The 56,283-nt window shown below is 71.7% G+C and carries 53 protein-coding genes and 2 pseudogenes (1 of these 55 cut by a window edge); 32 read left to right on the top strand and 23 right to left on the bottom strand.

From position 1 onward, the window contains the following. Both IEZ00_RS04305 and IEZ00_RS04300 read right to left on the bottom strand, forming a co-directional pair. Positions 1–80: the 5' end (the start) of a LysE family translocator gene (locus tag IEZ00_RS04305; RefSeq protein ID WP_189221652.1), read on the bottom strand. It extends 544 nt beyond the left edge of the window; the window shows 80 of its 624 coding nt (coding positions 1–80); its start codon is at positions 78–80; the stop codon falls past the left edge of the window. Positions 81–170: 90 nt separating this feature from the next. Further along, on the bottom strand, positions 171–1,088 hold the full coding sequence (locus IEZ00_RS04300) for a helix-turn-helix domain-containing protein (protein WP_229795011.1): 918 nt from the start codon (positions 1,086–1,088) through the stop codon (positions 171–173). 73 nt (positions 1,089–1,161) lie between these two features. Here IEZ00_RS04300 and IEZ00_RS04295 point away from each other — a divergent pair, with 73 nt between their 5' ends. Continuing rightward, positions 1,162–2,556: a pentapeptide repeat-containing protein gene (locus IEZ00_RS04295; RefSeq protein WP_189221650.1), complete on the top strand. Its 1,395-nt coding sequence runs from the start codon at positions 1,162–1,164 to the stop codon at positions 2,554–2,556. A gap of 4 nt (positions 2,557–2,560) precedes the next feature. Here IEZ00_RS04295 and IEZ00_RS04290 read toward each other — a convergent pair whose 3' ends face one another. Genes IEZ00_RS04290 through pdhA form a run of 3 tightly spaced genes read right to left on the bottom strand, consistent with a single transcriptional unit; the run spans position 2,561 to position 6,178 of the window. Next, positions 2,561–3,952: a dihydrolipoamide acetyltransferase family protein gene (locus tag IEZ00_RS04290; protein WP_189221649.1), complete on the bottom strand. Its 1,392-nt coding sequence runs from the start codon at positions 3,950–3,952 to the stop codon at positions 2,561–2,563. Positions 3,953–3,962: 10 nt separating this feature from the next. Then, complete coding sequence (locus IEZ00_RS04285; protein WP_189221648.1) at positions 3,963–4,985, bottom strand: alpha-ketoacid dehydrogenase subunit beta; 1,023 nt, start codon at positions 4,983–4,985, stop codon at positions 3,963–3,965. After that, positions 4,985–6,178 carry a pyruvate dehydrogenase (acetyl-transferring) E1 component subunit alpha gene (gene pdhA, locus IEZ00_RS04280; RefSeq protein WP_189221647.1) on the bottom strand — a complete coding sequence of 398 codons (1,194 nt, stop codon included), beginning with the start codon at positions 6,176–6,178 and terminating at the stop codon, positions 4,985–4,987. The genes IEZ00_RS04285 and pdhA overlap by 1 nt, the downstream gene beginning before the upstream one ends. 334 nt (positions 6,179–6,512) lie before the next feature. Here pdhA and IEZ00_RS04275 point away from each other — a divergent pair, with 334 nt between their 5' ends. The 6 genes from IEZ00_RS04275 (at position 6,513) to IEZ00_RS04250 (ending at position 15,553) form a co-directional block, all read left to right on the top strand. Continuing rightward, positions 6,513–7,922 carry a M20/M25/M40 family metallo-hydrolase gene (locus IEZ00_RS04275; RefSeq protein ID WP_189221646.1) on the top strand — a complete coding sequence of 470 codons (1,410 nt, stop codon included), beginning with the start codon at positions 6,513–6,515 and terminating at the stop codon, positions 7,920–7,922. Positions 7,923–8,085: 163 nt separating this feature from the next. Further along, positions 8,086–10,767, top strand: a complete 2,682-nt coding sequence (locus tag IEZ00_RS04270) for an MGH1-like glycoside hydrolase domain-containing protein (RefSeq protein WP_229795008.1) — start codon at positions 8,086–8,088, stop codon at positions 10,765–10,767. Positions 10,768–10,924: 157 nt separating this feature from the next. Further along, positions 10,925–11,743 (top strand): transporter substrate-binding domain-containing protein, encoded by an 819-nt coding sequence (locus tag IEZ00_RS04265; RefSeq protein ID WP_229795006.1) that lies wholly within the window; start codon positions 10,925–10,927, stop codon positions 11,741–11,743. A gap of 75 nt (positions 11,744–11,818) precedes the next feature. Next, positions 11,819–12,643 (top strand): amino acid ABC transporter permease, encoded by an 825-nt coding sequence (locus IEZ00_RS04260; protein WP_189221643.1) that lies wholly within the window; start codon positions 11,819–11,821, stop codon positions 12,641–12,643. Beyond that, positions 12,640–13,416, top strand: coding sequence for an amino acid ABC transporter ATP-binding protein (locus IEZ00_RS04255; protein ID WP_276530092.1), 777 nt, complete (start codon positions 12,640–12,642; stop codon positions 13,414–13,416). The genes IEZ00_RS04260 and IEZ00_RS04255 overlap by 4 nt, the downstream gene beginning before the upstream one ends. After that, entirely contained in the window at positions 13,409–15,553 is a 2,145-nt protein-coding gene (locus IEZ00_RS04250; protein ID WP_189221642.1) for a translocation/assembly module TamB domain-containing protein, read from the top strand. The genes IEZ00_RS04255 and IEZ00_RS04250 overlap by 8 nt, the downstream gene beginning before the upstream one ends. 142 nt (positions 15,554–15,695) lie before the next feature. Here IEZ00_RS04250 and mctP read toward each other — a convergent pair whose 3' ends face one another. The 3 genes from mctP to IEZ00_RS04235 form a co-directional block, all read right to left on the bottom strand. Beyond that, entirely contained in the window at positions 15,696–17,330 is a 1,635-nt protein-coding gene (gene mctP / locus IEZ00_RS04245) for a monocarboxylate uptake permease MctP (protein ID WP_189221641.1), read from the bottom strand. Beyond that, positions 17,330–17,599 carry a DUF3311 domain-containing protein gene (locus IEZ00_RS04240; RefSeq protein ID WP_189221640.1) on the bottom strand — a complete coding sequence of 90 codons (270 nt, stop codon included), beginning with the start codon at positions 17,597–17,599 and terminating at the stop codon, positions 17,330–17,332. The genes mctP and IEZ00_RS04240 overlap by 1 nt, the downstream gene beginning before the upstream one ends. A 133-nt stretch (positions 17,600–17,732) precedes the next feature. Beyond that, the gene (locus IEZ00_RS04235; protein WP_189221639.1) at positions 17,733–18,431 is read right to left on the bottom strand and encodes a GntR family transcriptional regulator; all 699 of its coding nucleotides are present in this window, start codon (positions 18,429–18,431) and stop codon (positions 17,733–17,735) included. Between the two features lie 85 nt (positions 18,432–18,516). Between IEZ00_RS04235 and IEZ00_RS04230 the strand changes: the two genes are divergently transcribed. From IEZ00_RS04230 to IEZ00_RS04220, 3 genes are all read left to right on the top strand, one after another. After that, positions 18,517–19,290, top strand: a complete 774-nt coding sequence (locus IEZ00_RS04230) for a LamB/YcsF family protein (RefSeq protein WP_189221638.1) — start codon at positions 18,517–18,519, stop codon at positions 19,288–19,290. Positions 19,291–19,366: 76 nt separating this feature from the next. Next, positions 19,367–20,629 carry a PA0049 family protein gene (locus tag IEZ00_RS04225; RefSeq protein WP_189221787.1) on the top strand — a complete coding sequence of 421 codons (1,263 nt, stop codon included), beginning with the start codon at positions 19,367–19,369 and terminating at the stop codon, positions 20,627–20,629. Between the two features lie 16 nt (positions 20,630–20,645). Next, positions 20,646–21,467 (top strand): septum formation family protein, encoded by an 822-nt coding sequence (locus IEZ00_RS04220; protein WP_189221637.1) that lies wholly within the window; start codon positions 20,646–20,648, stop codon positions 21,465–21,467. 154 nt (positions 21,468–21,621) lie between these two features. Here IEZ00_RS04220 and IEZ00_RS04215 read toward each other — a convergent pair whose 3' ends face one another. Next, the gene (locus IEZ00_RS04215; protein ID WP_189221636.1) at positions 21,622–23,436 is read right to left on the bottom strand and encodes a phosphoenolpyruvate carboxykinase (GTP); all 1,815 of its coding nucleotides are present in this window, start codon (positions 23,434–23,436) and stop codon (positions 21,622–21,624) included. Between the two features lie 371 nt (positions 23,437–23,807). Next, a complete protein-coding gene (locus IEZ00_RS04210) occupies positions 23,808–24,215 on the bottom strand; it encodes a VOC family protein (protein WP_189221635.1) in 408 nt (135 codons plus the stop codon). A gap of 69 nt (positions 24,216–24,284) precedes the next feature. Here IEZ00_RS04210 and IEZ00_RS04205 point away from each other — a divergent pair, with 69 nt between their 5' ends. Beyond that, positions 24,285–24,902 (top strand): GyrI-like domain-containing protein, encoded by a 618-nt coding sequence (locus tag IEZ00_RS04205; protein ID WP_189221634.1) that lies wholly within the window; start codon positions 24,285–24,287, stop codon positions 24,900–24,902. Positions 24,903–24,996: 94 nt separating this feature from the next. Here IEZ00_RS04205 and IEZ00_RS38315 read toward each other — a convergent pair. Further along, a pseudogene (locus IEZ00_RS38315) lies at positions 24,997–25,104 on the bottom strand (IS982 family transposase); the annotation flags it as partial. A 977-nt stretch (positions 25,105–26,081) separates the two neighbouring features. Between IEZ00_RS38315 and IEZ00_RS04200 the strand changes: the two are divergent. Then, positions 26,082–27,278 (top strand): IS3 family transposase, encoded by a 1,197-nt coding sequence (locus IEZ00_RS04200; RefSeq protein WP_189221633.1) that lies wholly within the window; start codon positions 26,082–26,084, stop codon positions 27,276–27,278. Positions 27,279–27,331: 53 nt separating this feature from the next. Here IEZ00_RS04200 and IEZ00_RS37705 read toward each other — a convergent pair. Together IEZ00_RS37705 and IEZ00_RS04190 are read right to left on the bottom strand one after the other, a co-directional pair. Continuing rightward, a pseudogene (locus IEZ00_RS37705) lies at positions 27,332–27,454 on the bottom strand (IS982 family transposase); the annotation flags it as partial. A 46-nt stretch (positions 27,455–27,500) separates the two neighbouring features. Further along, positions 27,501–27,743 (bottom strand): hypothetical protein, encoded by a 243-nt coding sequence (locus IEZ00_RS04190; RefSeq protein ID WP_189221632.1) that lies wholly within the window; start codon positions 27,741–27,743, stop codon positions 27,501–27,503. Positions 27,744–27,816: 73 nt separating this feature from the next. Here IEZ00_RS04190 and IEZ00_RS04185 point away from each other — a divergent pair, with 73 nt between their 5' ends. The 4 genes from IEZ00_RS04185 to IEZ00_RS04170 are packed head-to-tail and all read left to right on the top strand — an operon-like array spanning position 27,817 to position 29,283. Beyond that, entirely contained in the window at positions 27,817–28,704 is an 888-nt protein-coding gene (locus tag IEZ00_RS04185; protein ID WP_229795004.1) for a helix-turn-helix domain-containing protein, read from the top strand. A gap of 10 nt (positions 28,705–28,714) precedes the next feature. Then, the gene (locus tag IEZ00_RS04180) at positions 28,715–28,897 is read left to right on the top strand and encodes a DUF397 domain-containing protein (RefSeq protein WP_189221631.1); all 183 of its coding nucleotides are present in this window, start codon (positions 28,715–28,717) and stop codon (positions 28,895–28,897) included. A 10-nt stretch (positions 28,898–28,907) separates the two neighbouring features. Beyond that, positions 28,908–29,090, top strand: coding sequence for a DUF397 domain-containing protein (locus tag IEZ00_RS04175; RefSeq protein ID WP_189221630.1), 183 nt, complete (start codon positions 28,908–28,910; stop codon positions 29,088–29,090). Positions 29,091–29,100: 10 nt separating this feature from the next. Beyond that, positions 29,101–29,283, top strand: a complete 183-nt coding sequence (locus IEZ00_RS04170) for a DUF397 domain-containing protein (RefSeq protein ID WP_189221629.1) — start codon at positions 29,101–29,103, stop codon at positions 29,281–29,283. A 115-nt stretch (positions 29,284–29,398) separates the two neighbouring features. Here IEZ00_RS04170 and IEZ00_RS04165 read toward each other — a convergent pair whose 3' ends face one another. From IEZ00_RS04165 to IEZ00_RS04150, 4 genes are all read right to left on the bottom strand, one after another. After that, positions 29,399–30,091: a DUF6802 family protein gene (locus IEZ00_RS04165; RefSeq protein WP_189221628.1), complete on the bottom strand. Its 693-nt coding sequence runs from the start codon at positions 30,089–30,091 to the stop codon at positions 29,399–29,401. Between the two features lie 83 nt (positions 30,092–30,174). Continuing rightward, positions 30,175–31,992: a dynamin family protein gene (locus IEZ00_RS04160; RefSeq protein ID WP_189221627.1), complete on the bottom strand. Its 1,818-nt coding sequence runs from the start codon at positions 31,990–31,992 to the stop codon at positions 30,175–30,177. After that, a complete protein-coding gene (gene grpE, locus IEZ00_RS04155; protein WP_189221626.1) occupies positions 31,989–32,357 on the bottom strand; it encodes a nucleotide exchange factor GrpE in 369 nt (122 codons plus the stop codon). The genes IEZ00_RS04160 and grpE overlap by 4 nt, the downstream gene beginning before the upstream one ends. Beyond that, positions 32,354–33,877, bottom strand: a complete 1,524-nt coding sequence (locus IEZ00_RS04150; RefSeq protein ID WP_189221625.1) for a dynamin family protein — start codon at positions 33,875–33,877, stop codon at positions 32,354–32,356. Before IEZ00_RS04150 ends, grpE begins: the two co-directional genes overlap by 4 nt. 95 nt (positions 33,878–33,972) lie before the next feature. On the opposite strand from IEZ00_RS04150, the gene IEZ00_RS04145 reads away from it, so the two are divergent. The 3 genes from IEZ00_RS04145 (at position 33,973) to IEZ00_RS04135 (ending at position 36,371) form a co-directional block, all read left to right on the top strand. Further along, positions 33,973–34,413, top strand: coding sequence for a hypothetical protein (locus IEZ00_RS04145; RefSeq protein WP_189221624.1), 441 nt, complete (start codon positions 33,973–33,975; stop codon positions 34,411–34,413). An 83-nt stretch (positions 34,414–34,496) separates the two neighbouring features. Beyond that, positions 34,497–35,690, top strand: a complete 1,194-nt coding sequence (locus IEZ00_RS04140; protein WP_443705753.1) for a sensor histidine kinase — start codon at positions 34,497–34,499, stop codon at positions 35,688–35,690. A 24-nt stretch (positions 35,691–35,714) separates the two neighbouring features. Next, positions 35,715–36,371, top strand: coding sequence for a response regulator (locus tag IEZ00_RS04135; protein WP_189221784.1), 657 nt, complete (start codon positions 35,715–35,717; stop codon positions 36,369–36,371). 73 nt (positions 36,372–36,444) lie between these two features. On the opposite strand, the gene IEZ00_RS04130 is transcribed toward IEZ00_RS04135, so the two are convergent. Together IEZ00_RS04130 and IEZ00_RS04125 are read right to left on the bottom strand one after the other, a co-directional pair. Further along, positions 36,445–37,356 carry an SDR family oxidoreductase gene (locus IEZ00_RS04130; RefSeq protein WP_189221623.1) on the bottom strand — a complete coding sequence of 304 codons (912 nt, stop codon included), beginning with the start codon at positions 37,354–37,356 and terminating at the stop codon, positions 36,445–36,447. Further along, entirely contained in the window at positions 37,356–37,925 is a 570-nt protein-coding gene (locus IEZ00_RS04125; RefSeq protein ID WP_189221622.1) for a TetR/AcrR family transcriptional regulator, read from the bottom strand. The genes IEZ00_RS04130 and IEZ00_RS04125 overlap by 1 nt, the downstream gene beginning before the upstream one ends. A gap of 50 nt (positions 37,926–37,975) precedes the next feature. Between IEZ00_RS04125 and IEZ00_RS04120 the strand changes: the two genes are divergently transcribed. From IEZ00_RS04120 to IEZ00_RS04105, 4 genes are all read left to right on the top strand, one after another. Beyond that, positions 37,976–38,770 (top strand): HAD family hydrolase, encoded by a 795-nt coding sequence (locus tag IEZ00_RS04120; protein ID WP_189221621.1) that lies wholly within the window; start codon positions 37,976–37,978, stop codon positions 38,768–38,770. Between the two features lie 216 nt (positions 38,771–38,986). After that, positions 38,987–39,898: an ABC transporter ATP-binding protein gene (locus IEZ00_RS04115; RefSeq protein ID WP_189221620.1), complete on the top strand. Its 912-nt coding sequence runs from the start codon at positions 38,987–38,989 to the stop codon at positions 39,896–39,898. Positions 39,899–39,903: 5 nt separating this feature from the next. Then, entirely contained in the window at positions 39,904–40,665 is a 762-nt protein-coding gene (locus tag IEZ00_RS04110) for a hypothetical protein (protein ID WP_189221619.1), read from the top strand. A gap of 167 nt (positions 40,666–40,832) precedes the next feature. Next, positions 40,833–41,735, top strand: coding sequence for an ABC transporter ATP-binding protein (locus IEZ00_RS04105; protein ID WP_189221618.1), 903 nt, complete (start codon positions 40,833–40,835; stop codon positions 41,733–41,735). A gap of 22 nt (positions 41,736–41,757) precedes the next feature. Here IEZ00_RS04105 and IEZ00_RS04100 read toward each other — a convergent pair whose 3' ends face one another. Continuing rightward, entirely contained in the window at positions 41,758–42,963 is a 1,206-nt protein-coding gene (locus tag IEZ00_RS04100) for a S8 family serine peptidase (RefSeq protein ID WP_229795000.1), read from the bottom strand. Positions 42,964–43,191: 228 nt separating this feature from the next. Between IEZ00_RS04100 and IEZ00_RS04095 the strand changes: the two genes are divergently transcribed. From IEZ00_RS04095 to tgmC, 7 genes are all read left to right on the top strand, one after another. Next, on the top strand, positions 43,192–43,782 hold the full coding sequence (locus IEZ00_RS04095; RefSeq protein ID WP_189221617.1) for a hypothetical protein: 591 nt from the start codon (positions 43,192–43,194) through the stop codon (positions 43,780–43,782). 88 nt (positions 43,783–43,870) lie between these two features. Next, a complete protein-coding gene (gene trmB, locus IEZ00_RS04090; protein WP_189221782.1) occupies positions 43,871–44,593 on the top strand; it encodes a tRNA (guanosine(46)-N7)-methyltransferase TrmB in 723 nt (240 codons plus the stop codon). A 366-nt stretch (positions 44,594–44,959) separates the two neighbouring features. Continuing rightward, positions 44,960–46,141: a sensor histidine kinase gene (locus IEZ00_RS04085; RefSeq protein WP_189221616.1), complete on the top strand. Its 1,182-nt coding sequence runs from the start codon at positions 44,960–44,962 to the stop codon at positions 46,139–46,141. Between the two features lie 27 nt (positions 46,142–46,168). Continuing rightward, positions 46,169–47,476 carry an amidohydrolase family protein gene (locus tag IEZ00_RS04080; RefSeq protein ID WP_189221615.1) on the top strand — a complete coding sequence of 436 codons (1,308 nt, stop codon included), beginning with the start codon at positions 46,169–46,171 and terminating at the stop codon, positions 47,474–47,476. A gap of 221 nt (positions 47,477–47,697) precedes the next feature. Continuing rightward, positions 47,698–48,027, top strand: a complete 330-nt coding sequence (gene tgmA, locus IEZ00_RS04075) for a putative ATP-grasp-modified RiPP (protein ID WP_209623417.1) — start codon at positions 47,698–47,700, stop codon at positions 48,025–48,027. Next, a complete protein-coding gene (tgmB, locus tag IEZ00_RS04070; RefSeq protein ID WP_189221614.1) occupies positions 48,027–48,983 on the top strand; it encodes an ATP-grasp ribosomal peptide maturase in 957 nt (318 codons plus the stop codon). The genes tgmA and tgmB overlap by 1 nt, the downstream gene beginning before the upstream one ends. Beyond that, a complete protein-coding gene (gene tgmC / locus IEZ00_RS04065; RefSeq protein WP_189221613.1) occupies positions 48,980–50,188 on the top strand; it encodes an ATP-grasp peptide maturase system methyltransferase in 1,209 nt (402 codons plus the stop codon). The genes tgmB and tgmC overlap by 4 nt, the downstream gene beginning before the upstream one ends. Positions 50,189–50,235: 47 nt before the next feature. Here the strand turns inward: tgmC and IEZ00_RS04060 are convergent, their stop codons facing one another. The 3 genes from IEZ00_RS04060 to IEZ00_RS04050 form a co-directional block, all read right to left on the bottom strand. Further along, positions 50,236–50,916, bottom strand: a complete 681-nt coding sequence (locus IEZ00_RS04060; RefSeq protein WP_189221612.1) for an SDR family oxidoreductase — start codon at positions 50,914–50,916, stop codon at positions 50,236–50,238. Between the two features lie 64 nt (positions 50,917–50,980). Next, positions 50,981–53,002, bottom strand: a complete 2,022-nt coding sequence (locus IEZ00_RS04055) for a PhoX family protein (protein WP_373293068.1) — start codon at positions 53,000–53,002, stop codon at positions 50,981–50,983. A 206-nt stretch (positions 53,003–53,208) separates the two neighbouring features. Then, positions 53,209–55,218: a PhoX family protein gene (locus IEZ00_RS04050; RefSeq protein WP_189221610.1), complete on the bottom strand. Its 2,010-nt coding sequence runs from the start codon at positions 55,216–55,218 to the stop codon at positions 53,209–53,211. A gap of 92 nt (positions 55,219–55,310) precedes the next feature. Here IEZ00_RS04050 and IEZ00_RS04045 point away from each other — a divergent pair, with 92 nt between their 5' ends. Both IEZ00_RS04045 and IEZ00_RS04040 read left to right on the top strand, forming a co-directional pair. Beyond that, positions 55,311–55,958, top strand: a complete 648-nt coding sequence (locus IEZ00_RS04045) for an HAD family hydrolase (protein WP_189221609.1) — start codon at positions 55,311–55,313, stop codon at positions 55,956–55,958. Between the two features lie 134 nt (positions 55,959–56,092). Continuing rightward, on the top strand, positions 56,093–56,283 hold a 191-nt coding region (locus IEZ00_RS04040), incomplete at its 3' end, for a hypothetical protein (protein WP_229794998.1).

Raw genomic sequence — 56,283 nt, 5'->3', positions numbered from 1 at the left:
AGCATGTCCGGGCCGGGCGTGATCATGGCGACGATCGTGGTGAGCGTGAAGACCGCGAGCAGCTGCGGGTCGATCGGCATGGCCTGATCGTGGCACGCGGCGCGGCGCTGATCACCGGATTTCCGGACGGCGCGGGGTGGCAGGCGGGCTGCCGCCCCGCGCCGTCCGTCCTACTCGGTGTGGGCCCGCCCGGCGGTCAGCAGCCAGGCGCGTTCCGCCGAGGTGTCCGGCACCGGGGGCCAGCCGTTGATCCGGGCCAGCAGGACCCAGTAGCGCTCCGCCCTCGGGTCGCCGAACTCCTCCATGCGTCGCCACAGCTGCGGGCCGACGGGCACACCGGTGGCCCGCGCCCACTGCTCACCGACCTCGGCGACGATCGGCGCGGCCTGCTCCGAGTCCGGGGCGATGCCCGCGTCCAGCGCCTCGCGCACCCGCCGCATGGTGTCGGTGAACACCCGCATCTGCTCCTCGTCCGGCCCGGACAGGTCCGCGCCGCCTGCCCGCAGCTCCTGGTGGCGCTCGGACATGCGCCGGATGGAGGCCCGGAAGTCCGGGTCCCGCACCAGGTTCGCCAGCTCGATCCACGCCTCCAGCTGCTCCGGCGTGGGGTCGTCGGGCAGTTCCACCCGCACCGACCGCATCCGCTGGTCGAAGGCCGGATCGAGGTCCAGGCCGCCGAAGACCTCGTCGAAGAAGTCGTCCAGGATCGCCTGCCGCTCTTCCTCCGACAGCCGCGCCAACTCGTGCACCATCTCCACCTCCCCGTTTCGCGCCACCACGCGCAGCACGGCCCGGCGCAGCCGGAGCGTGCGCATCTGCGCGTCGATGGCTTCCGCGTGCGCCCGCGCCACCTCGGCGACGGACACCTCGCTCGCGAGCACGCGCTGCGCGGTCGGCAGGTCGACGCCGAGGTCGCGCAGGGTGCGCACGAGCTTGAGGCGCGCCAACCCGTCGACGTCGTAGGTGCGGAACCCGCCCGCCGTCCGCCCCGCCACGGGGATCAGACCGGAGTCGGAGTAGAACCGGATCGTCCTGGTGGACATCCCGGTCAGCCGCGCCAGCTCGCCGATCGAGTAGTAGTGCCTCACGGGGACCACCTTCGACTCTCCAGTCACTGGAACTTCAACCCCATTTTCGACCGGTCCGGCACGATTGCCGTTCGTGCTCGCCTACCTGCCCTCCGCGTTGTCACTGCTAGTGCTGCTCGCCCTGTGGGTGGTGGTGCTCAGGGCGGACCACCGGGGTTCGCTCAAGCTGGAGTTCCGCGCGCCGCGACGGCAGGCCCGACCCCCGGTCGTGGAGCCGCGACCGCCGCGGGGCACCAGGGGGCCGATGGCGTGGGCGCTGGTCAAGTGGGTTCTCCTGGCGGTGCTGCTCGCCGCCGCGACCGGCTGCGGGCTGTACTGGCTGCTCGGCAGGCCCGCGCTGCCCGTCATCACCGCTTTCACCACCGCGGAGCTGCTCGACCTGCTCAAGATCGGGCTGGCGGTCGTCGGCGGGCTGGGCGGGGTGGTGGCGCTGGCGGTGGGCTACCGCAAGCAGCAGCTGTCCGAGGCGGCGCACGTCATCGCCACGCGGCAGGAGCAGCGCGAGCGCACGAAGTTCTTCAACGAGCGCTACGGCCAGGCCGCCGAGCAGCTCGGGCACGACAGCTTCGCGGTGCGGCTGGCGGGCGTCTACGCGATGGTCGGGCTGGCCGACGACTGGCCGGAGCAGCGGCAGATCTGCGTGGACGTGCTGTGCGGCTACCTGCGCACGCCCTACCCTGCGGAGGACCGCACCGAGCGCGAGGTCCGGCAGGAGATCATCAACACCCTGCTCGACCGGGTGTGGGAGCGCGGCTGGGACTCCGAGACGGTCCGGATGGATTTCCGGGGCGTGGAGTTCGAGGACCTCGACCTGTCCAACCGCGTCTTCCAGGGCAACTTCACCTTCGACGGGGCGACCTTCCACGGCGCCCGCGCGAACTTCTCCAACGCGCGCTTCACCGGCGGGATCAGCTTCCGCGGCGCTCGGTTCACCGCGGCGGTCACCTCGTTCGTGGAGGTCTCGGCCAAGGGCGCGACGCTGGACTTCAGCGAGGCCGAGTTCACCGGGGAGCTGCTCGACTTCTCCACCGCCGAGCTGACCCGCAGCACCGTGGACCTGACCGGCGCGGTGGTGCGGGGCACGACCATCCGGTTCTACCAAGTTCTGGTGCGGGTGGGGACCATCGCGCTGGACGCCGCGGAGCTGCAGCGGTCCACTGTGGACTTCTCCATGGTGAACCTGATGAAGCCGCGCAAGAGGAGGGACGAGTGGGCGGCGATCGGGTTGCGCGCGGTGGAGGCCGAGGACTGCGTGTTCCGCTTCGGCGGCAGCCGGTTCACCGAGGCCGAGATCCGACTCGCGGACGGCCGGTTCACCGGGTGCTCGGTCGAGGCGGACGGGGTCACCGCGTCCGGGCTGCGGGTGACCGCCGAGGGCGCCGAGCCCGCCGGGTTCGTGGAAGCCTTGCGGCGCATGAAGAACGCCGGGAGCCCGCAGGCCCCCGGCGTTCCGGCCGAACCCCAGTAGGTCGTCAGTAGGTCATCGCCACGCCGGGGTCGGCGAGCAGCGCGCCGACGTCGGCGAGGAACCGCGAGCCCTGCTGGCCGTCGACCACGCGGTGGTCGAAGCTCAGCGCGAGCTGGCAGACCTTGCGCGGCACGACCTGGCCGTCCACCACCCACGGCATGTCCCGGATCGCGCCCAGGGCCAGGATGGCCGACTCGCCGGGGTTGATGATGGGCGTGCCGGTGTCGACGCCGAAGACGCCGACGTTGGTGATGGTGATGGTGCCGCCGAGCATGTCGGCCGGGGCGGTCCGGCCCTCGCGGGCGGTGTTGGCCAGCTCGTCCAGCGCCACGGCCAGCTCGCGCAGCGACATCCGGTCCGCGTCGCGCACCTTGGGCACCACCAGGCCGCGCGGCGTGGCCGCCGCGATGCCGAGGTGGACGTAGTCCTTGTAGACGATCTCGCCTGCCGCCTGGTCCCACGTCGCGTTGACGTCGGGGGTGCGGCGGACGGCCAGGACCACGGCCTTGGCGGCGAACGCCAGCGGCGTGAGCTTGACGTCGCGGAACTCCGGCGCGTTCTTCAGGCGCGCGCGCAGCTCCATCATCGGGGTCACGTCGACGGTCAGGAACTCCGTCACGTGCGGCGCGGTGAACGCGCTGTCCACCATCGCCTGCGCGGTGGCCTTGCGGACGCCCTTGATCGGCACCCGGCGCTCCCGCGCGCCGCCGGTGGCGGTGCCGGGGACGGTGACGGCCGGGACGGGCGGCGGGGCGACGGCCCGCTCCACGTCCTCGCGGGTGATCACCCCGCCGGGACCGGAGCCGGCCAGCGCCCGCAGGTCCACGCCCAGGTCCTTGGCCAGCTTGCGGACCGGGGGCTTGGCCAGCGGCACGTGGCCGCCGGGGGCGACCGGCGCGGGAGCGGGCGCGACCACCGGGGCCGGAGCGGGAGCCGGAGCGGGAGCCGGAGCGGCGGCGACGGGGGCGGGCGCGCCCTTGCGGGGACGCCGCTTCGCCGCGCCGGACTTCGGGCCGTAGCCGACCAGCGTGGCGATCCGGCCGTCCGCCGTCTCCTCGCCGATCTTGCCGCCGGAGGACCCGTTGACCGCGCCGTTCACCGCGGCCGGAGCCGGGGCGGGGGTGGGCGCGGGGGCAGGCGCGGCACCGGACGGGTCCACGTCGATGGTGATGATCGGCGAGCCGACCTCGACCGTCTGGCCGGGCTCGACCAGCAGCTCGGTCACCACGCCGTCCCACGGGCACGGCAGCTCGACCGCCGCCTTGGCGGTCTCGATCTCCACGATGACCTGGTTGACCTCGACCGCGTCGCCGGGCTTGACGTGCCAGGTGAGGATCTCGGCCTCGGTCAGCCCCTCCGCCGTGTCGGGCAGGGGGAACTGCTTGAACTGCGGCATTCCCGTCCCCCTACCAGGCCAGCGAGCGGTCGACGGCGTCGAGCACCCGGTCGAGGTCGGGGAGGTACTCCTCCTCCAGCTTCGACGGCGGGTACGGGGTGTCGAACCCGGTCACCCGCAGCACCGGGGCCTGCAGCGAGTAGAAGCACTCCTGCTGCACCTTCGCCGCGATCTCGCCGGTGATGGAGGACTCGCCGGGCGCCTCGGACACCACGACCAGCCGCCCGGTGCGGCGCACCGACTCGTAGACCGGCCCCAGGTCCATCGGGGACAGCGCGCGCAGGTCGATGACCTCCAGCTCGGTGCCGTCCTCGGCCGCCGCGGCGGCGGCGTCCAGCGCGGTGCGCACCATCGGGCCGTACGCCACGAGGGTGGCCGCCGTGCCGGTGCGCAGCACGCGGGAGGCGTACAGCGGGCCGGGCGCGGCGGTGGTGTCGACCTCGGCCTTCTCGTAGTAGCGCCGCTTGGGCTCGAAGAACAGCACCGGGTCGTCGGAGTCGATCGCCTGCTGGATCATCCAGTAGGCGTCGGTCGGGTTCGAGCACGACACGACCTTCAGGCCGGCGGTGTGCGCGAAGTAGGACTCCGGGGACTCCGAGTGGTGCTCGACCGCGCCGATGCCGCCGCCGAAGGGCACCCGGATGACCATGGGCAGCTTGATCCGCCCCTGGGTGCGGTAGTGCAGCTTGGCGACCTGGCTGACGATCTGGTCGAAGCCGGGGAAGATGAAGCCGTCGAACTGGATCTCGCACACCGGCCGGTAGCCCCGGATGGCCAGGCCGACCGCGGTGCCGATGATGCCGGACTCGGCCAGCGGGGTGTCCAGCACGCGCTGCTCGCCGAAGTCCTTCTGCAGGCCGTCGGTGATCCGGAAGACGCCGCCGAGCTTGCCCACGTCCTCGCCCATGACCAGGACCTTGGGGTTGGCCTCCATGGCCGCGCGCAACCCCAGGTTGAGCGCCTTGGCGATGGTCAGCGTGCGCACCGGCGCGGGCGCGGCCGGGGTGGTGCGGTCCATCGTCGGAGCAGCCATCAGTGCTCACCCCCAGCGAAACCGGCGTGGTAGGACAGGAACTCGTCGCGCTGGGCCTCCAGCGCGGGGTTGCCCCCGGCGTAGACCTCGCTGAAGATCCGCCCGGCGGGCGGGTCGGGCATGGTCACGCAGAACTCGCGCAGCTCGACCGCGATCGCGTCGGCCTCCCGCTCGATCGACTCGAAGAACTCCTGGTCGGCCCACTGCTGCTTGACCAGGTGCACCTTGACGCGCTCGATCGGGTCCTTGAGCTTCCACAGCTCCAGCTCGTCGGACAGCCGGTAGCGGGAGGGGTCGTCGGAGGTGGTGTGGGCGTCCATCCGGTAGGTGAACGCCTCGATCAGCACCGGCCCGTTGCCCTGCCTGCACTGCTCCAGCGCCCAGCGGGTGACCGCCAGGGTGGCCAGCACGTCGTTGCCGTCGACCCGGATGCCGGGGAAGCCGTAGCCGCGCGCCCGCTGGTACAGCGGCAGGCGGGACTGGCGCTCGGTGGGCTCGGAGATGGCCCACTGGTTGTTCTGGCAGAAGAACACCAGCGGCGCGTCGTAGACCGCCGCCCAGACGAAGCCCTCGTGCACGTCGCCCTGGCTGGTGGCGCCGTCGCCGAAGTAGACGATGGTGGCCTCGCCGTCGTCGTCGCCCACCTTGCCGTCGAACTTCTGGCCCATCGCGTAGCCGGCGGCGTTGAGCACCTGGTTGCCGATGACGATGGTGTAGGGGTGGAAGCGCCGCTCCACCGGGTCCCAGGTGCCGTGGTCGGTGCCGCGGAAGATGCCCAGCAGCTCGGTCGGCAGCACGCCGCGACACCACGCCACGCCGTGCTCGCGGTAGCTGGGGAAGGCCATGTCCTCGGGGCGCAGCGCGCGGCCGGAGCCGATCTGCGCGGCCTCCTGCCCCAGCAGCGGCACCCAGATGCCCAGCTGGCCCTTGCGCTGCAGCGCGTTGGCCTCCCGGTCGACCCGGCGGACCAGCACCATGTCGCGGTAGAGCCCGCGCAGCTCCTCGGCGCTGATGTCGATGTCGAAGTCGGGGTGCTGGACGCGCTCCCCCTCCGGGGTCAGCAGCTGGACCAGGTCCGCGCCGCCCTCATCCGTCGCTCGCAAACCTGCGATCACCTGTTCCGCGGTCGGTCGGGCCGCGGTCGCCGGTGGGGCGCCGGGCCCTGGGGGCGTCCATTTCTCAGGGGACGACATGCGCCTAGCTCCTCATCTCGGAGGCCGCCCGGTCGCTCGTGACGACCGTGCGCGGCGGCACCGCCAGTCGCCGACGCCCTTGTGAGGACGTTCGACAACCGTCGGCGCTGACGGTGTTCTCATCCACATCTTGACATGGCCTCACCCGTCTTAGTGAGACCCGCCCCACTTCGCTTCTATACCGAAAGCGTGCTGAACTGCGGGAACACTCGGATGGCCAACCATCGGCCATCCCACTAGAACGTCCGCTGAGCGGACAGTCCTGTCCCGGTTACCGATCGTTAACGGCCGTCCGCCACCCTCCCCGGCGCGGCCCGCGTGACAGGATCGGGGCGTGGACCGATCAGTGCTGACCCGTACCGTCCGCGGCCTCTGGGACGACGACATCCTGCCGAGCCTGTCCGACCTGGTCGCGCTGCCCGCGATCTCGCCCGCGTTCGACCCGCGCTGGGCTGAGCACGGCCATCTCGCCGCCGCGGTCGAGCACGTGCGCGCCTGGGTGGCCGCCCGCGACCTGCCCGGCACCGCCGTCGAGGTCGTCCAGCTGCCCGACCGCACCCCGCTGCTGCTGGTGGACGTGCCCGGCACGGCCGGTGAGGACACCGTGCTGATGTACGGGCACCTGGACAAGCAGCCGCCGGTGGCCAACTGGTCGCCCGGTCTCGGACCGTGGACGCCCGTGGTGCGTGACGGGCGTCTCTACGGGCGCGGCGCGGCCGACGACGGCTACTCCGGTTACGCCGCGCTGGCGGCCGTCGAGGCGGTGCGCGCGGCGGGCGGGCGGCACGCGCGGTGCGTGGTGCTGCTGGAGACCGGCGAGGAGTCCGGCAGCCCGGACCTGCCCGCCTACCTGGAGCACCTCAAGGCCCGGCTGGGCGAGGTGTCGCTGGTGGTCTGCCTCGACTCCGGCGGCAGCGACTACCAGCGGCTGTGGCTGACCACCTCGCTGCGCGGCCTGGCCCAGGTCACGGTGACGGTGAAGGTGCTGGAGGGCGGCCAGCACTCCGGCATGGCCAGCGGCATCGTGCCCAGCTCGTTCCGCGTGCTGCGGCAGCTGCTGGACCGGCTGGAGGACGCCAGGACCGGCGAGGTGCTGATCCCCGAGGCGCACGTGGAGATCCCGGCCAACCGGGTGGCCGAGGTGCGCGAGGCGGTGGCCAGCGCGCCGGGCGTGCTGGTGTCCTCGGTGCCGTGGGCGGGCGGGACGCGGCCGGTCACCGACGACGAGGTGGAGCTGGCGCTCAACGGCGGCTGGCGGCCCACCCTGTCGATTACCGGCGCGGACGGCCTGCCCAAGCCCGACGACGCGGGCAACGTGCTGCGCCCCGCCACCACCCTGGTGCTCAGCTTCCGGCTGCCGCCGACCGCCGACTCGGCCGCCGCGCTGGAGGCGGTGCGCCGGGCGCTGACCACCGACGTGCCCTACGGCGCGGAGGTCGAGCTGAGCCGGGTCGAGGCCGCCGACGGGTGGAACGCGCCCGAGCTGGCCCCGTGGCTGCGCCAGGCGCTGGACACGGCGGGCGAGGAGGTCTTCGGCGCGCCGTGGCGGACCGTGTCGCTGGGCGGCTCCATCCCGTTCATGGGGCTGCTGCACGAGGCGTACCCGCAGGCGCAGTTCCTGGTGACCGGGGCGGTCGGGCCGGACAGCAACTGCCACGTGCCCGACGAGTGGCTGCACCTGGACCAGGCGGCCCGCGTCACCGAAGCGGTGGCGCTGGTGCTGGACGCGCACGCCCGGCGCTGAGAGCAGGCGCTGAGCCGGTACCGACGCCGTGCCGGTGGCCGTCGGACGCGGCGGCCACCGGATCTTTACCGCGAACGGTGGTAGCGACACGCCCGATAGGCCGAAAGTGGTGTCCTAACCCGTCGGTAACCGGTGCACTGTATCGATGCCGCACACTGGTTCGGTGAACGAGCACTGGCAGCAGGCCGAGCGGGCACGTCTGGCCTGCTCGGACTCCCCCACCGCACCGTGGCGCCTGTGGGGCCCCTACCTGGCCGGACGCCAGTGGGGGACGGTCCGCGAGGACTACTCCGCGGGCGGCGACGCGTGGAGGTCGTTCCCCTTCGACCACGCCCGCTCGCGGGCGTACCGCTGGGGCGAGGACGGCATCGCGGGCATCTGCGACGTGCACGGGTTCCTCAACCTCGGGCTGGCCCTGTGGAACGGGCGCGACCCGATCCTCAAGGAGCGCTACTTCGGCCTGACCAACAACGAGGGCAACCACGGCGAGGACGCCAAGGAGTACTGGTGGGTGACCGACGGCACCCCCACCCACTCCTGGATGCGGGTGCTCTACCGGTACCCGCAGGCCGAGTTCCCCTACGCCGAGCTGCGCGAGATGGCCGCCCGCGCCGGGCGGCAGGCGCGCGAGCCGGAGCTGTCCGACACCGGCGTGCTGGACGAGAACCGGTTCTTCGACGTCCGGGTCACCTACGCCAAGGCGAGCCCCACCGACATCTGCGTGGAGCTCAGCGCCACCAACCACGGCCCGGACCCGGCGCCGCTGCACCTGCTGCCCCAGCTGTGGTTCCGCAACACCTGGGCGTGGGGCCGCGACGACCGCAAGCCCAGCCTGACCGCGTCGACCGAGGACGGCTGGCGGCGGATCACCGCCGAGCACGGCGCGCTGGGCCGCTACACGCTGCACGTCGAGGGCACCCCGACGCTGCTGGTCACCGACAACGAGACCAACGAGGTGGCGCTGTTCGGCGCCAAGCAGAACCCCACCCGCTACACCAAGGACGGCGTGGACCGCTACGTCGTCGGCCACGACAGCAGGGCGTGCCAGGTGGTCGGGCCGCACGACACCAGCGGGCCGGGCACCAAGGCCGCCGCCTGGTACTCCTTCGACCCGGTCGAGCCGGGCGAGACGGTGTCGGTGCGGCTGCGGCTGATCCAGGGCGACGGGCACATCGACGCCTTCGGCCCCACCTTCCAGGCGACGATGGACGCCCGGCTGGCCGAGGCCGACGAGTTCCACCGGTCCGACCTGGACCCGGTGCGCGCCGCGGTCGTGCGGCGGGCGCTGGCCGGGCTGATGTGGACCAAGCAGCACTACCGGTTCCGCACCAGCGAGTGGCTGGACGGCGACCCGGCGCAGCCCGCCGCGCCCAAGTCGCGCAAGAGCCCGCACGCGCGCAACGCGCACTGGCGGCACTTCGACGTGGCCGACGTCATCTCCATGCCGGACGAGTGGGAGTACCCGTGGTTCGCCGCGTGGGACCTCGCCTTCCAGGCGGTGCCGTTCGCGCAGGTGGACCCGGCCTTCGCCAAGGAGCAACTGCTGCTGCTGTGCCGCGAGTGGCTGATGCACCCCAACGGCCAGCTCCCGGCCTACGAGTGGGAGTTCGGCGACGTGAACCCGCCGGTGCACGCCTGGGCGGCGCTGCAGGTGTACCGCTCGGAGCCGGTGCCGGACCGCAAGTTCCTGGCCAAGGTGTTCCACAAGCTGCTGCTGAACTTCTCCTGGTGGGTCAACCGCAAGGACGCCGACGGCAGCTACCTGTTCGAGGGCGGCTTCCTCGGCATGGACAACATCGGCCCGGTCAACCGGTCCGAGCCGATGCTGGGGCAGTGGCGGCTGGAGCAGTCCGACGCCACCTCGTGGATGGCCGCCTACAGCCTGCACCTGATGCAGATCGCGCTGGAGCTGGCCAGGCACGACGAGTCCTACGAGGACGTGGCCACGAAGTTCGTGGAGCACTTCCTGAGCATCGCCGAGGCGTCCACCCAGTTCGGCTCGGGCGGGCGCGGCATCTGGAACGAGGCCGACGGCTTCTGCTACGACGTGGTCTCGCGCAGGCTGCCGGACGGCTCGGTGGAGTCCAAGCCGGTGCGGGTGCGCTCGATGGTGGGCCTGATCCCGCTGCTGGCGTGCGCGGTGCTGGAGCCGTGGGTGTTCGAGGAGCTGCCGGTGTTCACCCGGCGGCTGGAGCACCTGCTGGCGCGCAGGCCGGAGCTGGCGCAGTTCATCAGCCGCGACGACCGGCGGGCGCTGCTGTCGCTGCTGGACGAGCCGAAGCTGCGCCGGGTGCTGCGGCGGATGTTCGACGAGGGCGAGTTCCTGTCCCCGCACGGCATCCGCTCGCTGTCCGCGGCGCACCGGGAGGGCCTGGAGGTGCAGGTCGCCGACCAGGAGCACCGGATGGGCTACGAGCCGGGCGAGTCGCGCACGCCGATGTTCGGCGGCAACTCCAACTGGCGCGGCCCGGTCTGGTTCCCGACCAACGCGCTGCTGGTGGAGGCCCTGCGCACGCTGGAGTCCTTCCACCGGGGCCGGTTCCACGTGGAACTTCCCACCCGCTCGCAGCGCCAGGTCACCGCCGGGCAGGCGGCCGACGAGCTGGTGCGCAGGCTGGTGTCGCTGTTCCTGCCCGACCACGACGGCCGCAGGCCCGCGGACGGCAAGCGGATCGAATCGACCGACTCCGCGCTGTGGCGGGAGCACGTCACCTTCAGCGAGTACTTCGACGGCGACACGGGTGAAGGACTGGGCGCGACTCACCAGACCGGGTGGACCGCGCTGGTGGCCAGTCTGCTGACGGATCGTCGCCACCTGGAAGCGGAGAGTGAATCTCTTTTGTGACGTAACCCAATGGGATGAACATCCTTCAGCCGAATAGTCGCCGTAACGCAAGAATTGCGCATGAGGGTGCTCTGTAACACGGACGTGCTGTCCACTGCGCCATCCAAGTGGCAGTATGCCGAGCACTCGACCCATACAGTTACGAGGAGTGACCGCCGTGGCCCGTCCTACCAGGCACGCCGCGCTCGCCCTGTTGCCCGTGCTGGCCCTGGCCGCCACGGCGACGGCGTGCGCGACCAAGGTCAACACCGGCACGCAGGACAGCGGCTCGGGCATCACCCTGGTCCAGAGCGGCAAGCTGGTCACCTGCACCCACCTGTCCTACAAGCCGTTCCAGTTCAGCGAGGGCGACAAGACCGTCGGCTTCGACGTGGACCTGGTCGACCTGGTGGCCAAGGAACTGAACGTCACCCAGGAGATCTTCGACACGCCGTTCGAGACGATCACCTCCGGTGAGGTGTTCAACACCGGCAAGTGCGACCTGGCCGCGGCGGGCATGACCATCAACGACGAGCGCAAGCAGGCGATCGACTTCTCCGAGCCGTACTTCGACGCCAGCCAGGCGCTGCTGACGAAGAAGGACTCCGGCATCAAGGGCCTGGAGGACCTGCGCGGCAAGCGGGTCGGCGTCCAGCTGGAGACCGTCGGCGAGGAGTACGCCAACGAGAAGGCCGCCGAGTTCGGCTACACGGTCGTCCAGTTCGAGGACCTGCCGCTGATGGAGACCGCCGTGCGCACCGGCGCGGTGGACGCGGCCGTCAACGACAACGGCGTGCTCTACGACTACGCCAAGGAATTCCCGGACACCGAGGTGACCAAGGAGTTCGACACCGGCGACAAGTACGGCATCGGCATGAAGAAGGGCAACACCGCCCTCAAGGCCAAGGTCGACGAGGTCCTGAAGAAGGCCAAGGACAGCGGCGAGTACGACAAGATCTACGAGAAGTGGTTCGGGAAGAAGCCGGAGAGCAAGTAAGCGGCTGGGCCAGCGGGGCCGGTGCTGCGCGCACCGGCCCCGCCCCGCGTTCGAACCCACCCTGCGAGGAGTTCCATGGCTCTGTCCAAGCGGCAACGGGCGAAGGTGTTCCGCGGCGCGCAGTACGCGCTGCTGGCCGTCATCGCCCTCGTGCTGGCCCTGGCCGCTGACTGGGGCGAGATCCAGCGCGCCTTCTTCAACCTCGACATCGCGGCGTCGATGTTCCCCAACGTCATCACGGTGGCGTTGAAGAACACCCTGGTCTACACCGCGCTCGGCTTCGCCTTCGGCCTGGCGCTGGGCCTGGTCCTGGCGCTGATGAAGCTGTCCTCCGTGGCGCCCTACCGCTGGATCGCCACGATCTACATCGAGTTCTTCCGCGGCGTCCCGGCGCTGCTGGTGTTCATCGCGCTGAGCTTCGGCGTGCCGCTGGCCTTCCAGCTGCAGTTCGACATCTACTCCACGGTGATGCTGGCGCTGGGCATCGTCGGCGCGGCCTACATGGCCGAGACGATCCGCGCGGGCATCCAGGCGGTGCCCAAGGGCCAGATCGAGGCGGCCCGGTCGCTGGGCATGTCCCAGGGCCGCACGCTGGCCACGGTGGTCATCCCGCAGGCGTTCCGGATCATCCTGCCGCCGCTGACCAACGAGCTGATCCTGCTCACCAAGGACTCGTCGCTGATCTACATCATCGGCCTGGCCCGCGAGCAGTACGAGCTGACCAAGTTCGGCCGCGAGACGCTGAGCCGGTCGCCGTCGCTGACCCCGATCCTGGTGGTCGGCCTGTGCTACCTGCTGATCACGCTGCCCCTGGGCTACCTGTCGCGGTACCTGGAGCGGCGCACCGGCGGCAAGAAGATCAGCACGCCCGAGTCGACGGGGTTGGGGGTGTCGGCGTGAGCACCGAGGTCAGCACCGACGTGGCGGTGGAGATCACCGGGCTGAAGAAGTCGTTCGGGCCGCTGGAAGTGCTGCGCGGCATCGACGTGAGCGTGCGGCGCGGCGAGGTCGTCTGCGTCATCGGCCCGTCCGGCTCCGGCAAGTCCACGCTGCTGCGCTGCGTGAACCTGCTGGAGGAGCCGACCGGCGGCAAGATCGTGGTCAACGGCGTCGAGCTGACCGACCCCGATTGCGACATCGACGCCGCCCGCACCAAGATCGGCATGGTCTTCCAGGGCTTCAACCTGTTCTCGCACCTCAACGTGCTCAACAACCTCACCGTGGCGCAGCGCAAGGTGCTCAAGCGCAAGCCCGAGGAGGCGCAGCGGATCGCGCTGCGCAACCTGGAGCGCGTCGGCCTGGCGGAGAAGGCGGGCGCCATGCCCGCCCAGCTCTCCGGCGGCCAGCAGCAGCGCGTGGCCATCGCGCGGGCGCTGTCGATGGACCCCGACGTGATGCTGTTCGACGAGCCCACCTCGGCGCTGGACCCCGAGCTGGTCGGCGACGTGCTGGGCGTGATGCGGCAGCTCGCCGACGAGGGCATGACCATGCTCGTGGTGACGCACGAGATGCAGTTCGCCCGCGAGGTCGCGGACAAGGTGCTGTTCATGGACGGCGGGTACGTCGTCGAGGAGGGCGAGGCCGCCCAGGTCATCGGCGCGCCCCGGCACGAGCGCACCAAGTCGTTCCTGGCGCGCGTGCTGGACCCGACGCACCAAGGGCCCCGTGACTGACACCGAGGCGCGCGGCGGGCTGGACGTCTTCGACCCCGACCCGCCGCGCGCCACCCGGATGCCCGCCGCCGACGTCCTGCGGGCGCTGGAGAGCAACGAGGGCGCCTGGCGGCTGCCTCGGCGCAGGCCGAACACCCCGCCGGTGATCCGGGTGGTGGACCGGTTCCTCACCGGCCAGCTCGACCTGCGCGCGGTGGAGCTGAACTACCTGCTGGAGTTCGAGCGCTGCCGCTTCGAGCAGCCACCGGACCTGCGCCAGGGCAGGCTGGCGGGCGTGGAGTTCCGCCGCTGCTGGTTACCCGGCCTGCTGGGCCGCAACCTCAGCTGCGCCAACGAGGTCGCGCTGATCGGCAGCACCGTCGAGGGCACCGTGGACCTCACCGACGCCGACATCGCGGGCTCGTTGTCGTTGCAGGACAGCGCGTTGCGGCAGCGCGGCGAGCTGGCGCTGCACGCGGACCGGCTGCGGCTGGCGGGCGCGCTGCTGGGCCACCGGCTCACCGTCGAGGGCGAAGTGCGCATGGCGGGCGCGAACATCGGCGGCAACGCCAACTTCAACGGCGGCACCCTGCACAACCCGGCCGCGTACGCGCTGCGCGGCAACGGGATGCGCGTGGGCGGCAACCTGGTGCTGAGCACCGCCACCGCGCACGGCACGGTGTACCTGGCCAACGCCCAGGTCGAGTCGACGCTGACGCTGCGCGCGGCCAAGCTGGCCGACGGCCGCACCATGTCCGACGCGCTGGACCCGCACAGCGACCCGACCGCGACGCTGGTGCTCGACCGCGTCGCGGTCAACGGCGACGTGCACGTGGACCGGGGGTTCGCCAGCGCGGGCACGGTGCGCATGGTCAACGCCTCGGTGGGCGGCAACCTGTCGCTGACCGGCGGCGAGTTCGACTCGCTGGAGCAGTCCGTCGGCGACGGGCCGACCGGCTACGGCCGGGCGCTGCACCTGGACGGCGCGCAGATCGGCGGCGACATCGTGGGCAGGCAGGCCAGGGTGCGCGGCCAGTTCCGCATGGTCGACCTGCAGGTGAAGGGCAGCCTCACCCTCGACGGGTCCACAGTGGACAACCCGCGCGCGGACGCCGTGCTGGGCAACCGGTCCCGCGTCGGCAGCAACCTGACGCTGCGCGAGGTGGAGGTGACCGGCGGGCTGGAGCTGCGCGCGGTGCACATTGGGGCCAACCTGGACCTGCGCGGCAGCCGCGTCACCCAGCCCGGCCGCTACCGGCACCAGCCCGCGGGCAAGCCGTCGCTGGACGTGGGCGGCGCGGTGATCGGCCGCGACCTGATCTGCGCGGGCGGCGCCAAGGAGTTCGTGGCGCACGGCGGGGTGCGGGCGCGGCGGGCCCAGGTGGGCCGGATCGCCACGTTCGCGGGCGCGGTGCTGGGCGACAAGCTCGACGCGCACGCGCTGAACCTGCTCGGGTTGCAGGCGCAGGAACTGGTGCTGACCCCGGTGACCCCGCCGCGCGGGGACGTCACGCTGCGGCAGGCGCGCTGCACCTCGTTGGAGGACAACGAGAACCTGTGGGGCGCGACCGGCCGGATCGACCTGGAGGAGTTCCGCTACGACTCGCTGCGCCACCCGATCGACCTGCGCGACGACGGGGAGGTGGAGCGGCGGCTGCGCTGGCTGCGGCAGGCGATGCGGCGCACCTACCGGCCCGGCCCGTACGACCAGTTCGCGGAGATGCTGCGGGCCTGCGGCAACGACGAGCACGCCGCGATGGTGCTGGTGGAGAAGCAGCGGCTGCGCTACAAGGCGGTCGCCGAGGGCCGCCGCTACCTGGGCCCGCTGGTGCTGGTGTGGAGCTGGTTGCAGCGGTCGATGGTCGGCTACGGCTACCGGCCCGCGCGGGCGCTGGCGTGGCTGGTGGTGTCGTGGCTGCTGGGCAGCGTCTGGTTCGAGGTGCGGCCGGACCTGGAGGTGATCAACTCCGACGACCGGCTGCCGTGGAACCCGTGGCTGTTCACCATCGACCTGGTGGTGCCGATCGTGGACTTCGGCAACAAGAACCGGTGGCAGACACCGGGCGCGTCGCAGTGGATCGCCTCCGGCCTGATCGTGACCGGCTGGGTGCTGGCCACCACCGTCGCCGCCGGCCTGACCCGCATGCTCAAGCGCTGAGCGCCTGCAAGTACCACCCGTGGTGCGTTTCAGGGCCGGTAAGTACCACCCGAGATACCCGAGCGTTCGACTCGCGGTACCTGAGCGTTCGACTCGCGGGGGAAGGGGCGGGGCGGTGTGGTGGCCGCCCCGCCCGCGCGGGTCAGTGGGTGGCGGCGGGGCGCAGGTTCGGGCTGTCCTCGTCCGCGTGGTAGTCGTCCGCCTTGGTCTGGTCGGTGCCGTTGAACACCCGCAGCTTGCGGGCGATCAGCGTGACGACGACGGCGACCAGCAGGTTGGCGGCCACGGCCACCACGCCGACGTAGATCTGCACCGTGGACCCGGCCAGCGGGTGCCAGCCCAGCAGCGACAGCTTGTCCAGCGCCAGCGCCGAGCCGCCGAAGTGCGGGCGCTTCCCGTCCGCGCTGGGGATCTGGTACAGCAGGTACATGCCCCAGCCCATGCCGACGACCCAGCCGGCGACCAGGCCCCAGATGTGGAACCAGCGCGTGTAGAGCGCGATGGCCACGGCGGGCAGCGTCTGCAGGATCATCACGCCGCCGATGAGCTGCAGGTCGATGGAGAACTGCGGGTCGATGAACACGATGAACGCGACCGCGCCGAACTTCACCACCAGCGAGGCCAGCTTGGCCTGCTTGGCCTCCTGCGCCGGGGTGGCGTCCTTCTTCAGGTACTCCTTGTAGATGTTGCGGGTCCACAGGTTCGCCGCGGCGATGGACATGATCGCCGCCGGGACCAGCGCGCCGATGCCGATGGCGGCGAAGGCGATGCCCGCGAACCAGGACGGGAACTCCTGGCCGAACAGCACGGGCACGATGGTGTTGGTGTCCGGGCGGCCGGTGGCCTGGTTGGTGATCGGCTTGACGCCCGCGCTCATGGCCACGAAGCCGAGCATCGCCAGCAGGCCCAGCAGCAGCGAGTACGCGGGCAGCGCCACCATGTTCCGCTTGATCACGTTGCGGCCGCGCGAGGCGAGGATGCCGGTCAGCGAGTGCGGGTACAGGAACAGCGCCAGCGCCGAGCCCAGCGCCAGCGTCGCGTACTGGAGCTGGTTGTTGCCGTTGAGCAGGATGCCGTCGCTCTTGGCGGGCGTGGCCTCGAACCGCGCCTGCGCGCCGTCGAAGATCGCGCTCCAGCCGCCGAACTTCGACGGCAGGTAGATCACCGCGACCAGGATCACCAGGTAGATCAGGGTGTCCTTGACGAACGCGATCAGCGCGGGGGCGCGCAGGCCCGACTGGTAGGTGTAGAGCGCCAGGATCACGAACGCGATGAACAGGGGCAGGTGGCCGAGGAAGCCGGAGCCGTTGAGGCCCATCGTCCGCAGCACCGCCTCCAGGCCCACCAGCTGCAGGGCGATGTAGGGCATCGTGGCGATGATGCCGGTGATCGCGATGATCAGCGCCAGCCAGTGCGAGCCGTAGCGGCCGCGCACGAAGTCGGCGGGCGTGACGTAGCCGTGCACGCGGGACACCGACCACATGCGCACCAGCGGCAGGAACACCAGCGGGTACAGCACCACGGTGTAGGGCAGGGCGTAGAAGCCCAGCGCGCCCGCGCCGAACACCAGGGCGGGCACGGCCACGAAGGTGTAGGCGGTGTAGAGGTCGCCGCCGACCAGGAACCAGGTGATCCACGAGCCGAACTTGCGGCCGCCCAGGCCCCACTCGTCCAGGTGCTCCAGCGTGTCACCGGCCTGCCACTTGGCCGCGACGAAGCCAAGCACGGTGACCAGCAGGAACAGCGCGCTGAAGACCACCAACTCGGTCCACTGCATCAGTTGGCCCCCTCGTCCAGGTCGTCGACACCGAGCCGGTCCGGCTTGCCGTGGACCGCCGCGGGCCGGTCCTTGGTCTTGACGTAGACCAGGCCCACGCAGAGCACGCCCACCGGCACGAAGGCGAACTGGTACCAGTAGAAGAACGGCAGGCCCAACACCCTCGGCTCGTCGGCGTTGAACCACGGCGTGATGAGCATCAGCAGCGGAACCAGCAGCAGCAGGTTCCAGTTGCTCCAGCGCAGGCTGGATTTTCGAGCAGACCGCATGACAACGCCCCTCCGTACGGCCCTGGTTACCGGGTGTCGGGGATGCTAGGCGGCGTCCCGACCAACGTCATCGTGTCGGGTGGGTTGCTGCCATGTGACGTGGCTGAATCGTGACCGTTTGTCACAGCCCGTGTCACTGTTCGCGCAGGACGGTGACCAAGTGCTGCTCGGCGACGTCGAAGTAGCGCAGCAGCGCCCCCTCGGCCCGGTCGGTCTCGTCGCGGTCGAGGAAGTCCGCGATCTCCCGGTTCATCGGCAGGTAGTCCCGGTAGAACTCCTCCGGGTCGCCCATGACGTGGAAGGCCAGCCGCAGCTCGGCGAGCAGCCGCTCGACCTCCTCGTCCAGCCGCGCGGAGCCCGCCAGCGCGGTGATCGCGCGGTGGAAGCGGATGTTCGCGGTGCCCACGCCGTCCCAGTCGCCCTCCTCGGCGCGCCGCTCGCCCCACCGCACCGATTCGCGGATCGCCTCGCGGCGTGCCTCGCCCGCCTCGGGCCAGCGCCGCAGCGCGCCGCACTCGATGATCCGGCGGGCGGCGTAGAGGTCGGTGATGTCGGCGACGCCGGGCACCCGCACGAACACGCCGCGGCTGTACTCGTGCACCAGCAGGCGCTCGTGGGTGAGCAGGCGGAACGCCTCGCGCAGGGTGTTGCGGGAGACCTTGAGCGCCTCGCCGAGGGCCTTCTCCGACAGCTGCCTGCCGGGCTTGATGTACCCGTCGAGGACCCTGGAGCGCAGGACGCCCGCCACCCGCTCGGCGGTGCTGGCGCGGTCGATCTCGGCGCCGTCCTTGGCGAGCGTCCGCAGCCAGTCGTCGGCCTCCACGGTCGTCATGCTGTCACCTTAACGCCCTACAAATCAAAGGAAGTATTGAAGGATTGTTGAACAATCCTTATCTTGGGGAGGGGAGGTGGGGAGCATGGACCTCAACGCGGACGTGGGTGAGGGTTTCGGGCGCTGGGAGCTGACCGACGACGCGGCCCTGCTGGACGTGGTGACCAGCGCCAACGTGGCCTGCGGCTTCCACGCGGGCGACCCGGCGACGATGCTGCGCGCGTGCGAGCTGGCCGCCGCGCGGGGCGTCGCGGTGGGGGCGCACGTCGGCTACCGCGACCTGGTCGGCTTCGGGCGGCGGTTCGTCGACGTCGACCCCGCCGCGCTGACCGCCGACGTGCTCTACCAGATCGGCGCGCTGGACGCCTTCGCCCGCGCGGCGGGCACCAGGGTCGCCTACGTCAAGCCGCACGGCGCCCTCTACAACGCATTGGTCCGGCACGAGGCGCAGGCCGACGCGGTGGTCGACGCGGTGCGCGCCTACGACCCGACGCTGCCCGTGCTGGGCCTACCCGGCGCGGTGTGGCTCAAGCGCGCCGAGGTGGCGGGCCTGCCGGTGCGCTTCGAGGGCTTCGCCGACCGCGCCTACGAGCCCACCGGCGCGCTGGTCGACCGGCGCAGGCCGGGCGCGGTGCTGCACGACCCCGGCGAGATCGCCGCCCGCTGCGTGGAGATGGCCACCGAGGGGCACGTGCGCGCGGTCGACGGCCGCGTCCTGCGGCTGCGCGTGGACTCCCTGTGCGTGCACGGCGACACCCCCGGAGCGGTGGCCATCGCCCGCGCCGTGCGGCGGGCGCTGACCGAGGCGGGCGTCGCGCTGCGGCCGTTCACCGCCGACCAGCGCAAGCTCAGCGCGTGAAGGTGGTGTGAAAGGGCACACCTCCGTTCGGCGGGTTTCCCAAGCCGATCGCACTGGGCAGCATCGCGGCGTGACCATGAGACTCCGCGCGGTGATCTCCACCGCGATCCCCCTGGCCCTGACCCTGCTGGCCGCACCCGCCGTGGCGCAGGCGCAGCCCCAGCAGTGCTTCGACGCCGCCGCGCCGATCACCGTCGAGGAGCAGCGCCTCGACGACACCCTCGGCGAGGGGCAGCCCGCCGTCGGACCGGAACTGGTGCGCCTGGGCGGCTTCGACGACGAGGTCAGCCGGTTCACCACGGCGCTGTGCCGCCTGAGCCCCGGCCGAGAGGCCACCACGCTCGCCGCCACCACCGGCAACGACCTGTGGCGTGCCGCCGTGCGACGCGCGCAGAGCCCGCAGACCTGGGACTCCTACGACGACCGCCCGCTGTACTGGGCGCGGCTGCAGCTGACCAAGGCGCTGCGGCAGTGGCGGCCGGTGCGCGGCGAACTGCCCGCCGACCAGCGCGCCGCCCTGGTCACCACGCTCGACCGGGCCTCGCGCGGCCTCGGCGACGCCTCGTTCCCCAGCGGCGTGCGGCGGGTCGCGGTGACCGGCTTCGACCCGTTCCAGCTCGACGGCAACAGCGTGCGCCGCGCCAACCCGGCGGGCGCGGCGGCCCTCCAGCTCGACGGCCGCGTCTTCGACACCCCGCAGGGCAGGGTCGTCGTGCAGGCGGCCGTGCTGCCCGTGCTGTGGGGCACCTTCGACGAGGGCATCGTCGAGCAGTTCTACGGCAACCTGCTGCGCTCGTCGGCCAGGCCGGACGCGATCGTGACCATCAGCCAGGGCCGCGGCGGGCAGTTCGACGTGGAGCGGTGGGCCGCCCGCTGGCGCGGCGGCTTCTGGGACAACAACGACGTGTCCTCCACCGGCCCCGTGCCCGACGCGGCGGGCTGGCCGCAGCCGTCCCTGGAGTTCATCGAGACCACGCTGCCGCACCAGCGGATGGTCGAGGCGGACACCGGGCAGTTCCCCGTGTTCTACAACCGCGAGTTCTGCGAGTGGCCGCTGGGCACCACCCCCGGCGAGGGCTTCCCGGACTGCCGCACCGACGAGCCCACGCCCGGCGCGGCGGCCGCGAGCGGCAGCGGCGGCGACTACCTGTCCAACGAGAGCATGTACCGGGCCAACCGGGTGCGCGTCGGCCTGAACGCCACCACCACGGCGGGCGGCCACCTGCACATCCCGGCGATGGGCCTGCCCGTCGACCCGGTCGCGCTCACCGACGCCGCGTTCGAGGCCCAGCGGCGGCAGATCGTCGACCAGACGCTCAACCTGGTGTCACTGGTCTGACCACTAGGGTGACCGTGTGCGCAGGCGGGCGTTGGTCGCGGTGGTGACCGCGCTGGCGCTCGCCTCCTGCACCCGGTACGTCGAGGGCAGCCCGGACGACGAGGTGCGCCGCCCCTCCATCACGCCCTCCGCCCAGGAGCTGCCCGCGCCCGGCCAGTGCGTGAACGCCGAGCTGCGGCAGGTCGACTGCGCCGGGCCGCACGAGGCCGAGGTGACCGACGTCGGCGAGCTGGGCGACGTCGGCGAGGGCTCCCAGCGCGACGTGCGCCGGGCCGCCGTCCCGCCGTGCCGGGCGGCGCTGGCCCGGTACGTCGGCAGCGCCGACCACGACGCCACCCGGCTGCACGCGCAGGCGATGTGGCCCAGCGCGGACGGCTGGGCCAGGGGCGACCGGTGGCGGCTGTGCCTGGCCGTCGAGCTGGCCCCGGACGGGCAGCGGGTGGCGCGCTCGGGCTCGGTGAAAGACCTGCTCAAAGCCTCCGGGTTCGCCTCGGTGCAGCTGTGCGCGCTGGACTCGCCGTCCCAGGCGCGCGACCCGAAGCTGACCGGTTGCGACACCGCGCACGTGGCCGAGGCGGTGCCCGGCGTGCTGTCCCTGGGCTCGCCCGGCGACCCCGCGCCGTCCCAGGAGGAGGTGGACGCGCGTGCTCGCGAGCACTGCGCCACCGCCGTGCGCGGCTACGTCGGCGCGGACCGGCCGGACGTGTTCGCGGCCTGGCGGGCGTTCGGCAGCCTCGCCTGGTCGGAGGGCTTCACCACTGCGGTCTGCTACGCGGAGGCGACCCGCCCGTTCACCGGCAGGCTGTGGGGACTGGGCGCCAACCCCCTGCCCGGTTGAGTCCACAGGCTGTGCACAGCCTTGTCCACAGGCTGTGGACAACTTCGCGGGTATCCCCTCTGACCAGCGGCGGAAAGTTTTCCACAAGGGGATGGACGAAAGAGGCCCGGTGGACGCCGTTGTCCACCGGGCCTCGCTCAGGGGGCGATCGGGATCAGCCCAGGCGCAGCTTCAGCGCCTCCAGCTCGTCACGCAGCGAAGTCGGCAGCTTCCGGCCGATCTTGGCGAACCACTCCTCGATCATCGGGATCTCGGCCCGCCACTCGTCGGCGTCGAACGCCAGGGCCGCCTCGACGTCCTCGCGCGGCGCGTCCAGCCCAGCCAGGTCCAGCTCGTCGGCGGTCGGCACGTACCCGATCGGGGTCTCCCGCGCGGCGGCCCTGCCCTCGATGCGCTCGACGGCCCACTTCAGCACGCGCGAGTTCTCGCCGAACCCCGGCCACAGGAAGCGCTTGTCCTCGCCGCGGCGGAACCAGTTGACGTAGAAGATCCTGGGCAGCTTGTCCGCGTCCGCGCCCTTGCCGGTGTCGATCCAGTGCTGGAAGTAGTCACCCGCGTGGTAGCCGATGAACGGCAGCATCGCCATCGGGTCGCGGCGCACCACGCCCACCTGGCCGACCGCCGCCGCGGTGGTCTCGCTGGACAGCGTGGCGCCCATGAACACGCCGTGCTGCCAGTCGCGCGACTCCGTGACCAGCGGGACCGTCGTGGCGCGGCGACCGCCGAAGAAGATCGCCGAGATCGGCACGCCCTGGGGGTCGTCCCACTCCGGGGCCTTGATGTCGCACTGCGCGATCGGCGTGCAGTAGCGCGAGTTCGGGTGCGACGAGGGCTCGCCCGCCTCCGGCGTCCAGTCGCGCTTCTTCCACGAGGTCAGGTGCGCGGGCGGCTGCTCGGTCATGCCCTCCCACCACACGTCGCCGTCGTCGGTCAGCGCGACGTTGGTGAACAGCGAGTTCCCCTTCTCGATGGTGCGCATCGCGTTGGGGTTGGTGTGGTAGTCCGTGCCCGGCGCGACGCCGAAGAAGCCGTTCTCCGGGTTCACCGCGTAGAGGCGGCCGTCCTCGCCGAAGCGCATCCAGGCGATGTCGTCGCCCAGCGTCTCGACCTTCCAGCCGGGGATCGTCGGCTCCAGCATCGCCAGGTTGGTCTTGCCGCACGCCGACGGGAACGCCGCGGCGATGTAGTGGACCTTCCGCTCCGGCGAGGTCAGCTTCAGGATCAGCATGTGCTCGGCGAGCCAGCCCTCGTCGCGCGCCATCACCGAGGCGATGCGCAGCGAGTAGCACTTCTTGCCCAGCAGCGCGTTGCCGCCGTAGCCCGAGCCGTACGACCAGATCATCCGCTCCTCGGGGAACTGGGTGATGTACTTGGTCTCGTTGCACGGCCACGCCACGTCGTCCTGGCCCGGCTCCAGCGGCGCGCCCAGCGAGTGCAGCGCCTTGACGTACGGGGCGTCGTGGCCGAAGCGCGCCAGCGCCTTCGTGCCCATGCGGGTCATGATGTGCATGGAGACGACCACGTACTCGGAGTCGGTGATCTCCACGCCCAGCATCGGCTTCTCCGCGTCCAGCGGACCCATGCAGAACGGGATCACGTACATCGTGCGACCGCGCATCGAACCCCGGTAGAGGTCCGTCATGGTCGCTTTCATCTCGGCTGGATCCATCCAGTTGTTCGTCGGCCCCGCGTCCTGCGGGTCCACCGAACAGATGAAGGTGCGTTCCTCGACCCGCGCGACATCGGTCGGGTCGGACGCGGCCCAGAACGAGTTCGGTTTCTTGCGCAGTGGCACGAAGGTGCCCGCGTCGACGAGTTTGCGAGTCAGCCGGTCCCATTCGTCCGCCGAGCCGTCGGCCCACACCACCTGGTCCGGGCAGGTCAGCTCGGCGACCTCGTGCACCCAGGACAGCAGGTCCTGGTGGTCGGTGGGGGTCTGGTCGAGACCGGGAATGGTCACTGCCGTCATCTCGTCTCGTCTCCTAGCTGAGCGCCAAGTCCACGGCGGACGCCGGTGTCCGGGGTGGACGACGGCGTCCGGGAATGGCTCCGCCCGCCCGGTGGAGGGCGTGCCGTGAAGGGATGGAGGGAGGTTATCCCGATTAATGAGGGGCAACACCTCGACATCCTGTCGGTTCTCTCACATAAACGATTCTGGAATCGATTCAGCACCCGATTCGCCCGTACCTGGGTGTGACACGGGTTTTAAGACGGGTAATTCAAGGGGGTGAACCTGCGTTCCCGAACACATCTCCGGGTGATTGTGGGAGCGGTCCCACGGAGAGCTCGCGGAGAACTGCGGGGCGAAATGCCTGATTCCGCCCCGCTCGCTCGGCCCGCTCAGCCGCCCTGCGGCTCGCCGGGGCGGTGCGTGCCGCAGGTCCACTCGAAGCCCTCCGGATCCAGGACGCGGACCCGGTAGTTGCCCCACTCGGTGGCCTCCGGCTTCCAGATCACCTCGGCTCCCTCGGTGACCGCCCTCGCGTGGATCGCGTCGACAGCGGCCCGGTCGTCGACGACGAGGTAGAGCCCGAGCCCGGAGGTCTCGCCGCGACGCGGGGGGCGCTCGTAGCCGTCGTGGTCGGAGAAGACGATCACGGCGGCGTCCCCGAGGCGCAGTTCGGCGTGCGCGACACCACCCCGCTCGTCGGGGAACGACATGGTCACCTCGAACCCGAAGACCCGGCCCAGCCAGTCCAGAGCGGCTTCGGCATCGCGGTAGCCCAGGTAGGCGGAAAGAGAAATCATGCGGCCAGGGTGTCCGGCATACCGGACAACCCGCGTCCTCGATCACGCCGCCGCCGACGGGAGACCGCAGTGGAGAAGTACGACGTCAAGAAGGCGCACAAAGAGCTGTACTCCCCGCCGTCGAAGGACTTCGTCGTGGTGGACGTGCCCGAGCTGCGGTACATCGCGGTCGACGGCCACGGCGACCCGAACACCTCACCCGCGTACGCCAACGCCGTCGAAGCCCTCTACGGGGTGGCGTACACGATCAAGTTCGCCAGCAAGAACACCCTCGGCCGGGACTTCGTGGTCGGCCCGCTGGAAGGGCTGTGGCGAGCGGACGACCCGAGCGCGTTCGTCACGCGGCGCAAGGACACGTGGCAGTGGACCATGATGATCAACCAACCCGACTGGATCACCGACGACGCGGTTCGGGACGCGATCGAAGCGGTCGCGAAGAAGAAGGCCCTGCCCGCGTTGGGGGACATGAGGGTGCTCGGTCTTGCCGAGGGGACCTGTGCGCAGATCCTGCACATCGGCGCCTACGACGACGAGACCCCGGTCCTGGACCGCCTCCACCACCACTACCTGCCCGAGAACGGGCTCACCTTCAACGGCGACCACCACGAGATCTACCTCAGCGACGCCCGCCGCACCCCGCCTGCCAAGCTCAAGACGGTCCTGAGGCAGCCGGTGAAGGCGCTCTAGACGAGTAATTCCTGATTCGATCAGTGGCCGTAAGCGGTCAGAGACCGGGTGATGGGTTGGTCGGCAGTGCGGTCGTACTAGCTGCTGGCGGTCAGGGCCGGATCAGTCGGACGCCGCGCTGGTACAGGAAGCGGTCCAGGTCGCGGGCGACGTAGCCCTTGTCGACAATGATCAGCAAGCCTGGGCGATTGGCGAGCAGGTGGGCTCGTAGTCACGGAGGGCCGTAAGCACCCCGCTCGCCGATCTCCGGGCCGGTCAATGCCCGGCCGGTCACCGACTGGGGCGGTCGTGGGGTGGGTGGTGGGCCACCTGGGCGGCCCGGCTTCCGGACGGATCTGAGACAGATCCATGCGCTGGCCGCAGAAGTTGATGCACCGCTGTCGGGAACGGAGGATCTTGCCGGTCCACGACTCCTGCACGGTAGCGCTATCGGAGTGTCAACCCAGCAGCGCCTGCACCCGCCGCAGCCTGCGAAGTACGCTGACGATAGATCACCACAGCCTCGGAGTAGCCCTCAACCGATGCCGAGCCAGCGAGGAGAGTTTTCGCTGGTAGGATGCACCGCTACCCCCCGGACTTGATCACGGGGGGTGAGCTGTGCTAGGGTACCCCGCAGGAGCACCCGGGGCAAACGGGTGTGTCCAGGAGCACCGTAGTAGTTCGCTGTCTCACTACTTTTACTGTCATGAGACTAGCCAGCTCAACTCGGTGCGTCAAGTTCGGTCTCCCCAGATAGGAGGTCTACGACGCACAACACACGAGTGGCTTGGATGACGTTCACCCAAGTCGTGGTGCTCCGCGTATCTACATGGAGTAACCAGGGTGAACCACCACCAAGCGAGTAACGAGTACGGACAGACGGAGTACTGCTTCGCCTGTCAAGACATGACTTCGAGCACGTATGAGTCGGGGTTCTGGATGTGCCCCTGTGGGCATCGTGCACGGCAGCGGCGTCGACGTCGCACTCCCGGCCGTGTCCGTACCACCCGCTGAAGCCGGACGACCGACTGAAGCCAGCCGGTCCGTCCTACGGGACGGACCGGCTTTCCGGTCTGCTGATAGGAACTCGCCGAGCAGCGGCCTGACTCATGCCAGCTGAACCTCGGGACTTGACCCTGGATGTTGGACACCAGACACACTTGGATCGGCATGGTCCGGGTGGACAGGAGTCCCGTTCAGATGGTGATGAAGCACTACCCGCCGGAGTTCCGGGCCGAGGCGGTCGCGCTCTACCGGTCCCGACCCGGTGCGACGATCAAATCGGTGGCCCAAGACCTCGGGGTCAACCACGAGACGCTGCGCAACTGGATCCGCCTCGACGACGCACAACGCACCGGAGCACCCACTGCGAGCGCCTCGGCGCCGGCCTCGCCGGAGGACGAGAACGCCACGCTGCGCAGGCGGATCCGCGAGCTGGAGGAGGAACGCGACATCCCTGCGCAAGGCTGCCCGGTATTTCGCAGGGGAGACGCGCTGGTGAACCGCTTCGGGTTCGTCTCCGAAAACCGACGCCAGTACGGCGTGAAGCGGTTGTGCCAGGTCATCGGCGTCGCCCGGTCCAGCTACTACCACTGGAAGGCCACCGCGTCGGACCGGGCCGCCCGCGCCGCGGACGACGCGCGCCTGGCCGCGCGCATCCGGGTGATCCATCACGAGTCGGCGGGCACCTACGGCGTCCCGCGGATCACCGCCGAACTGCACGACACCGGACACGAGGTCAACCACAAGCGCGTCGCCCGCGTGATGCGCGGCATCGGCTTGGCAGGGCTGCGGCTGCGCCGCCGGCACCGCACCACCACGGCCGACCCCACTGCGGTCAAGGCCCCGGACCTGCTCGGACGCGACTTCACCGCCCAGGAGCCCAACACCCGCTACGTCGGAGACATCACCTACCTGCCCATCGCCGACGGCACCTTCTGCTACCTCGCGACCGTGATGGACCTGTGCTCACGCCGCCTGGTCGGCTGGGCCGTGGCCGACCACATGCGCGTCGACCTCGTCCTCGACGCCCTGCACGCGGCGCAGCGGAGACGGGGCAGCCTGGCCGGGGCGATCTTCCACAGCGACCACGGAGCCCAATACGGTGCCGAATCCTTCGCCGACGCCTGTCGCACCGCCGGGGTCACCAGGTCCATGGGCGCGGTCGGCAGCTCCGCGGACAACGCCGCCGCCGAAAGCCTCAACGCCTCCTTCAAACGCGAAACACTGCAAGGCGCCCGGAGCTGGGGCAGCGCAAGGGAAGCACGCCTGGCGGTGTTCGGCTGGGCGCACCGCTACAACACCCGACGGCGCCACTCCCACCTCGGCCAGATGTCCCCGATCGACTACGAGAACAGCCTGCTACCAACACCGGTTACGCTGACCCCAGCCGCATAACCCCGTGTCCAACATCCGGGGTCAGGGCCCGACCTCCACAGCGCCTAAGTCCATGCCAGGGCGACCAACTCGGCATCAGTCAGCTTCGGCGGCCTGCCCATCTGCGGCCGGGCCCCGAGGTAGTCGTCGACTTTGACGTGGAATGCGGTCAGAAGGGCGCTCAGGTCGGCCGTCATAAACCGATCTTGACCGCCCTCGTCCGTCCACTGCCACCGCCTTGACTTACGCGTTACCCACCTGGTTGTCGTACAGGTCGGCCCCGGCGCGGGCGATGGCCGCGTCGAAGGCGGCGCGGAACTCCAGGATGTGCTCGTGCTCCAGGGCGAAGGCCAGGTCGCCGTCCGGACCCGTGATCTCCACGGTGCCGTCGCTGACGCTGATCGCGCAGACGCCGGGGCGGTCGCCGAGGTCGGTGCAGCGGATCAACCACTCCCGCTTCTCGGCCCTCCTGGTCAACTGCGGCATGGCGACCTCCACCTGGTTGTATATGACTGAACACTGACCGTAATAGCCTCACATTAGCCTATTGTTAGGCTTTTTGGAGCATCTCGATCGGGTGAAGGATCACGACATGGGTCTTGCGCAGCAGACGGTCGAGCGACTCCAACTCGGGCTCGCCCTAGCCCGTCTGCGTGATGCCGCGAACAAGTCCCAACAGGAGGCGGCATCTGCCATCGGACGAACCGCCGGACGAATCAGCCAGGTCGAGAACGGTAAAGGCACGCTCAACACCGACGAACTCGGAGTACTTCTCGACTTCTACGGCGTGGCCGAGGATGAACGTGAAACCGTGCTCGCCCTCGGCGTCGCGAGCCGGAAGCGGCAGTCGCGTCGCGGATACGTTGATGTGCTGCCGCAGCCCTTCCAGCGCATGACCGACCTGCAAGTCGCCGCCGAGGTGATCGACTGGTACGAGTGCGGCGTGATTCCCGGCTTGGCCCAGTCGCCCGCCTACATCCGCGCCCTGCTGAGCAGCGCCGACTCGATCTTCTGGGAAGCTTCGGAGCGGGAAACCGAGGAACGCATCCAGTTCCGACTGGCGCAGCAGCGCCGGGTCCTCCGCTCAGGGCAGAGCAAAACGATCAACCTGGTGTTCAGCGAAGACACCCTGCACCACCTCATCGGCGGAGCATCCGTGATGCGCGGTCAAGTACTGCACCTGCTCCAACTGGTCGAGGAGAACCCGCGCCTGACCATCCAAGTCGTGCCGAACTCAGTGGAGAACAACCCCGCTCTGGGCGGCGGCTTGGTGGCGTTGGAGTTCGGCGAAGCACGGCCGGTCGCCTTCGCGTCAGTGCTCCACGGTCCCTACACCTACTACGATCAACCAGGGGATACGGAGCCAATGCGCCGGATCTTCAACCGGGTGCGGGAGTTGGCGATGAGCCCGGAGGACACCCGCTCCCTGTTGATCACCACGTTGTGAGGAGTCGGTTATGACTGAGCACGACACCGGGTGGTTCAAGAGCAGTTACAGCACCGCTGGCAGCAACGGATGCGTCGAAGTGCGCATCACCAGCACAGGCGTGAGCGTCCGGGACTCCAAGGACCCCAACCACCCCCACTTCACCCTCAACACCAGGGCATGGGCTGGGTTTCTCAACAGCCTCACCAAGTGAGGAGTTGATGATGGTCGACCGCGACACCGGTTGGTTCAAGAGCAGCTACAGCTCCGGCGGCAGCAACGCCTGCGTCGAAGTGCGCATCACCGACGCAGGCGTGGGAGTCCGGGACTCCAAGAACCCCACCGGCCCCCACCTCACCCTCAAGCCCAAGGCGTGGACGGGGTTCATCGAAGGGCTCACCAAGTGAGGAGTCGATGATGGCTGAGCGCGACACCGGATGGTTCAAGAGCAGCTACAGCTCCGGCGGCAGCAACGGGTGCGTCGAAGTGCGCATCACCGACACGGGCGTGGGAGTCCGGGACTCCAAGAACCCCACCGGTCCCAGCTTCACCTTCAGGGCCGAGGCGTGGGCGAAGTTCGTCGGAGGGCTCGCCAAGTAGGGACCGCGCACCCCGAACGCTCGGTTCGGGGTGCGCGAACGTTGAGTTCGGGGGGCCTGAACGTTGAGTTCGGGGGTTCTGGGGGTTCGACTCGCGGGGGAGGGGGGAGTGGGGGTTAGTTGGGGCTGATCCACTGGCCGGTTACGGAGTCGATGCGGACTACGCCGGAGACGGTGGTGACGCGGTCCTCGGACCAGACCTCGTCGCTGTCCAGGCCGGTCTTGGTGTCCGGGACGTACTTGCCCTCCGAGTCGATCTGGCCGTGCTCGACCGTGGTCCACTCGCCGTCGCCGGTGTGCTCGGTGACCGTGACCTCGCCCTGCCGGGTGATCTCGGTGGCCAGGTCGGCCACGCCGTCGCCGTCGGCGTCGGTGAACAGCCAGGTGTCGCCCTCGTCGTCCTGCACCACGGCGGTGTCCGCGCGGCCGTCGCCGTCGCTGTCCTCGGTCGCCGGGCCGACCTGCTGGGAGCCGTCCTCGGTCTTGACCACGACGGCCTGCTCGTCGCTGGTGTTGGTCTGCTCACCCCGGTCGTCGGACGGCCCGACCTCGACCCACTCGCCCGAGCTCTCGTCGAACCGGGCCTGGCCGACCAGGTCGCCCTTGGCGTCGAAGGTGCTCATCAGGTCCGCGTCGCCGTCGCCGTCGGTGTCGGAGAACGCCAGGTGGCCGCCGTCGTCGGTCTCCACCACGGCGCTGTCCTCCACGCCGTCGCCGTCGAGGTCGTAGCTCGCCTCCGCGGTGTACTCCTCGTCCTCGACGGTGACCTTCAGCTCGCCGCCCGCTTCGCCTGTCTCGTCGATGTACACCGGGCCACCCTCCTGCCGCTCGCGTACCGGTAAGACTCACCGTATGCCGCCGCGGTTCCCCTTGTCAGCACCACGCGCCGACGTCAGACGCGGTCGCGCAGCGCCCTGATCCTGGTCAGCAGCTCGTCCACCTTCGCGCGGCCCGCGCGCAGCTCGGTGATCCGCTTGGTCACCGCCTGCAGCGCGCGGGCGCGTTCGCCCGCGCCCATCCGCAGCGCCTTGTCCACCTCGCGCAGCTCCGCCTCGATGGCGTCCACCCGCCTGCCCAGCGCGTCGTCCAGCGCCAGCGACAGCTGCTGCTCGGCTTCGATGAGCTGTTCGGCCACGAGCTGGTCCACCGTCGAGCGGGCGTCGGCGATGGCGTCCGACAGCCACTGCTTGTAGTGCTGCTTGTCGGCGGCGTGCTTGCGGGTGCGGGCCATCCACCAGCCCGCGCCGAGGCCGAGCACGACGGTGACCGGCAGGACGATCGGGTTCAGCGCGGCCACGCCGAGCCCGGCCAGCGGCAGCGCGGCCAGCCTGCCCGCGCCCAGACCGCCCGAGACGCCCATGAACACCAGCAGCTTGTCCTCGGCGGTGGGCGCGCGCCGCTCCGGCGGGCGCAGCAGGACCGGGGGTGTCGCGCCGCGCGCGAACTGGCCCCGGATGACCGCCAGCTCATCGGGGGAGAACAGGTCCGCCAGCGCCGCGTCGGCGACCTTCGCCAAGCGCGCGGCCAGCCCCGCGCTGATCCGCCCGGACACCGCCTGCAACGCCGCGTCGACCTGCTGCGGCAGGCCGGGCAGCGTCTCGCGGGTGGCCGCGTCGATCGCCGAGCGGAACCACGTCTGCAAGTCGCGCATCTGCCGGGCCACCTCGTGCGCGCCCTCCACGCGCGCCCGCTGCACCTCACCGCGCAGCCGCACCTGCCAACTGCGGGTGGACGAGCGCCGCTGCGAGTTCAGCTCGTCGCGGCGGGCGCGCAGCGCTTCGGCTTCCTCCTCGCCCGCCGACAGCGCCCGCTGGTCCGCTTCCTGCCGCGCGGTCAGCTCGTCCAGCACGGTGGCCAGGGCGCGCAGCGAGTTCGCCTCGCCCAGCATCGCCGCCCGGCCGACCACCAGCTCCTGCAACGCCGTCTGCAGCTCACCGACACCGGACCGCTCGCGCAGCATCGCCGCCGCGTCCGGGTTCGGGGCCTTGGCGGCCATCTCGAACATGCGCGCCGACACCGGGTGGAACACCGCGTCCGCGAACCGGGGCGCGTGCTCGGCCAGCAGCGCCCGGTCGGCGTCCAGCACCTGCCGCCACCCCCGGTACTGGTCGACCTTGGCCAGCGCGAACACCACGGTCTCCACGCGCTCGCCGACGCTGCGCAGGAAGTCCAGCTCGCCTCGGGTGAACGGGGCCGACGCGTCGACCACGAACAGCAGCGCGGTCGCCGACGCCGCCGCTTCGGCCGCCAGCTCGCCGTGCGCGGCCTCCAGCCCGCCCACGCCCGGTGTGTCCACAACGGACAGCCGTTCCAGCAGCGGGATCGGCGCGTCGACCTCGACGTAGCGGGGCGGCAGCGCGCCCTCGGGCAGCTCGTGCGCCGCGGACACCCAGTTGACCAGCTCAGCCCGGTCGAACGGCACCGGCGGCACCGATCCGGCGTAGTGGGCGCGGCACCGCCAGTCCTCGCCGTGCCGGAACACCAGGTACACGGCGGTGGCCACCTCGGCGTCCACCGGCGACAGGCCCGGCGTCGCCAGCAGCGCGTTGACCAGCGAGCTCTTGCCCCGGTTGGTCTCCCCGACCACCACCACCGACGCCGCGCCGCCGCGCCGGGTCTCCACGAACGACGCCGCCGCCGGGTCCAGCGAGCGGACCAGCGCGGTCAGCTTCTCCCTGGTCTGGCGGACGGCCTGGGGCAGCGGGGTCATCTGGCCGTGTAGACCGTGACGACGGGGGCGCGCAGCGTCCGGCCCCGGTCGGCGAAGCCGACCACCTCGGTCTCCGCGACCACGCCGTCCAGCGACGGGTCCTCGGTGGGCACGGTGCCGCCCGCCTCGTGCCGGGACGGGTCGAAGCGCTCGCCGTCCGGGCGCAGCGCGGTCACGCCGATGCCCGCCAGGCCCTCCTCCAGCCGCTCCACCACACCCGAGCTGCGGGCCCGGTCCAGCGCGTAGAGGCACAGCTGCACCAGGGCCCGCCGCTCGGCCAGCGCCTGGTCCAGCAGCTCGCCCGCGATGGTCTCCACACCGGTGTCCGACGCCACCGGGCCCGGTTCCGTTCCACCCCGCGTCATCGCCGCCCCCGAAGTTGTTGCCAGATGAGGAAGTACGCCCGGTGCACCACGTGGGCCACCCGGCTCTGCGCGGGCGTGGCGCCGAACGACGCGAAGGAGCGCCACCACCCCGCACGCTCCAGCGCGTGGGCCACCAGCTCCTGGGTTGGCCTGCCGCGCAGGCCCAGCTGCTCGGCCGGGTCCGGGGAGCTGCCGAACCGCAGCACCTCCTCGGCCAGGTCCGGGGGCATCGCCACGGCGCCCGACGCGACCAGGGTCAGCGCCTCCAGCAGCCGCAGCTGGTGCGCCTCGGGCTTGGCCAGCAGCACCTCGATGGCGTTGTGCACGCGCTGCCGCTCGGCCGCGTCGCCGGAGGCGGCGGCCAGCGCGGTCACCGACGCCAGCGCGGCGGCGGCCTTGATGCCGTCGGCGCGGGAGCGGAACACCGCGTTGAGCTTGCCGCGCACGCCTTCCAGGCCCGAGGCGTCGAGCAGCTTGCGGCGCAGCGCGCCCGCCGTGATCGACGGCTCCGCGTCCAGCGCCTGCAGCGCGCACCGGATGCCGTACAGGTCCAGTTTCTCCAGCAGCCGGGCGCGCACCCCGGCGGGCACGTCGCACTCCCAGGCCGCGAACAGGTCCGCCGACATGAGCATGGTGTCGCGGGTGGCCTCGTCCAGCAGCGCCAGCTTGCGCAGCGCGTCGGCGTCGGCGGAGGTGAAGCCGCCGGTCTCGGCGGACTCGGCGACCAGCCCGATCACCGGCAGCACGTCGGCCACCCTGGGCTTGAGGGTGCGCGCCTGCCGCTGGGCCAGCAGCACCGCCGCCTTCCAGGTGTCGCCGTCCGCGCCGTCCACGGTCTCCGCGGCGATGGTGTCGGCCTTGTTCAGCACCGCGATGGCGTTGACCGGCCCGGCTTCGCGGCTGGCGGTGGCGGCGGTGAACGCGGCCAGCGCCTGCTGGTCGTCCGACCGCACGCCCTGCGTCACCACGTACAGCACGGCCTCCGCGCCCGCGACCGCGTTGCGCGACACCGGGTCCAGCGCCTGCTCACCGGCCAGCAGCGCCTCGGTGCGGGCCACCGACGCCGCGTCCAGCGAGCCCAGGCCCGGCGTGTCGATCACCGTCAGGTCGCGCAGCACCGCGTTGGTCAGGTACGCCTCGACGTGCGAGACGCGGGCGATGTCCACGCCCAGGTCGGCCGGGATCATGCCCGCCGGGTCGAACGGCAGCACCTGCTTGCGGCCGTCGGTGAACACCACCTCGACCCGGTCCACCGTGCCGTACTGGAACCGGGTGACCAGCCGGGTGCACTCGCCCACGTCCGTGGGCGCCACGCGGCGGCCGATCAGCGCGTTGACCAAAGTGGACTTGCCCGACTTGATCCGGCCCGCCACGGCCACCTGCAGCGGCGCGGACAGCCTGCGCAGCACCTCGCGGAACCCGGCCGCGGTGGCCGGGGAGACCTGGGGTTGCAGGTTCGCGCACAGCGAGGCCACCGCCGCCGAGAGCGGACCGGCGAGCTGCTGGGCCTGCGCTGTCACGGTCGAATCCTGCCACGTGCCGGGGACGTGCGGTTTGGGAAACGGTGAGTGACGGGTACCCGCCGCACGGTGAGCGCGTGGAGGGAGCCGGACTGATGGACCAGAGCTATGCGGTGTTCTTGTTGCTCGGTGTCGTGCTGGTGCTGATCGACGGCCAGCTGATCTACCACAGCGGCAAGGGCTACATGAACCGGGCGTACGGCGACCCGGAGGCGGCGGCGTCGATGACGCGCCTGGCCACCGTGCTGTTCCACCTGGTCGTGCTGGGCCTGTTGGCGCTGGTGTCGATCATCTCGGTGAACACCGGCGACCCGGTCAAGGACGTGGTGGTCAAGCTCGGCGTGACGCTGCTGCTGCTGGCGCTGGTGCACGCGGTGACCATGATGATCCTGGGCCGCATCCGCGACCGGCAGATCCAGCAGCAGCTCGCCGACGAGATGGCCGAGGAGCACCGGCAGTTCGAGGAGCGGCAGCGCCTGGACGACCACCGGCCGGAGACCAAGGTCGACCCGTTGTCGATCAAGACGATCAGCTGAACGCCCTCATCCTCCTGGAGGATTAGGGGGGGTCAGCCCGTGGCTCGACGCGCGGGGCCGCCGCCCGAACCTAACCTGGTCCGGTGCGGCGGCTGAGTCTGTGGATGCGTGCGCACCCGGTGTTCGGGGACTCCCTGATCGCCGGGGCGCTGCTCCTCTTCGACATCGGCGTGATGACCAGCTACACCACCGAGCGGGTCCGCCCCTCGGCGCTGTTCCTGGTCGGCGCGCTGCTGATCGCGCCGGTCGTCGTGCGCCGCAAGTACCCGCTGGCCGGCAGCTACACCATCCTCGCGGGCGCGGTCCTGCAGCTGCTCACCCACGGCGACTTCACCACCGGCGTGCCGATCCGCATGGCCGACTTCGCGCTGGCCGTGGCGCTCTACACGGTGGTCGCGTTCGTCGGCCGAAGACAGGGGCTGCTCTACGCGATCTGGCTGGCGCTGGGGACGCTGTTGTGGGTGGCGTGGCGGGTCGGGCCGCAGCTCCACGCCGAGGCCGTGCTGCTGGTCTTCCCCATCGCGCTGATCTTCGGCTTCAGCTGGGCGCTCGGCGAGTTCGTCGGCGCCCGCCGGGCCTACCACTCCGAGCTGGAGCAGCGGCTGAAGCTGCTGGAGACCGAGCGCGACCAGCAGGCCCGGCTCGCGGTCGGCGAGGAGCGCTCCCGCATCGCCCGCGAGCTGCACGACGTGGTCGCGCACGCGGTGAGCGTGATGGTGGTGCAGGCCGACGGCGCGAGTTACGCGATCAAGTCCAACCCGCAGCTGGCCGAGGCGGCGATGCGGACCATCTCCGACACCGGCCGCCAGGCGCTGACCGAGCTGCGCAGGCTGCTGGGCGTGCTGCGCAGCGAGGACCGCTCCGGCACCCAGTGGTCGCCCCAGCCCGGCGCGGGCGACCTCGGCGAGCTGGCCGAGAACCTGCGCGCGGCCGGGTTGCCGGTGCGGCTGGAGGTCTCCGACGGGCTGGACGACCTACCCGCCGGCCTTGGGCTGGGGCTGTACCGGATCGTGCAGGAGGCGCTGACCAACACGCTCAAGCACGCGGGCTCCGGCGCGTCCGCCGTGGTGCGGGTGGCCAGGGGACCGGATCGGGTGGACGTCGAGGTCGTCGACGACGGCTTCGGCACGCCGCACGACCTGGTGGAGATCTCCGGCGGCAACGGCCTGATCGGGATGCGGGAGCGGGCGGGCGTGCTCGGCGGGAAGCTGGACGCGGGCCCCAACCCCGGTGGCGGGTGGCGGGTGCGCGCGGTGCTGCCGCTGCTGCCTTCCTAGGGAAGGGGTCATAGGGTGGCCGCCGTGATCCAGGTGCTGCTCGTCGACGACCAGGAGCTCATGCGGATGGGTTTCCGCATGGTGCTCGACGCCCAGGAGGACATCAGCGTCGTCGGCGAGGCCGGTGACGGCCTCGACGCGGTGCACATGGCCGAGCGGCTGCGCCCCGACGTGGTGCTGATGGACGTGCGGATGCCGGTGCTCGACGGCGTCGAGGCCACCAAGCGCATCACCGAGGCGGGCACCGGCAAGGTGCTGGTGATGACCACGTTCGACATGGACGAGTACGCGCTGTCCGCGCTGCGCAACGGGGCCAGCGGGTTCCTGCTCAAGGACACCCCGCCGGGTGACCTGGTCTCCGCGCTGCGGGCGGTGGCCAGCGGCGACGCGGTGGTCTCGCCGTCGGTGACCAAGCGGCTGCTGAGCCGGTTCCTCGGCGACGGCGGCGGCGAGCTGCGCGACGCCTCGGTGCTGGACGTGCTGACCGAGCGCGAGCGCGAGGTGCTGGTGCTGATCGCCAAGGGGCTGTCCAACACCGAGATCGCGCGCAAGCTGTTCCTGTCCGAGGCGACGGTGAAGACGCACGTGGGCCGCATCCTGGCGAAGCTGGAGCTGCGCGACCGGGTGCAGGCCGTGGTGCTGGCCTACGAGACCGGCCTGGTCCGCCCCGGCGACGTCTGACCGCGTCTGACCGCGTCTGAGGGCGTCTGCAAGTACTACCCGACCGGGGTCGGGTAGTACTTGCAGACGCACGTCAGCGGTACTGGGCCGCGTCGGCGGTGGCCGGGTCGACGCCCGGCTTGACGACCTCCTCGTACCAGCGGCCCCAGTCCGGCCGCGAGCCGTCGAGGTCGGTGAAGCCGTACTCGCGCATCAGCGTCCACGACGCCAGCGACCGGCCGGTGAACCGGTGCCGGTCCGGGTCCGCCGCCAGCGCCGCGATCGCGCGGCCGAGGTAGTGCGGCGTCTCCGACATCGCGTAGTTCGGGTCACGGGCGATCGCGTCGCGCCAGTTCTCCTCGGTGACGCCGAAGTGCTCCAGCATCTGCTCCGAGCGCAGGAACCCCGGCGTGACCGCGACCGTGGTGGTGCCGAACCGCTCCACGTCCTTGGCCAGCACCCGGCCGAACCTGCGGATGGCGAGCTTGACCGAGTCGTAGGCCAGCATCCCCGAGTGGTACTCGTCGTCCTCGCCGTCGGTGACCTCGACCACCAGCCCGCCCGGCTCGCGGATCACCAGCGGCAGCAACCGGTGCAGGGCGACCAGGTGGGCCTGCACGCTGTTGCGCCACATCCGCAGCTGGCCGTCCAGGTCGGCCTCCCAGAACGGCTTGAACTCGACCTCCAGCTCGCCGCCCCACACGTCGTCCACCAGGACGTCCAGCCGTCCGTCCACTTCGGACTCGATGCGCGCCCGGAACGCGTCCACCTCCGCCACCGCGGTGAAATCGCACTTCACCGGGATGCCGCGGCCACCGGCCGCGGTCACCAGCTCCGCGGTCTCCTCGATGGTCTCCGGCCGCCCGATCGGCGACAACCCCTCCCTGGTGGACCTGCCCCCGACGAACACCGTCGCGCCCGCGGCCCCCAGCTCCACCGCGATCGCGCGCCCGGCCCCCCTCGTCGCCCCGGTGACGGCGGCGACCTTGCCCTGCAACGGGCCCATCAACTCCCCTTCCACACGTCCAGAACCGCGTCCACGTCCTCCAGCAGCCGGTCCACCAGCGCTCCGCGCGGCCGGACCGACCAGTCCATCGACACCCCGTGGACCAGGCTCGCGAGCACCCGCGCCGCGCGCTCCGGCGACGGCCCGCGCGGCAGGTCCACCGCGCGCACCAGGTCCGCCACCGCGCGTTCGGTCGCCGCGTGCAGCTCGCCCAGCAGCGCCCGCAGCTCCGGGTCGATCAGGTCGACCCCCAGCTGCGCCAGGTGGTTGCCCGCGCGCCGCGGGTCGGTCATCCCGTCGACCCACGACACCAGCCCGGCGCGCAGGCCCGCCAGCGGCTCCAGCCCCCGCGCGGCCTCGCGCATCCGCTCGCCGACCCGCTCGGTCATCTGCCTGGTCATCACCTGGAGCAGGCCGTTCTTCGAGCCGAACCGGCCCGCCACGGTGCCCACCGACACGCCCGCCTCGGCGGCCACCTCGGCCAGGGTGAAGCTCGGACCCCGGCGTCCGATCACCTCGCCGGCGGCGGCGAGCAGGCGCTCGTCGGTGATGGTCCTCGGTCGTGCCACCGCGTTATTGAACCACGGTTCAGTAATGGGGCGCCAGTAGACTGCCCCCGGTGAGCTGGAGACCGCGCCTCGTCGCACTGGACATCGACGGCACCATCACCCCGGTCGGGCGCGAGGACGTGGCCCCGGCCGTGCGGGCGGCCATCGGGCGCGCGGTCGAGCACGGCGCGCACGTCGTGCTGTCCACCGGCCGCAGCCTCATCGGCACCCGCCCGATCGTCGAGGACCTCGGCCTGGACGGCACCACGGCGCTGTGCTCCAACGGCGCGGTGTGGTGGGACACCGCCGAGCGGGCCGTGGTGCGGCAGCTCGACTTCGACCCCGGACCGCCCGTGCTGACCCTGCGCGACCTGCTGCCGGGAGCGGTGTTCGCGGCCGAGGTCACCGGCTTCGGCAACCTGTCGCTGGGCCGCTTCCCCGACGGCGACCTGTGGGGCGAGGTGCGCGAGGTCGACCTCGCCGAGTTCCGCGCCCGGCCCACGTCGCGGCTGGTCGCCCGCTGGATCGGCCGCACGCCCGAGGAGCTGGCGCTGCGCATGGCCGACGTGGAGCTGCCCGGCGTGACGTGGACGCTGGACCACACCGAGCCGTGGCTGACCGTGGCCCCGCGGGGCGTGTCCAAGGGCTCGGCGCTGGAGGAGCTGCGGCAGCGGCTGGGCGTCGCGGCGGACGACACCGCGGCCATCGGCGACGGGCACAACGACGTGGAGATGCTGCGGTGGGCCGCGCACGGCGTGGCCATGGGCCAGGCCCCCGCGACGGTCCAGCAGGCGGCCGACGCCGTCACCGGCACCATCCTGGAGGACGGCGCGGCCACCGCGCTGGACCACTGGTTCGGCGCCTGACCGCCGACCGCGCGGCCGTCGGGTGGGCTTCCCTGAGAAACCGGGGGAAAGCACCAGGGGACGACTCAGGGTGATCACGGATTGCTGCAACCGTGGTAGCGGGGACGATAAGACTGAAGTAGCACAGACGAGTCAACTACGGACCGATGTGCCCAACCCCCTGAGCCGGGCAGAGTTCTCTCCGAGATCGGGGGATCGCAAGCCAGGGGAGAGACCATGATCGAGGCGATCGGCCTCACCAAGCGCTACGGGAACACCGTAGCCGTGGACGACCTGTCGTTCACCGTGGAACCGGGTCGGGTGACCGGGTTCCTCGGGCCCAACGGCGCGGGCAAGTCCACCACCATGCGGATGATCCTCGGCCTTGACCGGCCGAGCGCGGGCAAGGTGCTCATCGACGGCAAGCCCTACGCCAAGCTGGACCGGCCGCTGCGCACCGTCGGCGCGCTGCTGGACGCCAAGTGGGTGCACCCCAACCGCTCCGCGCGGGCGCACCTGCAGTGGCTGGCCAAGTCCAACGGCATCCCGCAGCGCAGGGTGGACGAGGTCCTCGACGTGGTCGGCCTGACCAAGGTCGCCAAGCGCCGCGCGGGCGGGTTCTCCCTGGGCATGTCCCAGCGGCTGGGCATCGCGGGCGCGCTGCTGGGCGACCCGAAGGTGCTGCTGTTCGACGAGCCGGTCAACGGGCTGGACCCCGAGGGCATCCTGTGGATCAGGCGGTTCATGCAGGGCCTGGCCGCCGAGGGGCGCACCGTGCTGGTGTCCAGCCACCTGCTGTCGGAGATGGCGCTGACCGCGCAGGACCTGGTGGTGATCGGCCGGGGGAAGCTGATCTCGCAGAGCACCACCACCGAGTTCGTCGAGCGGTCGACGGAGAACACCGTGCGGGTGCGCAGCCCGCACGCGGACAAGCTGGGCGCGATGCTGGTCGACAAGGGCTTCACCGTGCGCGAGGACGGCGAGGGCGTGCTGATCGTCTCCGGCGCGACCAGCGACCAGGTCGGCGAGGTGGCCGCGGGCGGCGGCCTGGTGCTGCACGAGCTCAGCCCGCAGCGCGGCTCGCTGGAAGAGGCCTTCATGCAGCTCACCGGCGACTCCGTGGAGTACCACGCCGAGACGGGGAAGTGAACGGGATGACTCTGCTCGCCGTTGAACGGATCAAGCTGTTCTCCACCCGCTCGCCGTGGTGGTGCATGCTGCTGGCCCTCGGCCTGACCGTGGGCATCACCGCGATCATCGCGGGCAACTGGAACGAGGGCCCGATGCCCGTGCTGGGCGCGGTGTTCGCCCACACCTTCGGGCTGTACGTGGTGATGGTGATGGCCGCGCTGGCGGTCACCACCGAGTACCGCTTCGGCACCATCAAGGCCACCTTCCAGGCGGTGCCGGACCGGATCTCGCCGATGGTCGCCAAGGCGGCCGTGGTGACCGCGCTGGCCGCGCTGGTCGGCCTGGCCGCCGGGTTCGGCTCGTGGGGGCTGAGCTGGCTGCTGGCGGGCGACACCTCGCAGCTGGCGCTGGAGTCGGCCAACGACTGGCGGCACGTCGCGGGCGTCGGCCTGGTGTACGGGGCCGGGGCGCTGCTGGCGCTGGGCGTGGGCGCGCTGGTGCGGCAGACCGCGGGCGCGGTGTCGATCATCCTGGTGTTCGCGCTGGTGCTGGAGAGCGTCGTCGGGCTCATCCCGAACATCGGCGACGACATCCAGAAGTGGATGCCGTTCACCGTGGCCAGCAAGTTCATCATGGGCGACCCGGACCAGGGCGGGATGCCCGCCGACGCGGGCCCGCCCACGGTGGGCGCGCTGAGCCCGTGGGGGTCGTTCGGGTACTTCGTCGCGATCGCGGTGGCGATGTTCGTGATCTCGCTCGTGGTGGTGAAGCGGCGGGACGCGTAAGGGGTTGGACCGGGGGTGGGCCCGGCAACGCCGGAAACGGGGTCCGGCGGCCGGGGCTGGGGGGTAGGAGGAGCGCGGGTCACCTTTCGGGGAGTGGCCCGCGCTCTTCCTCGTTAAGTTCGGACCAGGGGGCAAGTTCGGACCAGGCGATCGGACGGGAGAAAACCGTGATCGAGGCGACCGGGCTCACCAAGCACTACGGCCGGACCGTGGCCGTGGACGACCTGTCGTTCACCGTGAGACCCGGTCGGGTCACCGGGTTCCTCGGGCCCAACGGCGCGGGCAAGTCCACCACCATGCGCATGGTCCTCGGCCTGGACCGCCCCACGGCGGGGCGGGTCCTGGTCAACGGCAAGCGCTACGCGGAGCTGGACCAGCCGCTGCGCACCGTCGGCGCGCTGCTGGACGCCAAGTGGGTGCACCCCAACCGCTCCGCGCGGGCGCACCTGCGGTGGCTGGCCAAGTCCAACCGGATTCCGGTGCGGCGGGTGGACGAGGTGCTGGAGATGGTCGGGCTGAGCCAGGTCGCCCACCGGCGGGCCGGGGGCTTCTCGCTGGGCATGGCCCAGCGGCTGGGCATCGCGGGCGCGCTGCTGGGCGACCCGGAGGTGCTGCTGTTCGACGAGCCGGTCAACGGGCTGGACCCCGAGGGCATCCTGTGGATCAGGCAGTTCATGCACCGCCTGGCCGAGCAGGGCCGCACCGTGTTCGTGTCCAGCCACCTGCTGTCGGAGATGGCGCAGACCGCGCAGGAGCTGATCGTGATCGGCCGGGGCAAGCTGATCGCGCAGACCAGCACCGAGCAGTTCATCCGGGACGCCACCGAGGACACCGTGCGCGTCCGGTCGCCGCAGCTCGACCAGCTGCGCGCGCTGCTGGGCGGGGCGCGGGTCGAGGACAGCCCCGCCGACGGCGCGCTGGTGGTGCGCGGGGTGGAGGCCGCGCGCATCGGCGAGCTGGCCGCGGCCAACGGGATCGTGCTGCACGAGCTGAACCCCCAGCGTGGCTCGCTGGAGGAGGCGTTCATGCAGCTGACCAAGGAGTCCGTGGAGTACCAGGCCCACGACTGAGGCGGGTCAGGGTGCGGTGGGGTCAGGGCGCGGTGGGCCGCCAGAAGTCGTCGGAGGGCGGGGGCAGGGTGGTCACCGGCGGCGGGGCCGGGCGCGGGCGGCGGGAGGCGCGGGCCAGCAGGACGCAGACCGCGAGGACGCCCAGCACCACCAGCAGCAGGCCGACCAGCGCCACGGCGGCGCGGGTGCCCGCGTCGGGCAGTGCGGGTGCGGCGGCCACCGGCGGCGGGGGCGCGACGGCCGGAGCGGGCGGGGCGGAGGTGGACGTGCGCGGCGGCGGTGCCAGCGGGTTGCGCTCCACCCTCGCCACGTCGCCGGTCAGCGCGCCCACCGGGTCGACCAGGCCGTAGCCGGTGGCCCGGTCGCGTCCCGGGTCCAGCAGGTCCTTCGCGCTCATGATCAGCCGGTTCACCACGTTGCCCGCGTCCAGCTCCGGGTGCGCCGCCCGCACCAGCGCGGCCGCGCCGGACACCAGGGCGGTGGCGGCGCTGGTGCCGTCGACCGCGGCGTAGCCGGTGTCCGACACCGACAGCGGCACCGCGGTCACGATCTCCCGCGCGGGCGCGGCGAGCACGGTCTCCGGGCCGGTGTTGGAATCCGGCCACACCCCACCACCGGGCACGGTGCCGGACACCGCGATCACGCCGCGGATGTTGGCCGGGGCGCCGACGTGCTCCTCGCCCGCGTTGCCGGTGCCCGCGACCACCACCACGTCGTGGTCGAAGGCGTAGTTGACCGCGCGCAGCAGGTCCGGGGTCAGCGTCGCCACCGAGGTCAGCGACAGGTTGATCACCTTCGCGCCCCGGTCCACCGCCCACCGGATGCCCTGCGAGACCGCATCCAGGGTGAAGTTCTCCCCGTCCGCGCCCACCGACACGGGCAGCACCTTCGCGCCCGGCGCGACGCCCAGCGCGCCGCCGTCCACCGCCCGGCCCGCGATCAGCGTGGCCATCGCGGTGCCGTGCCCGTCGGTGTCCTCGGTGCCGTCGGTGCCCGCGGCGCTGCCGAACCCGGTGCCGGGCAGCAGCTGCCCCGCCAGGTCCGGCCGCGTGTCGTCCACCCCGGAGTCGACCACGGCGACCAGCACGCCGTCCCCCCGGCTCAGCGCGTGCGCCCGGTGCACGCCGAGCTCGCCGAGGTGCCACTGCTGCTCCTCGATCGTCTGCGCCCTCGCCGCGCCGGGCACCAGCACGGCCAGCAGGACCGCCACGAGCAGCGCTCTGGCCACCCATCACCCCTTGTGTCCGACGTCACAAATATTCCGTGTCGTTCATGTTTCGAGGTCCCAGCGTCACGCACATGGAGTAAGGGCGGAGTTAAGACCCCGTGAACTCCCCCACTGGACCATGACAAGGGCGCCCGAAATCGGTCATATGGAAGGTAACGAATCGTGAGGCGGCAGTGTCACCGCACACGAATTCGGGAACCCCGTCAAGGAACCCCCGGAGGTGAACCCGTGACGGTGCTTGATCCCGACCTGAACGCCGGACGCACGGCGGCACGGTCGAAGAAGGTCCCGCGGCAACGCGACCACGGCGTGCGAGTAGAGCCACTGCTGGCGCTGGAGTGGTCCCACGCGATCGAGACCGCGGGTGGTATCGGCATCGCGGCAGCACCCGCGGAATCGCGGCGAGCGTGGATCCACCGAGCCGACGAGCAGCAGGTGCTGGCGATGTACCGGGCCGTGCGCGCGGTGGACGCGAACGCCCCGGCGCCGTGGTGGCTCAGAGCCCTGGACCGCGGCAGGCTCCCGTCCCGCGCCGCGGGCTTCGCGGTCGAGGACGAGGTCTCCGAACTGCTGCTGAGCAGGCCGGGTTGGGTCTACGTGCCGTGGGCGGCCGAGGGCGAGGTCGGCTACTGGGAGTTCGTGCCCTCCGAGAGCGGCGTCTACGGCCCGGCCGAGCCGACCACCGTGCAGTTCACCGACCGCCACCCCGGCTGGGTGGACCTGCTGCCCGCGCACCGCGGACCGGGCCTGCGCCAGCCGATCGAGTTCACCGCCGCCGAGCTGCGCGAGCAGATCGAGGACCTGGAGAACATCGCTTGATCGCCCCGGCTCCGCCGGGGCGGCTCGGCCGACGCGGCCTCGCGTGGTGATTGGCGCGCCTGCCGGGGGCTTAGGCTGTTCGCCCGTGATGACGTCCAGCAGGCAGACCCCACCGCACCACCGATCAGTGGTCAGCTACGTCCAGCGCGGCGAGCGGATGACGGTCGGTCAGCAGCGAGCGTGGGACAAGCACTGGGAGCGCCTGGGCCGCGAGGTCAAGGCGCTCCCGCCAGGTCCGCTGGACTTCACCGGGTGGTTCGGCCGCGAAGCCCCGGTCATGCTGGAGATCGGCTCCGGCATGGGGGAGACCACCGCGCAGCTGGTCGCCGCCGCGCCGGAGCTGAACTACGTCGCCGTCGAGGTCTACAAGCCCGGTCTCGGCCAGCTGCTGATGCGCGCCGAGGCGCTGGGCGTGACGAATCTCCGGGTGCTGCGCGGCGACGCGGTGGACCTGCTCGCCGAGCACGTCGCCCCCGAGTCGCTGGACGGCGTGCGGATCTTCTTCCCCGACCCGTGGCCCAAGAAGAAGCACCACAAGCGCAGGCTGGTCCAGCCGCCGTTCGTGGCCCTGCTCGCCTCCCGCCTGCGGCCCGGCGGCACCCTGCACCTGGCCACGGACTGGGAGCCCTACGCCGAGCAGATGCTGGAGGTCTGCTCGGACGAGCCGCTGCTGCGCAACCGGCACGACGGCTGGGCGCCCCGGCCCGAGTGGCGGCCGGTCACCAAGTTCGAGCGGCGCGCGGTCGAGGAGGACCGGGTCAGCCACGACCTGATCTTCGAGCGCGTCACCCCTGCGGGCGGGGGCGACTGACCCGCGACGCTTTTCCCCCGCACCCCCTCAAAACCCCCGAGCACCCGCGCGGACAAGATCGCGCAAGTGCCCCCTGCGGCGAGTTCCCAGCGCTGATCCTCAGCGCTGGGAATCGACCAGCACGCCCGCCAGCGCCATCAGCACCAGCACCAGCAGGCCCAGCACGGCACCCACCCAGGTCGCGACCACCCCGATCATGGCTTTCCTCCGTTCCCCGACTTCCCTGTTCCAGAATCGCCCCCGGAACGTCGTCCGGCATCGGCCAGCGGGGTATTTCGTCACGCTTTCGGGTCAGCCTTCCGGTTGACGGGTCACCCGACCGGGGTGGGACGCGGAGTCAGCCCTGAGGTTCTACGGTGACCAGTCGTGGTGAGCACCGACCTGGGCTGGCGCGCGTTGACCCGCAGGCAGTGGCCACTGGCCTGCGCACTGGCCTTCTTCCTGGCAGGCGAGGTGTTCTCGGACGACGCGAGCTGGTGGCAGCTGCCCGGCTCGTTCGTGCTGTGCGGGCTGGCCGTGGTTGCGCCGCGCAGACCTCTCGACGCCGCCCTCGCCGCCGCGGCCACCGTGCTGATGAGCTCGGTGCTGCTGCGCGTGACGGGCCAAGCGCCCGTGGTGCCGCTGGTCAGCAGCCTGACGTTGTCCGAGACCGCGGCGGCGATGGCGATCGTGGCGATCACCGTGCGGCAGGCTCCCGCCAAGCGCGCCGTGGCCTGCGTGCTGCTGCTGATCGCCACCACGGCGCTGACCTGGCCGATCCGCCCCGACTACTGGCGGGCGATCTCGGGCCGCTACGAGGTCGAGTACGAGGGGCCCGACCCGTGGGGGATGGCCATCGGCGCGGCGGTGCTGCTGGTGCTCTCCGTCGGCACCGGCCTGTACTTCCGCTCCCGCGACCGCGAGCGGTCCACCGCCGTGCAGGCCGAGATCGCCGCCGCGCAGCACGCCGAGCGCATCGCGCTGGCCCGCGAGCTGCACGACGTGGTGGCGCACTACGTCACCGGCATCGTGGTGCACGCCCAGGCCGCGCAGGCGGTCCCCGGCGCGGCCCAGGAGGTGCTGCCGGTGATCGTGCACAGCGGCAACGAGGCGCTGACCGCGATGCGCAGGCTGGTCGGCACGCTGCGCGGCGACGGCGCGGGCGCCCCGGCCGCCACCAGCGACCTGGCCGAGGACGTGCGGAAGGTGGTGGAGCAGTCCGGTCAGCCCGCGCGGGTCACCGTGGAGCTGCCCGACGAGGTGCCGCCGTCGCTGGCCCGCTCGGTGCTGCGGCTGGTGCAGGAGTCGCTGACGAACACGCGCAAGCACGCCGAAGGCGTGTCACGGGTGGAGGTCGAGGTGTCCACCCGCGAAGGCACCGTGCACGTGCTGGTGACCGACGACGGCCGCGGTCCGCGCAGCGCGCCCGTCGGCGGCTCGGGCGGGTTCGGCCTGGTCGGCATGCGCGAGCGGGTGGAGCTGCTCGGCGGGCGGTTCGACGCGGGGCCGCGCGAGTCCGGCGGCTGGCGGGTGCGCGCGGAGCTGCCGCTGACCGAGGCGCGCGGGTAGCGCGCCGGGTGCGGCAGGATCGTGGTCATGTCCCTGCGCCTGCACGCCCCCGTGGTCCTGCCCTGCGATCCGTCCTGCACCGTCCTGCGCGACGCCGTGGTGGACGTGGCCGACGACGGCCGCATCGCCTTCGTCGGCGCGGAGGCCGACGCGCCGCCGTTCGCGGGCGAGGTCCGCCGACTGACCGGCATCCTGCTGCCCGGCCTGGTCAACGCCCACGCGCACAGCCCGATGGTGGTGCTGCGCGGTCTCGGCGGCGACCTGCCGCTGCTGCGCTGGCTGCGCGAGGCCATGTGGCCCGCCGAGGCGCGGATGACCGCCGAGGACGTCGGCGCGGGGATGCTGCTGGGCGCGGTGGAGATGCTCCGCAACGGCGTCACCACCAGCGCCGAGATGTACTTCCACGGCGAGCAGCTGGTCGACGCGGTGCTCAAGGCCGGGTCGCGGGTGCTGTTCGGCGCGGCGATCATGGACCTGCCGGGCATGGCGTGGCGGCCGATGACCGACGAGATCACCCGGTGGATAGACGCCGACGGCCTGCGGTTCGGTCCGCACGAGCGGATCGAGCTGAGCTACGGGCCGCACTCGGCCTACATCCTCTCCCCGGAGGCGCTGGGCGCGGTGGCGGGCGAGGCCCGCGACCGCGGCGCGCTGGTGCAGATCCACGTGGCCGAGTCGCCGGAGGAGGACGTGGCCCAGCGCGAGTCCCACGGCTCGGTGCCGCGACTGCTGGAGCAGGCGGGCGTGCTGGGCGGGCGGGTGCTGTCCGCGCACTCGGTGCACCTGTCGCCGGAGGACGTCGCCATCTACGCCAGGCACCGGGTGGGCGTGGCGCACTGCCCCGGCTCCAACACCAAGCTCGCCTCGGGCATCGCGCCGCTGCGCGGCTACCTGGACGCGGGCGTGCCGGTCGGCCTCGGCACCGACGGGCCCGCCAGCAACGACGACCTGGACCTGTTCGAGGAGGCCAGGCTGGCCGCCCTGCTGGCCCGCGTCACCTCGCTGGACGCCACCGCGATGCGCGCCGCCGACGCCCTGCTGCTGGCCACCAGGGGCGGCGCGGCGGCGCTGGGCCGCGACGACCTGGGCGCGCTGGAGGCGGGCCGCTGGGGCGACGTGGTGCACGTGGACGTGGACGACCCGGCGTTCGCCACCGGGCTGGACGCGCCGGACGAGCAGGTGCTGGCGAACCTGGTGTGGGCGTCGGGCACCCGCCGGGTCAGCGACGTGTGGGTGGCGGGCGAGCAGGTGGTCGCGGCGGGCGAGCCGACCCGCGTCGACCGCCACGAGGCCCAGGCGGGCGTCCGCGCCGTCTCCCAGCGCCTGCGCGCCTGACCCGCGCCTGCAAGTACTACCCGAGCCCCACCGCCGAGCGTTCAACTACTACCCGTCCCACCACCACGGGTAGTGGTTAACGGCCCGGTCGGGGTGGGCGGGTAGTACTTGCAGGCGCGGGGCTCCCGGCGCGCTGTGTTCACCTTTCGGGGGATCGCGGTAATCCCGCACAGGCGCGAACCTGATCGGGACACGGGAGTCGACACGGCGGAGGGAAGCGCATGACCGCAGCAGCGATCGGCCTGCCGGGTGCCAGTCCGCTCGCGCCGGTCAGCGCGCGATTCGCCCTCAGCGGGTCCAGCTTCGAGCCCAGGCCGGACGACACGCCCTCGCCCGACGGTGTTCGGCCGTGGGGGCTCCGCCGGGCGCTTCCGGTGAGCACGGGCCGTGTGCTGCCGCGGTGGAGCTACGACCCCGCGCAGCAGAAGGCCGTCAACGAAGCGGGCGTACCGCTGATCGGCAGCTCGCGTGCGGGCGACCCGACCGCGAACACCACGGCGAGCACGGACGGCGAGGACCCGCCCAGCTCCGAGGACTGGATCAACGACTGATGACCGTCCTCGTCCTGGCGTCCGAACTGGACTTCACCGCCGATCGCGTGGTCAGGGCGTTGGAAGGCCGGGACGTGCCCGTCGCCAGGGTCGACACGGCCTGGTTCCCTCAGCGGGCCAGTGTCGCCGCCCGATTGCGGGACGGGCGATGGACCGGAACGCTGTCCGCAGGCGGCAGGGTGATCGCGCTGGAGGGACTGCGGTCGATCTGGTACCGCAACCCCGGCGCGTTCACCTTTCCCACCGCGTTGTCGCCGACTGAACGGCACTGGGCCATGACCGAGACCAGGCTCGGGCTCGGCGGTGTGCTCGCGTCCCTGCCGGTGGCGTGGGTCAACCACCCCTCGCGGAACGCCGACGCCTCGTACAAGCCGGTGCAACTGGTCACCGCGGCGCGGTGCGGGCTCGCGGTCGCCGACACGCTGGTGACCAACGAGCAGGCTGCGGTACGACGTTTCGCCGAGGACGGTGAAACGGTCGCGAAAGCGTTCGGCGCACCCGCCATCAGCGAGGGAGGCGGGCGGAAAGTCGCTCTCACCCACCGGCTCGACGAGGTCGACCTGGCCGACTTGCGCGGGGTCGAGGTCAGCGCGCACCAGTTCCAGCGCTGGATACCCAAGTCGTACGAGGCTCGGGTGATCGTGGTCGGGAACCGGCTGTTCGCGGCGGCGATCCACGCGCAGTCCGCCGAGAGCCGCCTCGACTGGCGCAGTGACTACGGCGCCTTGCGGTATGAGCGACTCGATCCGCCGATCGACGTCGCGACCGGTGTGCGCGAGTACTGCGGCGCGCTGGGGCTGGCCTACGGGGCGTTCGACTTCGTCATCCGACCGGATGGCGAGTGGGTGTTCCTCGAGTGCAACGCGGGCGGCCAGTACGGGTGGATCGAGGACGAGATCGGGGCACCGATCACCGAGGCGCTCGCCGACCTGTTGAAGAGCGGGGCCGCCGCATGACCGGGTGGCGTGGGCTGGCGCGCGGGCTCGCCGATGAACTGGCGGCCGAGGGGGTGCTGCGGTCGCCCGAGTGGCGGGCCGCTGTCGAGGCGATCCCGCGCCACGTGTTCGTGCCGCGGTTCTACGTCCAGCGGCAGGACGGGCGGTGGTCGGAGACCAGCGCGGAGGACGACGGGTGGCTCACCGCGGTCTACCGCGACGAGCCGCTGGTCACCGCCCTCGCCACCACCGCGGACGGTGACCGCGTCACGGTCTCGTCGTCGACCAAGCCGGGTCTCATGGTGCGGATGCTCGAAGCGCTCGACGTGCGCGACGAGCACCGGGTGCTGGAGATCGGCACGGGGACCGGCTACAACGCCGCGCTGCTGTCGCACCGGCTGGGCGGCGAACGGGTGTTCTCCGTCGACATCGGCGCCGCGCTGGTCGACGCGGCCCGCGATCGGCTGGCCGGGTTGGGGCTGGCCCCGACCCTGGCGGTGGCGCACGGGGCCGGGGGGTTGCCGGAGCACGCCCCGTTCGACCGGATCATCGCCACCTGCTCCCTGCGCGCCGTGCCCTGGGCGTGGGCCGAGCAGGTGCGGGAGGGCGGGTTGGTGCTCGTCGACGTCAAGCCGAGCACGCACGCGGGCAACCTCGTGCTGCTGGTGCGGCACGCCGACCGGCTCGAAGGGCGGTTCCTGCCCCGGTGGGCCGGGTTCATGGCGATGCGCGACGCCGACCGCGCACCGGAGACCGCCAGGGTGGTCGAGGACCTGAGCACGGGCAGCCGCTCGTCGACCCGCCTGGAGCCGACGCCGTGGTCGTCGCTCGTGCCGTGGTTCCTCGCGCAGGCGCGGATGCCGGGCGAGGTCGCGTTCGGGTACCGCGGCGCCACCGGTCGGGGGCCGGAGTGGGCCGTGTTCGGCACGCCCGACGGCTCGTGGTCGGCGGTCGGGACGCAGCCGGACGGGAACGGCGAGCGCGAGGTGCGGCAGGGCGGGCCGGTGCGGCTCTGGGACGCCGTCGAGGAGACCCACCGGGCGTGGCGGGGCTTCGGCAGGCCGAACTGGGACCGCCTCGGCTTGACGGTCACCCCGGACGGCCGCCACCGGGTGTGGCTGGACGAGCCCGGCAACGTGTGGGTGGCGGCCGAGACGCGTCAGCAAGTACTACCCGAGCCCCACCGCCGAGCGTTCAACTACTACCCGCGCCACCACCACGGGTAATAGTTAACGGCCCGGTCGGGGTGGGCCGGTAGTACTTGCAGGCGCGGTCAGGCGCGGGGGCGGATGACGACCTCGGTGACGTGGGCGTCGTCGGTGGCGAGGACGGCGGTGGCCACGGCCCGCGCCACGGACTCGGCGCGCAGGTACCGCTCGGCCTGGTAGTCGCCGTTCTCCTGGGCGCGGACGCCGCGCTGCATGTCGGTGTCGGTGCGTCCGGGGTGGACGGAGGTGACCCGCAGCTCGGGCTCCTCGGCGCGCAGCGCGTCGCCGAACGCGCGCAGGGCGAACTTGCTCGCGGCGTAGACGCCCCAGTTCGGGTTGGCGCGCAGGCCCGCGCCGGAGTTGAGCAGCACCACCTGGCCGCGCGCGGCCCGCAGCAGCGGCAGGGCCAGCCGGGTCAGCTCGGCGACCGCGACGACGTTGACCTCCATGGTGCGCCGCCACACGTCGGCGGTCGCCTCGGCCAGCGGGCCGAGGTCGGCGATGCCCGCGCTGTGCACCAGCACGTCGAGGCGGTCGAGCCCGGCGACCGCCTCGGCCACGGCGGCGCTGTCGGTCAGCTCCACCGCCCACGGCCGCGCGCCGGGCAGCTGGGTGGCCACCTCCCGCAGCGCCGCCTCGTCGCGACCGCCCAGCAGCAGGTCGTGGGTCGGGGCGAGGGCGCGGGCCACGGCGGCGCCGATGCCGCGGGACGCGCCGGTGACGAGGGCGACGGGCCGGTTGGTCATGTCCAGCACCCTAGGACGGACGAGGTCCGCAGGCGCCCCCAGGGCACCTGCGGACCTCGGGGGGTCAGCCGCAGATGCGGCCCTTGTCCTTCTTCCACGACATGACGACCGAGGGCCGGGGCTGGCTGGCGCCGCCGTCGGGCCAGTGCGACAGCGGGTTGGCCGCCGACGCGCCGTCGATCTCGCCGGGGTGCTGCACCGACACCAGGACGAAGTCGTCCTCGATCCACGGGCCGCAGGTCTCCGCGCCGCGCGGCACGGTCAGGAACTGCTTGACCCGGCCCCGGTAGCGGCCCTCCACCGGCACCGCGAACAGGCCGTCGTTGGAGCCCAGCGCGTTGCCGTCGGTGGAGATCCACAGGTTGCCCTGCGAGTCGAAGGCGAGGTTGTCCGGGCAGGAGATCGGCGAGACCTGCGACTTGTCGTAGCCGCCGAAGTAGGTGTCCGGGGCGGCCGGGTCGCCGCAGACCAGCAGCAGCTTCCAGGAGAACTCCAGCGCGGTGTTGTCGCCGCGCCGCTCCTCCAGCTCCAGCACGTGGCCGTGCTTGTTGCGCACCCGCGGGTTCGGCTCGGTGGCGCCTTCCTTGTCCGCCTTGCCGCGGTCGGTGTTGTTGGTCAGCGCCGCGTACACCCGGCGGTTGCGCGGGTTGGGCTCGACGTCCTCGGGCCGGTCCATCTTGGTCGCGCCCACGGCGTCGGCGGCCAGGCGCGTGAAGACGTAGACCTCCTCGGCGGTGAAGCCGGGCACGAACGACCTGGTGCCCGACGCGAGGGGGATCCACTTGCCGGTGCCGTCGAACTCGCCGTCGGCGGGCAGCTTGCCGGTGCCGTCGACCTCGGCCGCCGGGGTGTCGCCGGTGAACTGGGCGACGTAGAGCGTCCCCTTGTCCAGCAGCTTCTTGTTGTGCTCGCGGGCGTGCTTGCTGTTGCCCGGCTTGTACTTCTCGTCGGAGACGAACTTGTACATGTAGTCGAAGCGCTCGTCGTCGCCCATGTACGCGACCACGCGGCCGTCGCGGGCGATGATCACGTTGGCGCCCTCGTGCTTGAAGCGCCCCAGGGCGGTGTGCTTGACCGGCGTGGAGGTGGGGTCCAGCGGGTCGACCTCGACGACCCAGCCGAACCGGTTGGCCTCGTTGGGTTCCTGCGCCAGGTCGAAGCGCTTGTCGAAGCGCTCCCACTTGCGGGTGGTGGTGGTGCCCGAGGCCATGCCGTAGCGGGCCAGCCGGTCCTTGGTCACCTTGTCGGTCACCGAGGCGCCGTTGGCGAAGTACTGGTTGTAGTTCTCCTCGCCGGACAGCACGGTGCCCCACGGGGTCACGCCGCCCGCGCAGTTGTTGAGCGTGCCCAGCACCGTGGTGCCGGTCGGGTCGGCGGAGGTCTTGAGGTACTTCGAGCCCGCGGCGGGCCCGGTGATCTTGAACGGCGTGGTGGCGGTGATGCGGCGGTTGTACCGCCGGTCCACCTTGGCCTCCAGCTTGCCGCTGCGGTGGTCGCGCTCGACCAGCACCACGGACATGCCGTGCGCGGCCCAGCCGATCTCGACCTGCTCCCTGGTGGGGTTGTTCTCGTCCCAGCCCAGGAACTGGGCGTCCTCGGTGGTGTACTCGTGGTTGCTGACCATGAGCCACCGGTTCCAGCCGGGCAGCGGCACCAGCCCGCAGAAGTCGTTGTTGTAGCCGAACTGCTTGGCCTGCGCGGCGGCGGTCTGGCGGTCGAAGTCGAACGCGGGCGCGCCGGGCAGCACCGGGTCGCCCCAGCGCATCACCACGGCCTGCTGGTAGCCCTCGGGCACGACCACCTCGTCGAGCTGGTTCGGCGCGACGGCGGTGAAGTTCAGCCCGTCGCGCCTGCGCCCGCCGCCGAGGTCGGCGTCGGCGTCGACTTCCGGGCGCCCGCCCGGCTTGGCCACGGCCGCGCCCGCGCCCAGCGACGCGCCCGCACCGGCCACCGCGAGCACCGCGCCCGCCTTGAGCAGGCCGCGGCGGCGCACGACCTCGCTCACGACGTCGCCGAAGTAGGGGTTGGCGGAGGTGTTGGGGGCCTCGTGCGCGCAGGCGTCGCCGCAGCGGTACTTGCAGGTCATCGCCGACCGCCCGAGCGGGTGGTTGGGCAGCAGGGGCAGCAGGCGACGGCCCCGCTCGGTGGATGAGGACACGCGGACCTCCGAGATCGCTCAGTGGGAACCGGGCGACCGTAGGTCGGCAATTCCTCGCCCAGTGGACACGGAGGTGAACGCGGGACGAACAGCTCTGGCCTTCTCCGAGCGGAACCGCCTGGTCACAGTGCGTGTCAGCCGCCGATGTCGCGCAACTTCCCGCCTTCCTCCCGCCAGACGGCCACCACGGCGGGCCTGGGTTGGCTGTCCCCGCCGTCGGGCCAGTGCGAAGCCGGGTTGTCCGCTGACGCGCCGTCGACCTCGCCGGGGTGCTGCACGCACACCGTGACGACCTTCTCGCCGATCACCGGGCCGCAGGTCTCCGCGCCGCGCGGCACGGTCAGGAACGCCTTGAGGTGGCCGCGCTCCGGACCCTCCACCGGCAGCGCGAGCAGGCCGTCGTTGTACCCGGCGAGCTTGCCCTCGGAGTCGGTGGAGATCCACAGGTTGCCGTGCCGGTCGAAGGCCAGGTTGTCCGGGCTGGAGATCGGCGAGACCCGCGACTTGTCGAAGCCCGCGAAGTAGGTGTCCGGCGACTCCGGGTCGCCGCACACCAGCAGCAGGCCCCAGGCGAAGGTCAGGGCGCGCGGGTCGCCGCCGCGCTCGGTCAGCTCCAGCACCTGGCCGTGCCGGTTGTCCACCCTGGGGTTGGCCTCGGTCGGCCCCTCCTTGCCCGCCAGGCCGCGGTCGACGTTGTTGCTCAGCGCGCAGTAGACGACGCCGGTGCGCGGGTGGGTCTGGATGTCCTCGGGGCGGTCCATCTTGGTCGCGCCCGCGGCGTCGGCGGCCAGGCGCGTGAAGACGTAGACCTCCTCGGCGGTGAAGCCGGGCACGAACGACTTGGTGCCCGACGCGAGGGGGATCCACTCGCCGGAGCCGCCGAACCGGCCGTCGGCGGGCAGCTTCCCGGTGCCGTCGATCTCCTCGGGCGGGCTGTCGCCGGTGAACTTGGCGACGTAGAGCGTGCCGTCGTCCAGCAGCGTCATGTTGTGCCTGCGGGCGGCCTTGCTGTCGCCCTTGCGGACCTTGCCCTTGGAGATGAACTTGTAGATGTACTCGAAGCGCTCGTCGTCGCCGGAGTAGGCGACCACGCGGCCGTCGTCGGCGACGCGGACGTTGGCGCACTCGTGCTTGAAGCGCCCCAGCGCGGTGTGCTTGACCGGCGTGGAGGTCGGGTCGTGCGGGTCGAGTTCCACGACCCACCCGAAGCGGTTGACCTCGTTGGGCTCCTTGGTGAGGTCGAAGCGCTCGTCGAAGCGCTCCCACTTGCGCTCGCTGGCCGTGCCGGTGACGCCGTATCGGCTGAGCCGGGGGTCGGCGAGCGCGTCGGCGTTGGCGAAGTACTGGTTGAAGTTCTCCTCGCCGGACAGCACGGTGCCCCACGGGGTCACGCCGCCCGCGCAGTTGTTCACCGTGCCCAGCACTCTGGTGCCGGTCGGGTCGGCGGAGGTCTTGAGGTACTTCGAGCCCGCCGCCGGGCCGCGCACCTCGAACGGCGTGTGCAGGGTGATGCGGCGGTTGTGGCGGGAGAACCGCGGCGTCAGCCTGCCCGAGGAGGGGGTCCGCGTGACCAGCAGGACGCTCATCCCGTGCGCCGCCCACGAGACGCGGACCTGTTCCTCGGTGGGGTTCTCCGCGTCGTACCCGCGGAACATGAACTCCTCGGTGGTGTACTCGTGGTTGGTCACCAGCAGGTTGGCCAGCCCCAGCGGGTCCAGCGGCAGCAGCGCGGCGAAGTCGCAGTTGTAGCCGAACTGGCGGGCCTGGGCGGCGGCGCTCTGGTGGTCGAAGTCGAACGCGGGGGCGTCCGGGAACAGCGGGTCGCCCCACCGGATCACCACCGCCTGGCGGTAGCCGTCGGGCACGGTCACCTGGTCGAGGGTGTTGGGCCGCACCGGGGTGAAGTCCAGGCCGCGCGGGACCGTTCCGGCACGGGCGGTGCTCCCCGGCAGGCTCACCGCCGCGCCGATGGCGGCCACGACGCCCGCCGTGAGCGCGGCGCGCCTGCTGAGCAGGTCGCCGAAGTAGGGGTTGGCGGAGGTGTTGGGAACGGCGTGGAAGCACGCGTCGCCGCAGCGGTACCGGCAGGTCACCGCCGCGCGACCGGGAGAGTGGTTGGCGAGCAGGGGAAGGTGGACGGCCAACTCGAACGCCTCCTGCGGTCGATCGGTAACCAATCGACGGTAAGCCGGCGGTGACCGGTTGTTAACCCACCGCGCCCACTACGGTCTTCCTCGTGGATGCGGTGGTGTTCGACCTCGACGGCGTGCTGGTGGACTCGGAGCGGGTGTGGGACGAGGTGCGCCGGGCCTTCGCCGCGGCGCACGGCGGCGCGTGGCGGCCCGAGTCGACGCGGGCGATGCAGGGCATGAGCACGCCCGAGTGGGCGGCCTACCTGGTCGACGAGGTCGGCGTGCGGTTGACGCCGGACGAGGTCGCCGGTGGGGTGGTCGAGGAGATGGCGCGCCGGTACGAGGCGGGCCCGCCGGTGCTGCCCGCCGCGGTGGAGGTGGTGCGGGCGGTGGCGGCGCGGTGGCCGGTGGCCATCGCCAGCTCCTCGCCGCCGGTGCTGATCCGGTCGTTCCTGGACTCGACCGGGTTGGCCGAGGTGGTGCCGGTGGCGCTGTCCAGCGAGGAGGCGGGCGCGGGCAAGCCCGCCCCGGACGTGTACCTGCTGGCCGCCCGGCGGCTGGGGGTGGACGCCGCGGGCTGCGCCGCCGTGGAGGACTCGACCAACGGGCTGCGCTCGGCGCTGGCGGCGGGGATGGCGGTCTACGCGGTGCCCAACCCGCACTTCCCGCCGGACCCCGAGGTGCTGGGCCGGACCACCGTCCTGGACCGCTTGGCCGACCTGCCGCAGGCGCTCGCCCGGTCGAGTGGCTGACCCGCCACCCGGCGCGGTGCCCGGACGGCCGGTGCCCTCCGGGCAGGAACGGGTGCCCGAACTTCCTCCGTCCTCACCCGTTCGGGCGAGGTGAGGCGTGATCAACGCCTAATCTCCGGGCAGCACCGGATCGGGTGGAGAGGACGAGGATGGGCATCGACGGCACGCGGGGCGGTCGGGGAGTGGCGGCGGTGGTCGCGCTGGTGGCGGCGGGCACGCTGGCGGGCTGCTCCGGGGAGGTGCGGGGGGCTGCGGGACCGGGCACGACGGGAACCACCACGACGACCACCGGGACGACGGCCGCGGGAGCGGCCACCGGCACCAC

Origin of the sequence: Saccharothrix coeruleofusca (genome assembly GCF_014648515.1) — a bacterium.
Lineage (GTDB): Bacteria > Actinomycetota > Actinomycetes > Mycobacteriales > Pseudonocardiaceae > Actinosynnema > Actinosynnema coeruleofuscum.
Note: the sequence above shows the minus strand (reverse complement) of the source record. Positions and strands in the feature narration are given on the sequence as shown.

Excerpts from the sequence above, each read along its gene's own strand:
- IEZ00_RS04200 (WP_189221633.1), top strand. The coding sequence starts at position 26,082 with ATGGTGATGAAGCACTACCCGCCGGAGTTCCGGGCCGAGGCGGTCGCG.
- IEZ00_RS04170 (WP_189221629.1), top strand. The coding sequence starts at position 29,101 with ATGGCTGAGCGCGACACCGGATGGTTCAAGAGCAGCTACAGCTCCGGC.
- IEZ00_RS04190 (WP_189221632.1), bottom strand. The coding sequence starts at position 27,743 with ATGCCGCAGTTGACCAGGAGGGCCGAGAAGCGGGAGTGGTTGATCCGC.
- IEZ00_RS04230 (WP_189221638.1), top strand. The coding sequence starts at position 18,517 with ATGGACCTCAACGCGGACGTGGGTGAGGGTTTCGGGCGCTGGGAGCTG.
- IEZ00_RS04130 (WP_189221623.1), bottom strand. The coding sequence starts at position 37,356 with ATGGGCCCGTTGCAGGGCAAGGTCGCCGCCGTCACCGGGGCGACGAGG.
- IEZ00_RS04055 (WP_373293068.1), bottom strand. The coding sequence starts at position 53,002 with ATGACCTGCAAGTACCGCTGCGGCGACGCCTGCGCGCACGAGGCCCCC.
- tgmB (WP_189221614.1), top strand. The coding sequence starts at position 48,027 with ATGACCGTCCTCGTCCTGGCGTCCGAACTGGACTTCACCGCCGATCGC.
- IEZ00_RS04175 (WP_189221630.1), top strand. The coding sequence starts at position 28,908 with ATGGTCGACCGCGACACCGGTTGGTTCAAGAGCAGCTACAGCTCCGGC.
- IEZ00_RS04110 (WP_189221619.1), top strand. The coding sequence starts at position 39,904 with ATGACTCTGCTCGCCGTTGAACGGATCAAGCTGTTCTCCACCCGCTCG.
- IEZ00_RS04060 (WP_189221612.1), bottom strand. The coding sequence starts at position 50,916 with ATGACCAACCGGCCCGTCGCCCTCGTCACCGGCGCGTCCCGCGGCATC.
- IEZ00_RS04260 (WP_189221643.1), top strand. The coding sequence starts at position 11,819 with ATGGCTCTGTCCAAGCGGCAACGGGCGAAGGTGTTCCGCGGCGCGCAG.
- mctP (WP_189221641.1), bottom strand. The coding sequence starts at position 17,330 with ATGCAGTGGACCGAGTTGGTGGTCTTCAGCGCGCTGTTCCTGCTGGTC.
- IEZ00_RS04180 (WP_189221631.1), top strand. The coding sequence starts at position 28,715 with ATGACTGAGCACGACACCGGGTGGTTCAAGAGCAGTTACAGCACCGCT.
- IEZ00_RS04145 (WP_189221624.1), top strand. The coding sequence starts at position 33,973 with ATGGACCAGAGCTATGCGGTGTTCTTGTTGCTCGGTGTCGTGCTGGTG.
- tgmC (WP_189221613.1), top strand. The coding sequence starts at position 48,980 with ATGACCGGGTGGCGTGGGCTGGCGCGCGGGCTCGCCGATGAACTGGCG.
- IEZ00_RS04225 (WP_189221787.1), top strand. The coding sequence starts at position 19,367 with ATGAGACTCCGCGCGGTGATCTCCACCGCGATCCCCCTGGCCCTGACC.
- pdhA (WP_189221647.1), bottom strand. The coding sequence starts at position 6,178 with ATGTCGTCCCCTGAGAAATGGACGCCCCCAGGGCCCGGCGCCCCACCG.
- IEZ00_RS04285 (WP_189221648.1), bottom strand. The coding sequence starts at position 4,985 with ATGGCTGCTCCGACGATGGACCGCACCACCCCGGCCGCGCCCGCGCCG.
- IEZ00_RS04210 (WP_189221635.1), bottom strand. The coding sequence starts at position 24,215 with ATGATTTCTCTTTCCGCCTACCTGGGCTACCGCGATGCCGAAGCCGCT.
- IEZ00_RS04215 (WP_189221636.1), bottom strand. The coding sequence starts at position 23,436 with ATGACGGCAGTGACCATTCCCGGTCTCGACCAGACCCCCACCGACCAC.
- IEZ00_RS04115 (WP_189221620.1), top strand. The coding sequence starts at position 38,987 with ATGATCGAGGCGATCGGCCTCACCAAGCGCTACGGGAACACCGTAGCC.
- grpE (WP_189221626.1), bottom strand. The coding sequence starts at position 32,357 with ATGACGCGGGGTGGAACGGAACCGGGCCCGGTGGCGTCGGACACCGGT.
- IEZ00_RS04160 (WP_189221627.1), bottom strand. The coding sequence starts at position 31,992 with ATGACCCCGCTGCCCCAGGCCGTCCGCCAGACCAGGGAGAAGCTGACC.
- IEZ00_RS04290 (WP_189221649.1), bottom strand. The coding sequence starts at position 3,952 with ATGCCGCAGTTCAAGCAGTTCCCCCTGCCCGACACGGCGGAGGGGCTG.
- IEZ00_RS04235 (WP_189221639.1), bottom strand. The coding sequence starts at position 18,431 with ATGACGACCGTGGAGGCCGACGACTGGCTGCGGACGCTCGCCAAGGAC.
- tgmA (WP_209623417.1), top strand. The coding sequence starts at position 47,698 with ATGACCGCAGCAGCGATCGGCCTGCCGGGTGCCAGTCCGCTCGCGCCG.
- IEZ00_RS04240 (WP_189221640.1), bottom strand. The coding sequence starts at position 17,599 with ATGCGGTCTGCTCGAAAATCCAGCCTGCGCTGGAGCAACTGGAACCTG.
- IEZ00_RS04080 (WP_189221615.1), top strand. The coding sequence starts at position 46,169 with ATGTCCCTGCGCCTGCACGCCCCCGTGGTCCTGCCCTGCGATCCGTCC.
- trmB (WP_189221782.1), top strand. The coding sequence starts at position 43,871 with ATGACGTCCAGCAGGCAGACCCCACCGCACCACCGATCAGTGGTCAGC.